General features: G+C 72.6%; 36 protein-coding genes and 1 pseudogene (1 of these 37 only partly in view). 16 read left to right on the top strand and 21 right to left on the bottom strand.

Features of this window, described 5'->3' with window-relative positions:
- Positions 1-397 precede the first annotated feature (397 nt).
- Genes pcaD through KUM40_RS20045 form a run of 7 tightly spaced genes read right to left on the bottom strand, consistent with a single transcriptional unit; the run spans position 398 to position 6,914 of the window.
- Complete coding sequence (gene pcaD / locus KUM40_RS20075) at positions 398-1,519, bottom strand: 3-oxoadipate enol-lactonase (protein WP_217167380.1); 1,122 nt, start codon at positions 1,517-1,519, stop codon at positions 398-400.
- The gene (pcaB, locus tag KUM40_RS20070; RefSeq protein ID WP_374227399.1) at positions 1,516-2,895 is read right to left on the bottom strand and encodes a 3-carboxy-cis,cis-muconate cycloisomerase; all 1,380 of its coding nucleotides are present in this window, start codon (positions 2,893-2,895) and stop codon (positions 1,516-1,518) included. The genes pcaD and pcaB overlap by 4 nt, the downstream gene beginning before the upstream one ends.
- A complete protein-coding gene (pcaG, locus tag KUM40_RS20065; protein ID WP_217167379.1) occupies positions 2,892-3,497 on the bottom strand; it encodes a protocatechuate 3,4-dioxygenase subunit alpha in 606 nt (201 codons plus the stop codon). The genes pcaB and pcaG overlap by 4 nt, the downstream gene beginning before the upstream one ends.
- Before the next feature lie 6 nt (positions 3,498-3,503).
- Positions 3,504-4,289 (bottom strand): protocatechuate 3,4-dioxygenase subunit beta, encoded by a 786-nt coding sequence (gene pcaH / locus KUM40_RS20060; protein ID WP_217167378.1) that lies wholly within the window; start codon positions 4,287-4,289, stop codon positions 3,504-3,506.
- Between the two features lie 26 nt (positions 4,290-4,315).
- Positions 4,316-5,518 carry a thiolase family protein gene (locus KUM40_RS20055; RefSeq protein ID WP_217167377.1) on the bottom strand — a complete coding sequence of 401 codons (1,203 nt, stop codon included), beginning with the start codon at positions 5,516-5,518 and terminating at the stop codon, positions 4,316-4,318.
- Positions 5,515-6,159 carry a CoA transferase subunit B gene (locus KUM40_RS20050; RefSeq protein WP_217167376.1) on the bottom strand — a complete coding sequence of 215 codons (645 nt, stop codon included), beginning with the start codon at positions 6,157-6,159 and terminating at the stop codon, positions 5,515-5,517. The genes KUM40_RS20055 and KUM40_RS20050 overlap by 4 nt, the downstream gene beginning before the upstream one ends.
- Positions 6,159-6,914, bottom strand: a complete 756-nt coding sequence (locus tag KUM40_RS20045; RefSeq protein WP_217167375.1) for a CoA transferase subunit A — start codon at positions 6,912-6,914, stop codon at positions 6,159-6,161. The genes KUM40_RS20050 and KUM40_RS20045 overlap by 1 nt, the downstream gene beginning before the upstream one ends.
- Positions 6,915-7,124: 210 nt before the next feature.
- On the opposite strand from KUM40_RS20045, the gene KUM40_RS20040 reads away from it, so the two are divergent.
- Positions 7,125-7,589, top strand: a complete 465-nt coding sequence (locus KUM40_RS20040; RefSeq protein WP_217167374.1) for a MarR family winged helix-turn-helix transcriptional regulator — start codon at positions 7,125-7,127, stop codon at positions 7,587-7,589.
- A gap of 15 nt (positions 7,590-7,604) precedes the next feature.
- Here KUM40_RS20040 and KUM40_RS20035 read toward each other — a convergent pair whose 3' ends face one another.
- Both KUM40_RS20035 and KUM40_RS20030 read right to left on the bottom strand, forming a co-directional pair.
- A complete protein-coding gene (locus KUM40_RS20035; RefSeq protein ID WP_217167373.1) occupies positions 7,605-8,576 on the bottom strand; it encodes a DUF3048 domain-containing protein in 972 nt (323 codons plus the stop codon).
- A 155-nt stretch (positions 8,577-8,731) separates the two neighbouring features.
- The gene (locus KUM40_RS20030) at positions 8,732-9,799 is read right to left on the bottom strand and encodes an ATP-dependent DNA ligase (protein WP_217167372.1); all 1,068 of its coding nucleotides are present in this window, start codon (positions 9,797-9,799) and stop codon (positions 8,732-8,734) included.
- A gap of 75 nt (positions 9,800-9,874) precedes the next feature.
- Between KUM40_RS20030 and ligD the strand changes: the two genes are divergently transcribed.
- Positions 9,875-10,900: a non-homologous end-joining DNA ligase gene (ligD, locus tag KUM40_RS20025; protein WP_217167371.1), complete on the top strand. Its 1,026-nt coding sequence runs from the start codon at positions 9,875-9,877 to the stop codon at positions 10,898-10,900.
- Positions 10,901-10,918: 18 nt separating this feature from the next.
- Here the strand turns inward: ligD and KUM40_RS20020 are convergent, their stop codons facing one another.
- Positions 10,919-13,108 (bottom strand): OmpL47-type beta-barrel domain-containing protein, encoded by a 2,190-nt coding sequence (locus KUM40_RS20020; RefSeq protein WP_217167390.1) that lies wholly within the window; start codon positions 13,106-13,108, stop codon positions 10,919-10,921.
- A gap of 14 nt (positions 13,109-13,122) precedes the next feature.
- Positions 13,123-15,600, bottom strand: a complete 2,478-nt coding sequence (locus tag KUM40_RS20015; protein ID WP_217167370.1) for a ThuA domain-containing protein — start codon at positions 15,598-15,600, stop codon at positions 13,123-13,125.
- A gap of 200 nt (positions 15,601-15,800) precedes the next feature.
- On the opposite strand from KUM40_RS20015, the gene KUM40_RS20010 reads away from it, so the two are divergent.
- Positions 15,801-16,817, top strand: a complete 1,017-nt coding sequence (locus KUM40_RS20010) for a multicopper oxidase domain-containing protein (protein ID WP_217167369.1) — start codon at positions 15,801-15,803, stop codon at positions 16,815-16,817.
- 66 nt (positions 16,818-16,883) lie between these two features.
- Positions 16,884-18,092 (top strand): LacI family DNA-binding transcriptional regulator, encoded by a 1,209-nt coding sequence (locus KUM40_RS20005; protein ID WP_308401193.1) that lies wholly within the window; start codon positions 16,884-16,886, stop codon positions 18,090-18,092.
- A 67-nt stretch (positions 18,093-18,159) separates the two neighbouring features.
- On the opposite strand, the gene KUM40_RS20000 is transcribed toward KUM40_RS20005, so the two are convergent.
- A complete protein-coding gene (locus KUM40_RS20000; protein ID WP_217167368.1) occupies positions 18,160-18,945 on the bottom strand; it encodes a VOC family protein in 786 nt (261 codons plus the stop codon).
- A gap of 191 nt (positions 18,946-19,136) precedes the next feature.
- On the opposite strand from KUM40_RS20000, the gene KUM40_RS19995 reads away from it, so the two are divergent.
- Positions 19,137-19,382, top strand: a complete 246-nt coding sequence (locus tag KUM40_RS19995) for a WhiB family transcriptional regulator (protein WP_217167367.1) — start codon at positions 19,137-19,139, stop codon at positions 19,380-19,382.
- 79 nt (positions 19,383-19,461) lie between these two features.
- The gene (locus tag KUM40_RS19990; protein WP_254395360.1) at positions 19,462-22,824 is read left to right on the top strand and encodes a hypothetical protein; all 3,363 of its coding nucleotides are present in this window, start codon (positions 19,462-19,464) and stop codon (positions 22,822-22,824) included.
- 21 nt (positions 22,825-22,845) lie between these two features.
- On the opposite strand, the gene KUM40_RS19985 is transcribed toward KUM40_RS19990, so the two are convergent.
- From KUM40_RS19985 to KUM40_RS19975, 3 genes are all read right to left on the bottom strand, one after another.
- Positions 22,846-23,820 (bottom strand): acyl-ACP desaturase, encoded by a 975-nt coding sequence (locus KUM40_RS19985; protein WP_217167366.1) that lies wholly within the window; start codon positions 23,818-23,820, stop codon positions 22,846-22,848.
- A 156-nt stretch (positions 23,821-23,976) separates the two neighbouring features.
- Positions 23,977-24,753, bottom strand: coding sequence for a dimethylargininase (gene ddaH, locus KUM40_RS19980; protein ID WP_217167365.1), 777 nt, complete (start codon positions 24,751-24,753; stop codon positions 23,977-23,979).
- 171 nt (positions 24,754-24,924) lie between these two features.
- Complete coding sequence (locus KUM40_RS19975; RefSeq protein ID WP_217167364.1) at positions 24,925-26,550, bottom strand: ABC-F family ATP-binding cassette domain-containing protein; 1,626 nt, start codon at positions 26,548-26,550, stop codon at positions 24,925-24,927.
- Positions 26,551-26,873: 323 nt separating this feature from the next.
- Between KUM40_RS19975 and KUM40_RS19970 the strand changes: the two genes are divergently transcribed.
- Entirely contained in the window at positions 26,874-27,554 is a 681-nt protein-coding gene (locus KUM40_RS19970) for a GPP34 family phosphoprotein (RefSeq protein WP_217167363.1), read from the top strand.
- Positions 27,555-27,560: 6 nt separating this feature from the next.
- On the opposite strand, the gene KUM40_RS19965 is transcribed toward KUM40_RS19970, so the two are convergent.
- Positions 27,561-27,977: an SsgA family sporulation/cell division regulator gene (locus KUM40_RS19965; RefSeq protein WP_217167362.1), complete on the bottom strand. Its 417-nt coding sequence runs from the start codon at positions 27,975-27,977 to the stop codon at positions 27,561-27,563.
- 247 nt (positions 27,978-28,224) lie between these two features.
- Here KUM40_RS19965 and KUM40_RS19960 point away from each other — a divergent pair, with 247 nt between their 5' ends.
- Together KUM40_RS19960 and KUM40_RS19955 are read left to right on the top strand one after the other, a co-directional pair.
- Entirely contained in the window at positions 28,225-29,364 is a 1,140-nt protein-coding gene (locus KUM40_RS19960; protein ID WP_254395358.1) for an oxidoreductase, read from the top strand.
- A gap of 87 nt (positions 29,365-29,451) precedes the next feature.
- On the top strand, positions 29,452-29,781 hold the full coding sequence (locus KUM40_RS19955) for a plasmid stabilization protein (protein WP_217167361.1): 330 nt from the start codon (positions 29,452-29,454) through the stop codon (positions 29,779-29,781).
- A gap of 13 nt (positions 29,782-29,794) precedes the next feature.
- Here KUM40_RS19955 and KUM40_RS19950 read toward each other — a convergent pair whose 3' ends face one another.
- Entirely contained in the window at positions 29,795-30,091 is a 297-nt protein-coding gene (locus KUM40_RS19950; protein ID WP_217167360.1) for a YciI family protein, read from the bottom strand.
- Between the two features lie 51 nt (positions 30,092-30,142).
- On the opposite strand from KUM40_RS19950, the gene KUM40_RS19945 reads away from it, so the two are divergent.
- On the top strand, positions 30,143-30,847 hold the full coding sequence (locus KUM40_RS19945; RefSeq protein WP_217167359.1) for an endonuclease V: 705 nt from the start codon (positions 30,143-30,145) through the stop codon (positions 30,845-30,847).
- Here KUM40_RS19945 and KUM40_RS19940 read toward each other — a convergent pair.
- Positions 30,835-31,029, bottom strand: a complete 195-nt coding sequence (locus KUM40_RS19940) for a hypothetical protein (protein WP_217167358.1) — start codon at positions 31,027-31,029, stop codon at positions 30,835-30,837. The genes KUM40_RS19945 and KUM40_RS19940 overlap by 13 nt on opposite strands.
- Before the next feature lie 193 nt (positions 31,030-31,222).
- Here KUM40_RS19940 and mmpA point away from each other — a divergent pair, with 193 nt between their 5' ends.
- On the top strand, positions 31,223-31,369 hold the full coding sequence (mmpA, locus tag KUM40_RS19935) for a morphogenic membrane protein MmpA (RefSeq protein ID WP_217167357.1): 147 nt from the start codon (positions 31,223-31,225) through the stop codon (positions 31,367-31,369).
- Between the two features lie 95 nt (positions 31,370-31,464).
- Here mmpA and KUM40_RS19930 read toward each other — a convergent pair whose 3' ends face one another.
- A complete protein-coding gene (locus tag KUM40_RS19930) occupies positions 31,465-32,643 on the bottom strand; it encodes a trans-acting enoyl reductase family protein (protein ID WP_217167356.1) in 1,179 nt (392 codons plus the stop codon).
- Positions 32,644-32,868: 225 nt separating this feature from the next.
- Between KUM40_RS19930 and KUM40_RS19925 the strand changes: the two genes are divergently transcribed.
- From KUM40_RS19925 to KUM40_RS19915, 3 genes are read left to right on the top strand one after another with little or no spacing between them, the layout of a single operon-like run.
- The gene (locus KUM40_RS19925; RefSeq protein ID WP_254395357.1) at positions 32,869-34,089 is read left to right on the top strand and encodes a CaiB/BaiF CoA-transferase family protein; all 1,221 of its coding nucleotides are present in this window, start codon (positions 32,869-32,871) and stop codon (positions 34,087-34,089) included.
- 11 nt (positions 34,090-34,100) lie between these two features.
- Complete coding sequence (locus KUM40_RS19920; RefSeq protein WP_217167355.1) at positions 34,101-35,315, top strand: acetyl-CoA C-acetyltransferase; 1,215 nt, start codon at positions 34,101-34,103, stop codon at positions 35,313-35,315.
- 53 nt (positions 35,316-35,368) lie between these two features.
- A complete protein-coding gene (locus KUM40_RS19915; protein WP_217167354.1) occupies positions 35,369-37,549 on the top strand; it encodes a 3-hydroxyacyl-CoA dehydrogenase NAD-binding domain-containing protein in 2,181 nt (726 codons plus the stop codon).
- Between the two features lie 63 nt (positions 37,550-37,612).
- Here KUM40_RS19915 and KUM40_RS19910 read toward each other — a convergent pair whose 3' ends face one another.
- A complete protein-coding gene (locus KUM40_RS19910; RefSeq protein WP_254395356.1) occupies positions 37,613-38,350 on the bottom strand; it encodes a MerR family transcriptional regulator in 738 nt (245 codons plus the stop codon).
- A gap of 183 nt (positions 38,351-38,533) precedes the next feature.
- Between KUM40_RS19910 and KUM40_RS19905 the strand changes: the two genes are divergently transcribed.
- A complete protein-coding gene (locus tag KUM40_RS19905; RefSeq protein WP_217167352.1) occupies positions 38,534-40,003 on the top strand; it encodes an amino acid permease in 1,470 nt (489 codons plus the stop codon).
- A gap of 47 nt (positions 40,004-40,050) precedes the next feature.
- A pseudogene (locus tag KUM40_RS19900) lies at positions 40,051-40,467 on the top strand (Appr-1-p processing protein); the annotation flags it as partial.
- A 52-nt stretch (positions 40,468-40,519) separates the two neighbouring features.
- Here KUM40_RS19900 and KUM40_RS19895 read toward each other — a convergent pair.
- Positions 40,520-41,108: the 3' portion of a M1 family metallopeptidase gene (locus KUM40_RS19895; RefSeq protein ID WP_217167351.1), read on the bottom strand. Its footprint extends 905 nt past the window's final position; the window shows 589 of its 1,494 coding nt (coding positions 906-1,494); its start codon lies off the right edge, out of view — the gene reads right to left on this strand; its stop codon occupies positions 40,520-40,522.

Here is a 41,108-nt window from a genome sequence, read left to right as displayed (position 1 = left end):
CTGGCTCCATCACTACAATCACCACCGCCCCCACACCGCAACCGGCGGCAAACCACCCGTCACCAGGTTGACCAACGTCCCTGGGCAGTACAGCTAGGCGTGCATCGGCCGCCTGGCACTGGCTGACCGTGCATCGGCGAGTGTGGCTAGGCGTGCATCGGCCGCCCGGCACTGGCTGTCCGTGCATCGCTGCCCGGCATCGGCCGTGGTGCCTCCCGCCGTCCGCGGATGTCCGGCGGTGGCTCACGTCGGCCTTCGCTGTCCGGTCTTCGGCTCGCGCTGCCCCTGGCCGTCCGGCTTCGGCTCGCGCTGACCACGAACGGCGGGCCTCGGCTCACGCGGCTCCGGCCCGTCGGCGCGCTCCTCGCAGAGGCGGGCATCGCTCACCGGCGTCGGCTCACCCCGCGGCGCCGTCCTCCTCGGCCAGCACCCGCTGGGCCGTCGCGAACGCCGAGTTGGCCGCCGGTACCCCGCAGTACACCGCCGTCTGGAGCAGCACCGCCCCGATCTCGTCCGCCGTCAGCCCGTTGCGCCGGGCGGCCCGCACGTGCATGGCCAGCTCCTCGTAGTGGCCGTGCGCGACGAGCGCCGTCAGCGTGACCATGCTGCGCTCGCGGCGCGAGAGGGTCTCGTCGGTCCAGATCTCGCCCCACGCGTAGCGCGAGATGAAGTCCTGGAATCGGGCGGTGAACGGCGACTGCCGCCCCTGGGCCCGGTCCACGTGCGCGTCGCCCAGCACCTCGCGCCGCACCGCCATGCCCCGCTTGGCGCCACCGTCGAAGTGCGCCCGCAGCGCGGTCAGCACCGCCTCGGGGCGTTCGGCCGGAGCCAGGTGCGAGGCGCCCGGGATCTCGGTCAGGGTCGCGCCGGGTACCGCGTCGGCGAGCTCCCGCAGGTGCGCGGGCGGCGTGGCCGGGTCCTCGCGCCCCGCGACCAGCAGCGTCGGCGCGGAGATCCCGCCGACCAGGTCCCGCAGGTCGAAGGCGGCCAGCGCGTCGCAACAGGCGGCGTACGCACCGGGATCGGCGTCCCGGTGGTCCCGGACCAGCCGCGGCACGGTGAACCCCGGGGTGAACCACCGCTCGTCCGCGCTCTCCGCGAGCCCCGCCAGCCCCTCGGTCCGTACCAGCGCGGCCCGTTCCTCCCACGGCTTCGCCCCGTTGAAGTGCGCCGACGAGCAGAGGACCGCCAGGGACGACACGCGCTCCGGGTGATGCACGGCCAGTTGCAGGCCCACCGCACCGCCCAGTGACACCCCGGCGTAGGCGAACCGCTCCACCCCGAGCGAGTCGGCGAGGTCGAGCACCAGGCCGGCCAGGTCGCCGACGGTGGCGCCGGGGCCGACGAGGTCCGCCGCCGAACCACCGTGCCCCGGCAGGTTCCAGCGGATCACCCGGTGCCCGACGGACAGCTCGGGCGCCACCCGGTCCCACAGGGCGTACGAGGTGCCCAGAGAGGGCCCCAGCAGCAGCGGGGGAGCGGAGGCGGGGCCTTCGATGAGGTGGTCGAGGATGGTCAACGTCGCTCCAGAGCACGGTCGGTCAGGGCTCCCGCGGAGCCGGTGCAGCGGACGGGATCGGTCGGGGCGGCCAGGTCTAGGTGCCGCAACTCCGGGACCTCGGCCAGCAGTTCGCCCAGGCTCCGGTCCTCGGCGTACGTACGCGCCGCCAGCGCGGTGAGCAGCGCCCTGGCGCGGGCCCGCCCGAGCACCGGTGCCAGTTCGGCGGAGAGCCGCTCGGACACGATCAGCCCGTGCGTGAGACCGAGGTGCGCGCGCATCACGTCCGGGCGCACCCGCAGTCCCCCGGCCAGTTCGGCGGCGTCCCGCGCGGCACCGCCGGTCAGGCGCAACAGGTCCCGCAGCGGCTCCCACTCGGCGTGCCAGGCCCCGGCCGGCCGCTCGTCCTCGGCGACCAGCGAGCCGTACAGCGTGGCCGCGAGCTGCGGCGCGCGCCGGGCGGCGGCCGCGATCAGCGTGGACCGTACGGGATTGGCCTTGTGCGGCATCGCCGACGAACCGCCGCCGGTGCCCTCGGCGACCTCGCCGATCTCGGTGCGGGACAGCGTCAGCACGTCCGCGGCGATCTTCCCGAGCGCCCCGGCGGCGAAGGCGAGCGCCCCCGCCAGGTCGGCGACCGGAGTGCGCAGGGTGTGCCAGGGCAACACCGGTGCCCGCAGCCCGAGTTCACGGGCGTACGCCGTCGGCAGTGCGGTCGGGTCCGGCGCTCCGTACGCCTCGTAGGCCGCCAGGGTGCCCGCGGCGCCGCCGAGTTGCGCGGGCAGCGCGTCGCGGACCGTGATGATCCGGTCCCGCGCGTCGAGCACCAGCGAGCGCCATCCGGCCGCCTTCAGCCCGAAGGTCGTCGGCACGGCGTGCTGGGTGAGTGTCCGGCCCGGCATCGCCGTGTCCCGGTGCTCGGCGGCGAGCCCGGCCAGCGCCCGTTCCGTACGGGTGAGATCGGGCAGCAGCAGGTCCAGGGCGCGGGCGGCGACCAGCATCGTCGCCGAGTCCATGATGTCCTGGCTGGTCGCTCCCCGGTGCACGTACGGCCCGTAGGGCTCGCCGACCGCCTTCGTCAGGTCGGCGACCAGCGGGATGACCGGATTCCCGCCGCCGCGGGCGCGCTCGGCCAGGGAGCGCACGTCGAACCCGGCGGGGTCGGCGGCCCCGGCCACCGCGTCGGCCGCCGCCGCGGGGGCGAGGCCCAGCGCGGCCTGGGCGCGGGTCAGCGCCACCTCCGCGTCGAGCAGGGCCCGCAGATACGCGCGGTCACCGGTCGCCGACGCGACCGGCGAGCCCGCCCACCCGGGGGCGAGCAGACTCGTGTCGGCGTCGGCGTCGGCGTCGGCGTCGGCGTCGGCCCTGGCCTCGGCGGGGTCGGCAGGTGATGTCACTGGAACTCCAGGAAGACCGTCTCGCCCTCGCCCTGAAGGCGGATGTCGAAACGGTACGTCCCGTGGCCCTCGTCCGCCGCGATCAGCGTGTCGCGGCGCCCGGCCGGCACCCGGGACAGCAGCGGGTCCGCGGCGAGCACCGCCTCGTCGCCCGGCAGGTAGATCCGGGTGTACAGGTGCACCAGCAGCCCGCGCGCGAACACGCACACACTCACGTACGGCGCGCTCCGCCCGCGCGCCCCGGGCCGCAGTGTCCGCGCGTACCAGTGGCCGTCCGCGTCGGTCTGGATACGCCCGAAGCCGGTGAACTCCACGCCGTTGCGGCCGAGGAAGCCGCCGGAGGCGGGGTCGCGCCGCATCGAGCCGTCGGCGGTCGGCACATTGCCCTCGGCGTCCGGCCCCCACAGCTCCACGAGGGCGTCCGGCAGCGGGTCGCCGGCGCCGTCGTACACGTACCCGTGCACGGTGACCGTGTCCGGATGCCCGGCGGGCGCGATGTCCTCGCCGCCGCGGAAGGGCAGCGCGTACCCGTAGAACGGGCCGACCGTGTGCGAGGGCGTGGGCGGCACCTGCTCCGGGCGACTGGTGTCGATCTTCGTCATGGCGGGTCAGCGTCCTTCTTCGATCCAGGTGGCGTTCGGGCCGTCGAGCACGATGTCCCAGTGGTAGCCGAGCGAGAACTCCGGCACCGACAGGCTGTGGTCGTAGGTCGCGATCAGCCGCTGCCGCGCGGCGTCGTCCGTCACCGACTGGAGGATCGGGTCGTACGGGAACAGCGGGTCGTTCGGGAAGTACATCTGTGTCACGAGCCGCTGCGTGAACGCCGAGCCGAACACGGAGAAGTGGATGTGGGCCGGGCGCCAGGCGTTGACGTGGTTGCGCCACGGGTAGGGGCCCGGCTCGACGGTCGTGAAGCGGTAGAAGCCGTCGTCGTCGGAGAGGGTGCGGCCCACGCCGGTGAAGTTCGGGTCCAGCGGGGCGTTGTGCTGCTCGCGCTGGTGCGCGTACCGCCCGGCCGAGTTGGCCTGCCAGATCTCCACGAGCTGCCCGCGTACGGGCTTGCCGTTCCGGTCGAGGAGGCGGCCGGAGACGGTGACGCGCTCGCCGACCGGCTCCCCGGTGTGCTGCCTGGTCAGGTCGTTGTCGACGCCGGTGATGTCCCGCTCGCCGAAGGCGGGGGAGGCCAGCTCCACCAGCTCAGGGTCCTTGGTGACGTCGATGGCGATCGGCGGCTGCTTCGGGTGGCGCAGCACCGAGGAACGGTACGGGGCGTAGTCGCGGCGCGGGTGGTGCTCGACGGGCGCGCCGTCGGCGACCCGCTTGTCGTAGGCGGCGTGCTCGGCGGCGATCTCCGCGTCGATGTCGTGCTGGGTGAGAGTCTGGGTGAGAGTCATGACGTTCCCGTGATTCCCGTGGGTGGCTAGCGGTCGAGGACCAGGGCGAGACCCTGGCCGACGCCGATGCAGAGGGTGGCGATGCCCGTGCCGCCGCCCTTGCGGGCGAGCTGGTGGGCGACGGTGCCGGCGAGGCGGGCGCCGGAGGCGCCGAGGGGATGGCCGAGGGCGATGGCGCCGCCCTGCGGGTTGAGGACCGCGGGGTCGAACTCGGGCCACTCGGCGAGGCAGCCCAGCACCTGGGCGGCGAACGCCTCGTTGAGTTCGAGGACGTCGAGGTCGGCGAAGGTCCTCCCGGCCCTGGCGAGCGCGCGGTTCACCGCCTCGACGGGGGCGAGACCGAAGTACTGCGGGTCGGTCGCCGAGACACCGGTGGCGGAGATCCGGGCCAGCGGCTCGCGGCCGGTGGCCTTCAGGCCCTCCGCGTCGACCAGGAGCAGGGCCGCCGCGCCGTCGTTGAGCGGGGAGGCGTTCCCGGCCGTGACCGTGCCTTCCGGCTTGCGGAAGGACGGCCTGAGCTTCGCCATCGTCTCCAGGGAGGCGTCCGGGCGTACGCATTCGTCGGCGGCGAAGTCCACCGGGTCGCCCTTGCGGCGCGGTACCGGGACGGCGGCGAGCTCGGCGTCGAAGAGGCCGTCGGCCTGCGCGCGGGCCGCCTTCCGGTGCGAGGCGAGGGCATATTCGTCCTGCTGCTCGCGGGTGATCTTGTGCTTGTCCGCGATCAGCTCCGCCGACTCGCCGAGCGGGATCGTCCACTGCGGGTCCATCGCCGGGTTGACCATGCGCCAGCCCAGGGTGGTCGAGTACAGCTCGGCGTGCCCGGCGGGGAAGGGCCGGTCCGACTTGGGCAGCACGTACGGCGCCCGGGTCATCGACTCCACCCCGCCCGCGAGCGCGATCGACGCGTCGCCGACGGCGATGGCACGGGCGGCCTGGATCACCGCCTCGAGGCCGGACGCGCACAGCCGGTTCACCGTGACACCGGGGACGCTGGTGGGCAGGCCCGCGAGCAGGGCCGCCATGCGGGCGACGTTGCGGTTCTCCTCGCCGGCGCCGTTGGCGTTGCCGAAGTACACGTCCTCGATCCTGGACGGGTCCAGGTCAGGGGTGCGGGCGAGGAGCCCGCGGATCGCGTGGGCGGCCAGGTCGTCGGGGCGCACGCCCGCCAGGGAGCCGTTGTACTTGCCGAACGGGGTGCGGACCGCGTCGACGACGTAGACGTCCTTCACTTCAGGTCCTCTCCGACGACGAGCTTCGCGTCGGTCTTCTCGACGACCTCGTCGACACTCACGCCCGGTGCGGTCTCCACCAAGACCAGGCCGTCGCCGGTGACGTCGAGGACGCCGAGTTCGGTGATGATCCGGTTCACACACGCCTTGCCGGTGAGCGGCAGCGCGCACTCCGCCAGGATCTTGGGGGAGCCGTCCTTGGCGCTGTGGGTCATGACCACGATGACGGTGCGGGCGCCGTGGACGAGGTCCATCGCGCCGCCGATCCCGGTGATCATCTTCCCCGGTATGGCCCAGTTCGCCAGGTCACCGGCAGCGGACACCTGCATGGCCCCCAGCACGGCGACGTCGATGTGTCCGCCCCGGATCATCCCGAAGGACAGCGCCGAGTCGAAGAAGGAGGCGCCCGGCAGGACGGTCACGGTCTCCTTGCCCGCGTTGATCAGGTCGGGGTCCACCTCCGCGTCGGTGGGGTACCGGCCGGTGCCCAGGATGCCGTTCTCCGACTCCAGGGTCACCTCCACACCCTCGGGGAGGTAGTTGGGGATCAGCGTGGGCAGGCCGATGCCGAGGTTGACGTACTGGCCGTCCCGCAGCTCCCGCGCCGCCCGCGCGGCCATCTCTTCACGCGTCCACGCCATCAGGAACTCACCGTCCGCCGCTCGATCTTCTTGTCGGCGGCCTGCTCCGGGGAGAGCGCCACCACCCGCTGGACGAAGATCCCCGGCAGGTGCACCGCGTCCGGGTCGATCTCGCCGGGCTCCACCAGCTCCTCCACCTCGGCGACCGTGATCCGCCCGGCCATCGCCGCCAGCGGGTTGAAGTTCCGGGTCGACTTCGCGAACACCAGGTTCCCGTGCCGGTCACCCTGCGCCGCGCGGACCAGCGCGAAGTCCGTACGGATGCCGCGCTCCAGCACGTACTCCGTCCCGTCGAACTCGCGCACCTCCTTGGGCGGCGAGGCCAGCGCGACCCCGCCGGAGCCGTCGTAACGCCACGGCAGCCCGCCGTCGGCGACCTGGGTGCCGACCCCGGCCGGGGTGTAGAAGGCGGGGATGCCCGCGCCGCCGGCCCGCAGCCGCTCGGCCAGGGTGCCCTGCGGGATCATCTCCACCTCCAGCTCCCCGCCCAGGTACTGGCGGGCGAACTCCTTGTTGGCGCCGATGTAGGACCCGGTCACGCGGGCGATGCGGCCGGCGGCCAGCAGGACGGCCAGACCCGACTCCATCGCCCCGCAGTTGTTGGAGACCACCGAAAGACCGCCGGTCCCGCGCTCGTACAGCGCCTGGATCAGCACGTTCGGCACACCGCTCAGTCCGAAACCGCCCACCGCGAGCGAGGCGCCGTCGGGCACGTCGGCCACCGCCTCACCGGCCGTGGCCACCACCTTGTCCATCCGAGAAGCCCCATCTCTTCCGCGCGCCCCGGGCAACAGATAATCAGGGCACTGAGTAATTCAGCGAGGTTTCCCACACGCTGCCACCGGACGGCCGAGGCGTCAAGACCCACAAAATGCGAGGTAGATCGTGTACGGCGTTCCCGGATGTGCGCGCTTCGCGCCATGTATCGTCAGTGCACCGATGAAAGTGACCACGGGAGCGTGCGCATGGCAGCGGTCGATCTGGCCACCCATCCCGGCCACCTGGCCCGGAGGCTGCAGCAGGCGCACTACCTGCTGTGGAACACGATGGTCTCGGAGGAGACCACCTCGCCGCAGTACGCGGTCCTCAACGCCCTCGTCGCCGAGCCCGGCCTGGACCAGCGCACCGTGGGGGAGAGGGTGGGCCTGGACCGGTCCACCATCGCGGAGGTGGTCAGCCGGCTCGGCCGCCGCGAGCTGCTCGACAAGGTCCGTGACCCGCAGGACGGCCGCCGGTCCCTGCTCCGGCTCACCGACGAGGGGCTGCGCGTCCACCGCAGGCTGGGCGTGCGCATCGCCCGTATGAACCAGGTGTTCCTGGCCCCGCTCGCCGCCGACGAGCAGGCGGTGTTCATCGACCTCATCCGCCGGGTCGCGGACGCCGCGGAGGGGCTCCGCAACCCGGCCGAGCCGACGGCGGCACCGGGCTGACCGGGGACTTCCGGATCAGGAGCGCCCGGCGAAGACCACCCACACCTGGCCCTCGGCGAAGTTCAGCGGCTCGCCGTCCCCGGTGGTGAAGGTCGTGCCGTCCGCGGCCGACCCGCGCTTCCAGGTCGCGTCGTAGGCGCGCCCGTCGCGCAGCACCTCCGCCTCCCCGGAGCCCACCGACTCGACGTAGGGCGAATTGCTGCCGCGGAAGTCGCGGAAGTCGGACTCGCGCACCTTCACGTGCTGCACGACGACCGTGGCCGGGGCCAGTCGCCCGCCGTCCGCGGTGCGGGCCGGGGAGCCGTCCATGGAGACGAGCCACCGGTCCCGGCTGTCGGACCAGGTGAACGTGAAGCCGGCCGAGGGGTAGCGCACCGTGCGCGAGGACTCCGCCCGGCCGCCCGCGGGAGCCTCGCCGTAGGTGAACCCGGTGGTGAGGGCCGCGGCCCCCGAGGGCTCCTGAAGCAGCTTGCCGGGCCGCAGGTAGAGGTTGTGCGGGGCCTGCCGGTCCGCGTCGCGGACGTAGGCGTCGGACGCCTCGCCCGGGGGTGCCGCCTGCAGCGGGGCCTTGTCGATGAGTGGCAGCAGCTTGCTCTGCGCGCCGGAGAACGCCAGCATCGGCCGGTCGAACTGGCCGAGCAGCTCCAGGTCGGACTCGCGGGCGCTGCGCACCGGCCCCACCGATGCGGGCAGCTCGGTCGCGTAGATCGCCATCAGGCGGCTCAGCCCGGCCTCCACCGGTTCGGCGTAGACGACGTCCGCGGCCTCCAGACCCGTCTGCGGACGGGCCGCACGCACGTTGTCCACCTTCACGGCGAGCACCGGTCCGGAGGCGGGGGCGGCCGTGCTGTGCGACCGCTCCGGTTTCGGCGCCCGTCCGTCGTCCTTCGTGCCGGGCCCCGCCGTGCAGCCCGCCGCGGCCAGCGAGACCGCCACCGCCGTGGTCAGCAGTGCGGCACACCGCCTTCTGCGCGTCCCTTGTCGCATTCCGACCATCCGTCCGCCCATCCCGTGTCGTTCATTGTGCGCTTCTTAGAACATTTAGTGCCATACCTGACTGAATCCGATACGGCACACGGAACGGGGCAGATAATCCGCTGTTCGGCCGAAACGATCGCCGGATCCGACGACGGGACCTCGGGTCAGGGCCCGCCGAGGATCTCCGCCAGGTCGTAGCGGACCGGCTCCTCGAGCTGCGCGTACGTACAGCTCTCCGGTGTCCGGTCCGGGCGCCACCGGCGGAAGCGGGCCGTGTGCCGGAACCGGGCGCCGTTCTCCATGTGGTCGTACGCCACCTCGACGACCCGATCCGGCCTCAGCGGCACCCAGGACAGGTCCTTCTTGCCGGACCAGCGGCTGGGAGCACCCGGCAGCCGGGCCGACTCGTGCGCCGCCTCCTCGGCCCACGCGGCCCAGGGATGACCCCGGGCGTCGTCCATGCGCAGCGGCTCCAGCTCCTCCACCAGCTCGGCCCGGCGCTTCATGGTGAAGGCGGCACTCACCCCCACGTGCTGGAGGACACCCCGGTCGTCGTAGAGACCGAGCAGCAGCGAACCGACCACGGGGCCGCTCTTGTGGAGGCGGTATCCGGCGACGACGACGTCCGCCGTACGCTCGTGCTTGATCTTGTACATGGCCCGCTCGTCCTGCCGGTAGCGCAGGTCGAGCGGCTTGGCCACGACGCCGTCGAGCCCCGCTCCCTCGTACTGCTCGAACCACCGCCGGGCCACCTCGATGTCGTCCGTCGCCGGCGCCACGTGCACCGGCGGCGTGAGACCGGCCAGCGCCCGCACGAGCAGCGCCCGCCGGTCGGCCAGCCCCACGTCGAGCAGGGACGCGTCGTCCAGGGCCAGCAGGTCGAAGGCCACCAGCGAGGCCGGCGTCCGCTCCGCCAGCGTCCGCACCCGGGAGTCCGCCGGATGGATCCGCTCGGTGAGCGCGTCGAAGTCCAGATGCCCCTCCCGCGCGATCACGATCTCCCCGTCCACCACGCACCGCTTCGGCAACCGCTCCCGCACCGCCGCCACCAGCTCCGGGAAGTACCTGGTCAGCGGCTTGCCCGTGCGGCTGCCCAGCTCCACCTCGGCGCCGTCGCGGAACACGATCGCCCGGAAACCGTCCCACTTCGCCTCGTAGTGCATGCCCGGCGGGATCTTCGCCACGGACTTGGCGAGCATCGGCTTCACGGGCGGCAGCACGGGCAGATCCATGGGTCCGATTCTGCGCGCCATCCCTTCCGCCTGCCTGATATGCGCGGCGAAGGCGCTGCGCCTACCGTGGCTCGCATGGCGGAAGCGGTGGAACTGGAGGCGGGCGGCCGAACCGTGCGGCTGTCCAGCCCGGGCAAGGTCTTCTTCCCGGAGCGCGGCTACACCAAGCTCGACGTGGCCCGGTACTACCAGGCCGTCGCCCCCGGCATCCTGCGCGCCCTGCGCAACCGGCCCACCACGCTCCAGCGCTACCCGGACGGCGTCGCCGGCGAGTGGTTCTACCAGAAGCGCGCGCCCAAGAGCATGCCCGACTGGATCCCCACCGCGCACATCACCTTCCCCAGCGGACGCAGCGCCGACGAGATGTGCCCCACCGAGGAGGCGGCCGTCCTGTGGGCCGCCCAGTACGGCACCCTCACCTTCCACCCCTGGCCGGTGCGCCGCGACGACGTCGACCACCCCGACGAACTGCGCATCGACCTCGACCCGCAGCCCGGCACCGACTACGACGACGCCGCCCGCGCCGCCCACGAACTGCGCGCGGTGCTGGAGGAGTTCGGCGGGCTGCGCGGCTGGCCCAAGACCTCGGGCGGGCGCGGCATCCACGTCTTCGTGCCGATCGAACCGCGCTGGACCTTCACCCAGGTGCGGCGCGCCGCCATCGCCGTGGGACGGGAGATGGAACGGCGGATGCCAGAGCGGGTCACCATCAAGTGGTGGAAGGAGGAGCGCGGCGAGCGCATCTTCATCGACTACAACCAGACCGCCCGCGACCGCACCATCGCCTCCGCCTACTCCGTGCGCCCCCGCCCGAACGCCCCGGTCTCCGCGCCACTGACCTGGGACGAGGTGGGGGTCGCGCACCCGCGGGACTTCGACATCACGACCATGCCCGCGCGCTTCGCCGAACTCGGCGACCTGCACGCGGGCATGGACGAACGGTCCTACTCCCTCGACGCCCTGCTCGAACTGGCGACGAAGGACGAGCACGACCACGGGCTCGGTGATCTGCCGTACCCGCCCGAGTATCCGAAGATGCCGGGCGAGCCGAGCCGGGTACAGCCCAGCCGGGCCAGGAAGAAGGCTCCCGACCCGGACTGAGCCACCACCGACCTGTCCCTACAGGTCCTTGATCCGGATGTCGCGGTACGAGACCACGTCCGAGGTGCTGTGCACCTGGAGTCCGATGTAGCCGGAGGCGAACCGCCGCCCGTCGGTGCCCGGGTCGTCCGAGCGCTCGGGGTAGAAGGTCTGGCCGCCGAAGTTGTCGAACTCGTTGATCAGCACGCCGTTGCGGTAGATCGAGTAGTGCTGGTCCACCACGCGGATCTCGTAGTCGTTCCAGGTGCCCTTCTCCGTCACGCCCGCGCCGGCCAGGCCGACCCGGTCGAAGCCGTAGAGGGAACCCGTCTTGTACATGTCGCCGGTCGGGCTGTCGAGCACCTGCACCTCGTGCCCGTACTTGATGGCGACCCACTCCGGACGCGACTCCTCCGGGTGGTCGTGCACCTGCGGGAAGCGCACGAAGACGCCGCCGTTGGTGTTCGCGGTGCCCGCCGCGTCGTCCCGCCACTGGAGCTTCAGCGAGAAGTCGCCGTACTTGCGCTCGGGGAACCACAGCATGCCCATGCCGGGCGTGCTGGTGCTGGACGTGATCGACCCGTCCGGGTTCAGCCCGAACGAACCGCCGCCCACCTGCTCCCACTTGGCGAAGGACTCCTGGCTGCCGTCGAGGATCGTGCGGTAGCCCTCGGTCTGGCCGGGCTTGCCGATCTTCGACTGACGGGCGGCCTTGTTGATCGCCCGGTACTCCCGCCGGTCGATGACCCCCTCGTCCAGGAGCGCCTGCCCGACCTCACGGACGTGCTTGAGGAAGAGCGCCTGGGACGTCCACTCCTTCTCGTCCTCGATCATCTCGTTGATCCGGCACCGGTTGTTGGTGACCCGGTTCGGCACCCCCGAGTCGACCGTGCCGACGATCACCGTGAGGCGCTCGTCGTACTCCGGGCAGGGCGGCGCGGGAACCTCGCCGGCCACCACCGAGAAGCTCACGGTCAGCGACTCGGAGGTGTTGCCCGCCTTGTCGCTCGCCCGGTACGCCACGGTGTGCCGGCCCACGCGGTCCACGACCACCGGGTCGGTGTACGCCAGGTAGGGCCCGGCGTCCAGCGAGTACTCCGTACCGGCGACGCCGGAACCGCCCTCGTCCGTGGCGTTCACGGTCACCTTCGCACTGCCGACGTAGGCGCCGTCGGAGTTCTTGGTGCCGTCCACGGTCGCGCCGGTCACCGGCGGGGTGGTGTCCTGCGGGGGAGCGGCGGCCACGGTGAAGTCGACGCTCTTCTCCGCCGCGACGTTGCCCGCCTTGTCGGTGGCCCGGTAGCGCACGGTGTGCTCGCCGACCTCGTGCACCATGACCGGCGCCGTGTACGCCGTCCAGGCGCCGTCGCCGACCGCGTACTCGATGGTGTTGACGCCGGAACCGGTGTCGGAGGCGGTGACGGTCACCGTCGCCATGTCGATGTACGCGCCGTCCGCGTTCTTCTCGCCGCTGACCGTCGCCGAGGTCTCCGGCGCCGTCGTGTCGTCGGTGTCCGGGGCGGCCACGGCGAACGCGACGCTCTTCTCCTCGGCGGCGTTGCCCGCCTTGTCGAACGCCCGGTAGCGCACCGTGTGTTCGCCGACCTGGTCGACGACGACCGGCGTGGTGTACGGCTGCCAGGCGCCGTCGGCACCGAGCGCGTACTCGATCCGCTCGACGCCGGAACCGCCCTCGTCGGTGGCGGCGAGCGTCACGGTCGCGCTGCCGACGTAGGCGCCGTCGGCGTTCTGCGTGCCGCCCACCTCGGCCGAGGTCGCGGGCGCGGTGGTGTCCTCGCCACCGCCGCCCTCGGTCACCACGAGCACGCCCGTCATCTGGCCGTGGCCCGGGATCGTGCAGTGGTACATGTACGTGCCGGGGGTGAGGGTGACCTCGGCCGTGTGCTTGCCGCCCTCGGCGTCGTTCGGGTTGGCCAGGATGTTGAGCTGGACGTCCTGGTTGTACTCGGGATCGCTGGTCATGAACGTCAGCGTGTGCGGCATGCCGGTGGTGTTGCCGGTGGCCTCACTGTTCTCGAAGACGATCGTGGCCGGACCGGCCACCGCCGTCTCGGGCGCGGACGTGTAGTGGGTGATGTCGTTGCCCGCGGTCCAGGTGAGGACCTGGTCGGCCGCCGCCGCGGTGGGTGCCGCGGCGGGCTGCCCGGAGGCGGAGGTCGCCTGCAGACCGAGCATCATCAGCAGGCCGGCCAGCAGCGCGGCCCACATTCTTCGTTGGCGTATCACTCGGTCCCCCTCGCGAGCTGTCCGGCGGCCGGCGTCGGCCCACCGCCCTCATAAGTGACACGCCACAGGGCCGACTTGGAGTCCGAGGTGAAGAAGCCGCGGCCGTAGTCGAGGACGTACAGCGCGCCGTCCGGGCCGAACTTCCAGCCCATCAGGTTCTTGATGCCGTCGTTGCCGACCGGCACGATCTTCTTCAGCGACTCCGAGTGCACCGGCAGACCGCCGTCACCCAGTGTCTTCGGGTCCATCAGCACCGCGTTGCGCGGCTGGTCGGAGTCGTAGAAGTCACCGACGAACCACTTGCCGTCCCAGTACGCGGGCCACTTGGTATCGCTGGTGCTGTCGGCGTCGTAGCGGTAGACCGGGCCGTTCATCGCGGCCTGGCCGCCGCCCTTGAGCCAGGGCAGCCGGTAGGTGGCCTCGTCCTCCTCGTACGACGGGATGCCGTTCTCGTCGCGCGGGTAGTCGGGGCCGCCGCCCTGCGGCGAGTACCAGATGTTGTTGCCGGTCACCGGCGGCAGGTTGACCAGGCCGTCGTTGTTCGGCGACTCGTTCTTCGGGTGGTCGCAGTCGTACCAGCCCAGCGGCTTCGACGGGTCCGGCAGGTTCCGGTCCCGGTACGGCTGCTTGTTGCCCATGCAGTACGGCCAACCCCGGTTGCTCGCCTTGGTGATGGCGGCGAACGTGTCGTACTTGGCCGGACCCCACGTCGGCGACGGAGCACCGGCGTCCGGGCCGACCCAGCCCGCGTAGAGGATGTCGGTCTTCTTGTCGACGGAGATGCGCGCCGGGTTGCGGACGCCCATCACATAGATCTCGCCGCGCGTCTTGCCACCGCCCTCGGCGGTCTCCTTGCCGGTGAAGAGATTGCCCTCGGGGAGCGTGTACGTCCCGTCCGGCTCCGGGTGGATGCGCAGGATCTTGCCGTTGAGGTTGTTGGTGTTGCCCGCGGTGCGGCGCGCGTCGGCGAAGGACACGCCCTTGAAGTTGGGCTCCGGGTTGTTGCCCGAGTAACCGCCGCTGAATCCACTGGAGTTGTTGTCACCGGTGGCGATGTACAGGTTCCCCTTGGAGTCCCAGGCCATCCCGCCGCCCGCGTGGCAGCAACTGTGGATCTGCACCGGCCACTTCAGTAGCACCTTCTCGCTGCCGAGGTCCAGCTTGTTGGTCGCCAGGTCGAGGGTGAAGCGGGAGACGCGCCGCTCGGCCATGTGGGTCTCGCGGTTGATCTCGGAGTGCGGGGTGTAGTGCAGATACACCCACCCGTTCTCCTCGAACTCCGGGTCCAGCTCGATGCCGAGCAGGCCCTCCTCGACCTTGGTCAGCTCGTCGCCGCCGCCCTTGTTGCCGAAGACGGTCAGCGCACCGGCGAGGGTGACCTTGTCGGTCTTCGGGTCCCAGACGTGGATCTGGCCCTTGCCCTTGCCGACGTCCGGGTCGTCCCAGTCGGTCACCACGGGCTGGGAGGAGTCCGCGCCGCCGCGACCGATGTAGAGGATGCGGCCGTCGGGGGCGGCGACCAGGCCGTGCGGTTCGCCGATCTGGTCGTTCTGGCCGGGCTGGTTGGGCTCGGTGAGCCGCTCGGCCTTGTAGTTGTCGGTGATGGTCGCCTTGCAGTCGGCCTGCGACAGCCGCGTCGTCCACAGCAGGGCGCCGCGCAGATGGGTGCGGAAGTCGGCCTCGTCGTACGACGAGACCGTGCCGCCCATGCCGGTGTAGAAGGACCGGCCGCCGTCGTAGTCCCGGCACCAGCTCACCGGGTGGTCCCAGCCGTTGGCGCTCGCGCCGGGGTCGTACGTCGACTCGCGCACCCGGGCCACGGTGTGCACGTCACCGGACGGGTTCTGCTGCCAGTTCAGCCACTCGTCGGGCCGCTTCCACTCCATCGGCAGGTCCTTGGTGGCCGGATGCCGCCGGTCACCCACCTCGACCGTGGCCCGCTGGACCTTGGTCGGACTGTCGGCGGCGGGACGGGCGCCGACCAGACCGGTGAACCAGTCCGAGTACGGCTCCGCGCGGGCCGCGTCGTGGACGCCGACGAACCCGCCGCCGGCCTCCATGTACGCCTCGAGACCCGCCTCCTGGGCCGGGGCGAGGACGTCACCGCCGCCGGTGAGGAACACGATCGCGTTGAAGCGGCCGAGCCTCTTCTCGTTGGTGAAGACGTCGGCGTTGTCCGTGGCCTGGACCTTGAAGCGCTCCTTGGCCGGGCCGGACAGACCGATCCGCTCGATGGCCGCGATCCCGGCGTTGACCACCGGTGACTCGTCCCCGGCCGCGGCGGAACCGTAGAAGATCAGCACACGTACGTTGGAGCCGCCCGGTGGCGACTTGATCGACATCGTTGTCAGGGATGGATCCGGCGCCGGACGCGCGCTGGCACTCGGGCCAGCCAGCAGTCCCGCGGCGACGAAAGCGGCGGTGGCGCACGCCGCCCAGCCTCTTCTTCTCGCGCTCAACCCTCTTAAAGGCATGGGCACCTCCTCGGTCACAGCAGCAGCGCCAAGGAAGCTAGACCTCTTTGCGCGGTTCGCCAATAGGTATGACCGGGATCGAACGAACTTTGTCCTGAGTGTGGATAAACGCGGCGGCAACCGGTACGGTCCCACAGGTTCATCACAGCCAATCAGGCCCTGAGTCTGCACACATTCCGTATCGGCGTGGGGAGTTCGGCATGGACAGGCGAGGCTTCAACCGACGCGTGCTGCTGGGCGGCGCGGCCGTGGCGACATCGTTGTCCATCGCCCCGGAGACCGCGGGCGCGGCCGCCGCGGCCAAGGGGGGCACCGCGAAGACGGCGCCGGCCGGGGGCGAGGTGAGACACCTCAAGATGTACGCCGAGAAGCTGGCCGACGGCCAGATGGGCTACGGCTTCGAGAAGGGCAAGGCGTCCGTCCCGGGCCCGCTGATCGAGCTGAACGAGGGCGACACGCTGCACATCGAGTTCACGAACACGATGGACGTACGGGCGAGTCTGCACGTCCACGGCCTGGACTACGAGATCTCCAGCGACGGCACGGCGATGAACAAGAGCGACGTCGAGCCCGGCGGCACCCGCACCTACACCTGGCGCACCCACAAGCCCGGCCGACGCGACGACGGCACCTGGCGGCCGGGCAGCGCGGGCTACTGGCACTACCACGACCACGTCGTCGGCACCCCGCACGGCACCATCGGCATCAACAAGGGCCTGTACGGACCGGTGATCGTGCGCCGCAAGGGCGACGTGCTGCCCGACGCCACCCACACGATCGTCTTCAACGACATGACCATCAACAACCACAAGCCCTTCACCGGCCCCGACTTCGAAGCCACCGTGGGCGACCGCGTCGAGATCGTCATGATCACGCACGGCGAGTACTACCACACCTTCCACATGCACGGTCACCGCTGGGCGGACAACCGCACCGGCATGCTCACCGGCCCCGACGACCCGAGCCAGGTCATCGACAACAAGATCACCGGCCCGGCGGACTCCTTCGGCTTCCAGATCATCGCGGGGGAGGGGGTGGGCGCCGGGGCGTGGATGTACCACTGCCACGTCCAGAGCCACTCCGACATGGGGATGGTGGGGCTGTTCCTGGTGAAGAAGCCGGACGGCACGATCCCCGGGTACGAGCCGCACGAGCACGGCGCGACGGACGAGGCGAGCGGGGAGCCGGCCGGCGAGGAATCCGCGCACCACCACTGAGCCGGCGGAGCACTCCCTGCGGCCCGACGGCCTGCCGCTATTCTGAGCGGCAGCCGCCGAGGAGGAGTGCCCGTGACCGCGCCGCGTCCCACGCTCGAGGCCGTGGCCGAGCGCGCCGGGGTCTCACGGGCCACCGTGTCCCGCGTGGTCAACGGGGCGCACGGGGTGCGGGACGCGCTGGCCGAACGGGTCAGGCGCGCGGTGGAGGAACTCGGCTACGTGCCCAACCAGGCCGCCCGCTCCCTGGTGACCAGGCGCCACGACGCCGTCGCCGTCGTCGCCGCCGAACCTGAGACGCGGATCTTCGCCGACCCCTACTTCGCCCAGCAACTGCGCGGCATCAGCAAGGAACTGACGGCCCACGACAGCCAGCTCGTCCTGCTGCTCACCGAGGGCCGCGAGGACCACGCGCGCGTCGGCCGCTACCTGGCCGGCGGCCACGTCGACGGCGCCCTCGTCTTCTCCCTGCACCTGCACGACCCGCTGCCCGGGCTGGTGCGCAGCGCCGGGGTGCCGACCGTGTTCGGCGGGCGCCCCGACTGGCCCGACTGGGAGGACGGCCGGGACGACGTGGTCTACGTCGACAGCGACAACCGCGGCGGCGCCCGCGCCGCCGTCCGCCATCTGGCCGGGCTGGGCCGCACCCGCGTCGCGCACATCACCGGCCCGCTCGACCAGACCTCCGCCGCCGACCGGCTCGAGGGCTTTCGCGACGTCCGGGCCGGCGTCGACCCCGGGCTGATCGCGCGGGGGGACTTCACCTCGGGCGGAGGGGAGCGGGCGATGCGGGAACTGCTCGACCGCTGCCCCGACCTGGACGCCGTGTTCGCGGCCAACGACCTCACCGCGGCCGGCGCGCTGCGGGTGCTGCGCGAGCGCGGGCGGCGGGTGCCGGACGACGTGGCCGTGGTGGGCTTCGACGACATGCTGCCCGTCGCCGAACAGACCGACCCGCCGCTGACCACCGTCCGTCAGGACATCGAGGGGATGGGCCGGCTGATGGCCCGCCTGCTGCTGCGCGGCCTGGACCGCGGAACGGCCACCGACGACCGGGGGGACGGGGACGGTCTCGGCACCTCCGGCACCTCTGGCACCTCCGGCACCTCTGGCACCTCTGGGTCTCCGGATACCTCCGAGGCCTCCGGCACTTCCGGCACCTCCGGGACTCCGGATACCTCCGGCACCTCCGAGTCCTCCGAGGACTCCAGGGCCCCGGCAAGTACCGCGTCCGGCGTGATCCTGCCGACCACCCTGGTCCACCGCGCCACGGCGTGAGCACGGGCGCGCCGGGCGCCGCCTCCAACGCCCCGAGGCCTGCACCCCGTCTCCTGCGCCCCGCCTCCTACGCCTGCCGCGGCATCGGCGTGAGTACGGCGAACCGGGCGCTGTACGGGTCGGTGAGGTAGGCGATGCGGCCGACGCCCTCGATGGTGGTCGCGGGCATCCGCACCGTGCCGCCCAGCTCCGTGGTCCGGACGGCCACGGCGTCCGTGTCGGTGACCGCGAAGTACGGCAGCCATCCGGCGTCCGTGTCCGCCGGGTCCTCGGCGAGCGGGACGACACCGCCGAACATGGCGTCCTCGCCCTCGCCGGCCGGATTGACGCAGGTGTAGGAGCCGCCGGGGAAGGAGACGGCGGAGGTCTCCAGGCCCAGCACCGACCGGTAGTACGCGGCGGCGGCCGCGATGTCCGCCGTGTGCAGCTCGACCCAGCACAGCGCGCCGGTCTCGCCGACCACGTCCAGGCCGGCGCGCTGCCCCGGCTGCCAGATGCCGAACGGCACCCCGGCTCGGTCGGCGAGGATCGCCATGGTGCCCTGGTCCATGACGTCCATCGGCCGCACGAGGACCCCGCCGCGGGCCTGCTCGGAGGCGCTCGCGGCCGCCCCCGCGTCCGGGGCCTGGAAGTACACGGTCCAGGACGGCGGGCCCTGATCCTCCGTGGTGCGCATGCCTCCGGCCACGATCCGGCCGTCCAGTTCGAAGAAGCCGTAGCCGCCGGCCTCCGGCCCCGCCGACCGGAACCGCCAGCCGAAGAGTCCGCCGTAGAAGGACGTGGCGCCGTCGAGGTCGGAGGTACCGACGTCGAGCCAGTTCGGAGCGCCGGTGACGAAACGGGTGGTGAGCATGATCGCCCTCCTCGGAAGTGTCCCGTTGCCTGCACTGCCGAGTCTTCCACCGACCACTGACAACCGCTTCCGCGCGCCGCCGTGCGCCGCCGTGCGCGGCGTAGGACCATCTGATCGGCTGCGGGTGCCGGACGCGCGGCGTTGATCGCGCGTTGATCGAATGTTTTTCGCCTCCGGGCACGCTCCTGTCCATGTACATCGAGATGACCGAGACGCCCGACCTCAGCTGGCAGGAAGAGGCGTTGTGCGCACAGACCGGGGGAGACTTCTTCTTCCCCGAGCCCGGCAGCTCCGTGCGGGACGCCAAGCGGATCTGCGCCCTGTGCCCGATCCGCTCGATCTGCCTGGAGTTCGCGCTGAGCAACGACGAGCGATTCGGAGTCTGGGGCGGGCTGTCGGAGAAGGAGCGGCTGGCCCTGCGGCGCACCACGCCCTGAGCACGGCCTTCCGGTAACGGCGCCCGCCCGCAGCCGTAATTCGCTGTGCCGCGCCCGCCCCGGCAGGCACAATCCCCGCATGTCCCGAACCGCCGCACAGCACGAGGCCGAGAGCCTGCTGCACGCCCTCGATCCGCTCGCCCACCCGCGGCGCATGCGCGAACTCGTGGCGCGGGTGCGGGAGTCGGCCGACCCGCGGCCCGTGCTCGCCGAGCTCGAACGGCACGGCGCCCACGGACGCCGGCTCGCCGTCGTCGCCGCCTCCGCCGCGGGCGACACCGAGTGGATCGCGGACCGGATCGCCGACCCCGACCCGTACGTGCGCGGTCACGCCCTGCGGGTCGCCGACAGCCTGGGTGTGCCGGACGCGGCCTTCGAGGCGGGGCTCGCCGACGCCCCCGAGGCGGTCCGCCGGGGCCTGCTGCGCGCCGTCGTGGCCGGTGGGCGCACCGCCCTCGCCGACCGGCTGGTCGACGGGGTGCGCCGCGACTGGGGCGACACCGAGGCGACCCGGCTGCTGCCGGGCTGCACCGCGCCGACGGTCGCCCGGCTGCTGCCCGACCTGCTGTACGCCGTCCGGGCCTGGAACCCGCTGGCGAAGCGGCACCGCGCGGCGCTGTCCGCCGTGCTGGAGGCCGAGCTGGCCGCGCGGCCCGAGGCGCTGCGCGACATCTGGTGGGGCCGGTACGCGCCCGCGGTGGCCACGCTCGCGCCCGCCGAGCCCGCGCGGGTGCTGGCGATGCTGGCGGAGCGGGGGCCGAGCCGCCTGCCGTACGAACTGCGCGGTCACCTCCCGGCGTTCGCCGCCGCCGACCCGCGGCGCGTGCTGCGCCTGCTGCCCACGCCCGCCTGGGCCCCCGTCGTCGGCGTCCACCGGCTGGGCCGCACCGTGCTGCACCGGCTGACCCGCACCGACTCGCCCGAACTCGTCGCCTACGCCCGCGTCCTGCTGCCCTACGGCGACCTCCCGAAGCTGCTGAAGGCGCTCCCGCCCGCCCGGCGCCACACCCTGTGGACGGCCGTGCGCGAGGGGCGGGGGCCCGGCGGCACGGTCGGCGTCGACGAGCCGCTGCTGGAGGTGCTGCCGCGGCGCCACGCCGCGCGTGAGGCCCGGGAGGCCGCCGCCCGCGCGCGTGAGGCCGGTGCGGGAGAGCACGCGGTCCTGACCGCCGAGTCCTTCCTCCCGGTGGCCGAGGTCCACGACCGGCTGCTGGCCGCCACCCGGCGCCCGGACGCCGACGACCGCGCCGGCGCCTGGACCCTGCTGATCCGCAACGCCGCACGCTCCGGCGACCCGGCCGCCGTCACCGCCGTACTGGAGGACATGGCGCGGCTGCGCAACGAACAGGACCCGGTGCGATCCGCCGCGCTGCGGGCGGCACGCACCGTCCGGGCCGACCTGTTCACCGAGGACGCCGCCGAGCACCTGGACCGCCTCGCCACCGACGCCGTCGAGGCCCGCGACTCCTCGCCCGAGGCCCGCCGGCTGCTCGGCGAACTCGCCCTCGCCGTGCTGCGCGAGCACGCGGCGGGCGGCACGCGCACGCTGGTGAACTGGGCGCTGCGCACCCTCGTCCGGATATCCGGCACCACGGGCGGCGCCGACCTCGGCCGCCTCGACCGCACCCTGCGGCGCGGCCAGGAGCACCAGGTGTACGAGGCGCTGCGCCCGTGGATCGAGGCGGGCGCCGAGAAGGCCGACTACGGCCTCGTCTTCGCGCTCGCCCGCGCGGTGGGCCCCCGCGCCGCCGGGATGCCGGAACTCCAGGACCTGCTCTGGCAGGCCGTCCGGTACGGCAACGACACGACCGCGCGCACCGCGGTCGCCCTGTGGCTCGAACCGTCCGCCACCCGCGACGAACGCGCCGCCCGCGTCCTCGCCCACGAACCGTCGGCGGCCGCGCTGCCGCCGGTGCGCGCGGTGGTCGTCCGGCGCCGCACCGACCTGCTCGACCCGCTGCTCGCCGAGACGCCGCCGTACGGCCGCTTCCTGACCAAGGGCACCTCCTGGTCCATGCCGGTGGCCGCGCACGAGGTGGCCCGGTGGGTGCCGCGGCAGCAGGCCGCGCTGCTCCGCCAGTGCGCCGCCCTGGCCGCCGACGCCGGGCTGCCTCTGTACGCGCGGGCCGGCGCCCTCACGCGGGCCGCCGCCGTGCCCGACGGCGGCGCCGACCTCCTGCGCCGCTGGACCGGATCGGCGGACGTCGTCCTCGCCGAGGCCGCGCTCGCCGCCCTGGCCCGCACCGACCGGGCCGCCGAGACGCTGTCCGAGCTGCTGGCCCATGCCGGCGGCGACCGGGCCCGCGTCGCCGTGTACGCGGTCACCCAGGCGTCCCGGCGGGCGCGCCCGTCGAGCCTCGCCGGGCGGCTGCGGGAGGTACTGCGGGCCCAGGACGCCAAGGTGACCAGCCGTAAGGAAGCGGTCCGGCTGGCGGCGGTCCGCCTCCCCGTGCCGGATGCCGCGGCCCTGATCACCGAGGTCTACGCCCGCCCGGGGACCCATCCGGACGTACGCGCCGCCTGTGTCGCCTTCGCCCACGGGCTGCTCGCGCGGGAGGAGACCTGGGAACTGCTGCACGACGCGGCGAACGGCGTGCCGGTCCTGCGGGCGGCCCTGCTGCGGGCGGCGCCGCAGAACCTGCCCGAGGCCCACCGCGGCCGGTACGCCCGCCTGGTGCGCGACGTCGCCGTCACCGACGACCCCGCCACCGCTCTCCTCGCCTTCCACGCCCTGGCCCACTGGATCCCCTGGTCGGCCGAGGGGGCCGGGGTGCTGACCCGAGCCGTCACGGACCTCACGAACCGGGCGACCTGGCACGCGGCGGCCAACGCCCTGATCAGCGCGGCGTCGAGCGCGCCGGATGGCCTGGCCGGGCTGCTGGACGCCCTGCGCGCGCTCGCCGGGACGGAGGCCGACGGGGACAGCGACGCGGGGGAGCGGCGGGACCGGCCGGCCCGTCAGCGCGTCGAGTACCTCATCGCCGGACTCGGGTCGGGCGGCTTCCGCTCCGAGGCGGCGGTCCGCCCGGCCGCCCTCGCCGCCGCCGAGCTGCTCTCCGGGTACGACGCCCACGTGGCGCAGGCCGCCGGGCTCGCGGCGAACCACGTCGACCTGGCCGCCCTGCCACCGCGCCTGGACCGGGTCACCGCCCTGGCAGGAGCCGACCGCCCGGCACTCGCCGCGCGGATCGCCGACGAGGTCGGCGGGCGCCTGCAGACCCGGGAGCTGCCGGGCGACGCGGCGGTGCTGCTCGCCGAGGCCAGGGCGCTGGCCGCGCACGGCGGCCATGCCCAGGGACTCATGGCCGTCGCCGTCACCGGCGCGCTCGGCGACCGGGAGGACTGGCCCGCGCCCTGGCGCGAACTGCTGCGCACCCTGCGCCGCCATCCGGTCCCCGACGTGCGCGACGCGGCACTGGAGGAGACGACGGTCTACGAGTGACGACTGCGGAGGAGGGTGCGGTCAGCCCGCCGCGCGGGCCGCCATCCGGGCCTTGCGCGCCGCCAGCTTCTCGTCGAACTTCGCGGCCTCGGCGTCGAGCCCGCCCATGTAGAGGCCCAGCTCCTCCTGGGCCGCCTGCCCGTCGGGACCGAGGCCGTCGATGTCCATGATCTTCAGGAAGCGCAGCACGGGCTGGATCACGTCGTCGTGGTGGATGCGCAGGTTGTAGACCTCGCCGATCGCCATCTGCGCGGCGGCCCGCTCGAAGCCGGGCATGCCGTGACCGGGCATCCGGAAGTTCACGACCACGTCCCGGACCGCCTGCATCGTCAGGTCGGGCGCCAGGTCGAAGGCCGCCTTGAGGAGGTTCCGGTAGAAGACCATGTGCAGGTTCTCGTCGGTCGCGATGCGGGCCAGCATGCGGTCGCAGACCGGGTCTCCGGACTGGTGGCCCGTGTTGCGGTGCGAGATGCGGGTGGCCAGCTCCTGGAAGGCCACGTAGGCCACCGAGTGCAGCATCGAGTGCCGGTTGTCCGACTCGAAGCCCTCGCTCATGTGGGCCATGCGGAACTGCTCGAGCTGGTCCGGGTCGACCGCGCGCGAGGTGAGCAGGTAGTCGCGCATCACGATGCCGTGCCGGCCCTCTTCGGCGGTCCAGCGGTGCACCCAGGTGCCCCAGGCTCCGTCGCGGCCGAAGAGGCTGGCGATCTCGTGGTGGTAGCTGGGGAGGTTGTCCTCCGTCAGCAGGTTCACCACGAGGGCGATGCGGCCGATGTCCGTGACCTTGGACTGGCCCTTCTCCCAGGCCTCGCCGTCCTCGAAGATCCCCGGGAAGTTCCGGCCGTCGGTCCACGGCACGTACTCGTGGGGCATCCAGTCCTTGGCGACCTTCAGATGCCGGTTGAGTTCCTGCTCGACCACCTCCTCCAGCGCGTACAGCAGCCGGGCGTCGGTCCATTCTGCGGAACTACCGAGGTGCGGGGAGACGATCGTCACGAAGAACTCCATGGGGACGTGCGACAGCGGGGAGCGGCCCGGCGAGCGGTGCCGGGAACCTACGGGATCGTAGGCTACGAAACCGTAGGTTACGAGACCGTAGGTTAAGCGCACTGTAAAGGTTGCTGATCAGCCACCGTTTGGCGGGGTGAAAGTTCAGGCGTACAGCTCGCGCAGCCGGACCGAGAGGCACGTCACACAGCCCTCGAGCTTCTCGAACTCGCCGATGTCGACGACCACCGGATCGTGGCTGAGGTCGGCGAGCAGTTCCGCCGTCTTCGGCGCGCTGGCCGCCATCAGCAGCTTGTCGCCGCCGAGCAGCACCACGTGCGCCCCCGACTCCTCCGGCACCGGCAGGAAGCGGGGGAACAGCGACGGCACGTCCGTCATCGGGATGTGCCCGACGACCGTTCCGTCCGGCAGCGCGGTGACCGCCGACTTCAGATGCAGCACCTTGCTCACCGGCACCGGGACGACCCGGGCGCCCAGCGGCTCGAACGCCGCACGTAGCTGCTGGACGCCGGCCGCGTTGGTGCGCCCGCCGCGTCCCACGTAGATCGTGTCGCCGATCTTCAGGACGTCGCCGCCGTCCAGGGTGCCCGGCTCCCAGACCCAGTTGACCGAGCAGCCGAGCCGGGCCACCGCCTCCTCGACGCCGGCCGTCTCCGCGCGCCGCGACTCGGCTCCGGGCCGCGTGATCAGCGCGACGTTCCGGAACACGACGACCGTGTCCTCGACGAAGACCGAGTCCGGGCAGTCGTCGGCCGGGTCCACCTCCAGCGTCTCCCAGCCGTGCGCCCCCAGAGCCTCGACGTACGCGTCCCACTGCTCGACCGCCAGGTCGTGATCGACCTTCTCCCGTTCGATGTGCGTCACCAGCCCTTCGGCGAGCCGGGGACTGGGGCGGCGGACGAGGGCCTTCTTGCTGGGCACGCGGGGCCTTTCGGATCGGCGCGGATCGGTGCGTATCGGCGCGTATCGGGGGGCGGTGAACCGGCGCCGCGTGACGTGGCGCCGGTTCGTCATCATGCAGCGCGGACCTGTGCGGACGGAAGCCCCGCCAGCCCCTCGTGGCCCTCCTGAGACGCTCCGCCGTGCCGGACGCTAGGCGGGATGTCCGACAGCTTCCGGCGTGGTTTCGCGCAGTTCTCCCTCCTCGAACAGCAGCCATCGCGTGACGCCGAGCGACTCCAGGAACGGCATGTCGTGGCTGGCCACGATCAGCGCCCCCTCGTACGACTCCAGCGCCGTGGTGAGCTGCCGCACGCTCGCCATGTCCAGGTTGTTCGTCGGCTCGTCCAGCATCAGGAGCTGCGGTGCGGGCTCGGCCAGCATCAGCGCGGCCAGCGCCGCCCGGAAACGTTCGCCGCCGGACAGCGTCGCCGCCTGCCGGTCGGCACGGGCACCCCGGAACAGGAAGCGCGCCAGCCGCGCCCGGACCCGGTTGTTGGTGGCGCCCGGCGCGAACCGGGCCACGTTCTCCGCGACGCTCAGCTCCTCGTCGAGGACGTCGAGGCGCTGCGGCAGGAACCGCAGCGGGACGTGCGCCGTCGCCTCGCCCGCGACCGGCTCCAGCTCCCCGGCGACCGTGCGCAGCAGCGTGGTCTTGCCCGCGCCGTTGCGCCCGATCAGCGCGATCCGTTCGGGACCGTGCAGATCGAGACCGCCTTCCACCCGGGCGCCGTACATCAGCTCCAGGTTCCGCAGGGTGAGCACGGCCCGGCCCGGCGGCACGGCCGTGTACGGCAGGTCGACGCGGATCTCGTCGTCGTCCCGCACGGCCTCCACCGCCTCGTCGAGCCGCTCCTTCGCCTCGGAGAGCTTCTCCTCGTGCATGACGCGGTACTTGCCGGCGGATTCCTGGGCGGTGCGTGCGCGCAGCTTCATCACCGCCCGGGGCTCGCGCTTGGTGTCGTACATCTTCTGCCCGTACCGCCTGTGCCGGGCCAGGACGACCTGGGCGTCGGCCAGTTCGCGCTTCTGCTTGCGCAGATCCGCCTCGGCCACCCGCACCATCCGCTCGGCCGCCTCCTGCTCCACGGCCAGCGCCTCCTCGTACGCCGAGAGGTTGCCGCCGTACCAGGTGATCGAGCCGGCACGCAGGTCGGCGATCTGGTCGACCAGTTCCAGCAGCTCGCGGTCGTGGCTGACCACGACCATCACACCCGGCCAGGAGTCGACGGCCGCGTACAGCCGCCTGCGCGCGTAGACGTCGAGGTTGTTGGTGGGTTCGTCCAGGAGCAGGACGTCGGGCCGGCGCAGCAGCAGTGCGGCCAGGCGCAGCAGCACCGACTCGCCGCCCGAGACCTCGCCCACGGTGCGGTCGAGCCCGACGTGGCCGAGGCCCAGTTCGCCGAGCGTGGCCAGCGCGCGCTCCTCGACGTCCCAGTCGTCGCCGACGGTCTCGAAGTGCTCCTCGGCCACGTCACCCGCCTCGATGGCGTGCAGCGCGGCCCGCCGGCCGTCGATGCCGAGCGCCTCGTCGACGCGCAGCGCGGTGTCGAGCGTGACGTTCTGCGGGAGGTAACCCACCTCGCCGGCCACGCGGACGGTGCCGTCGGCCGGGGCGAGCTGTCCGGCGATCAGCTTCAACAGGGTTGACTTGCCCGCTCCGTTGACGCCGACCAGCCCGGTTCTGCCGGGTGCGAAGGCGGTGTCGAGGCCTTCGAAGACGGCGGTGCCGTCGGGCCAGGCGAAGGAGAGGGACGTACAGGTGAGGGACGTAGACATACGGGGTCTCCGCGGTTGCTCGATGCGGTCAGGGGCAAACGCGTATCGAGACACCGGAAGCGGACGGCCGACGTCGGAAGCGGAAGGAGGCTCGAACGCCGAGGTCGCACGCGACGTACACACGTGAGATACGTGTGACGCGGTGTCTCAGGACCTCAGACGAGCAACGTCCTTCTCCAATCGGCGGCAACAGAAGCGATACAGAACCTAAGAAAGGACCGGACGGCCTGTCAACGCATTAACGCCGACGCCGGCACGGATACGACGCCGACGCCGACGTTGGCACGGATACGGCCCCGGTCCCACGGCCCCGAGGAGGCCTCGTGCCCGACGGCCCGCTCTCACTGCCGGCCCGGCTCTGCCTGCTGGCCTGGGACCCCGCGCGGTCCGGGGCCGCCGACACCGCCCGGGTCCACCACCTGGTGCGCGCCGGCGCCCTCACCGAACTGGCCCGGCACGGTCTGCTCACCGACGACGACGGCATCGCCACCCCCGCCGACCTGGACTCCCGCACCGGGGACGCCGCTCTGGACGGGCTGCTGGAACTCGTCCGCGAGTCGCTGCCGCACGGGTGGCGCACGTGGGTGCGGCTGCACGCCAGGGTCACCTTCGACGCCGTCCGGGAGCAGTTGGTGGCCGAGGGGTATCTGCGTGCCGAGAAGAGGCGCGTGCTCGGCGTGTTCCCGTCCGTGGACCACACGCTCGCCCGGGTCGCCGTGGCGCGGGCGCTCCGCGAGGACGCGCGGCGCGTCCTGGAGGGGCCGCTGCCGGCCGGGGAGGTCTCCGAGCGGGACGCTGCCGTGGCCGCGCTGGCGGCCGCGGCCGGACTGGGTGTCCCGGCGGGCGCGGGGAGCGGGGCGCGCGGGCGGGACCGGATCACGGAGCTGACCGGGCGCTGCGGGGCGGCGGCACCCGGGATGCGGAAGATCGTGGGCGAGGTGTGGGACGCGGTGAGCGCCGAGACCGCACAGGCCTCGGCGGCGTCGGCGTCGGCGGACGGCTGAGCGAGGTCAGCAGCTCCCGCGCATCAGCTCCGCCAGGTCGTGGTCCAGGTCGAGCTGGAGGTGCTCGAGACCCACGGGCACCAGCTCGCCGGCGGCCCGCAGGAACCGGCGCAGCTCACCCGAGCGCACATGGATCACGGCCGTGCCCTCGGGCGCGTGGAACTCCAGGACGGTGCGGTCGTACCCGTACGGGCGCACCCGCACGTCGCCGTGACCGTCCGGCTCCCGCATCCCGGTGATGAGCAGCTCGCGGGAGAAGGTCCAGCAGACGTCCACGCCCTCGAGGGTGGCGGGGGCGGGAAAGGTCATGCGGACGGCGAACGGGTCGGCGCGGTCGTAGTGCAGGGTCGCGGGAATGTTCGGCATACGCGGCGCGGCGGCGACAAGACGCGCCTCGACGGGCTGCTCGATGACGGTGGGCAACGTCTTGCTCCCTCGTGACGGCTGGACGGGCTCATGGGGTCGTGCGGGCCGGGCACTGGAAGAGACGCCGGAATCAGCCAATCCGTGCACACGACGAGCGAGTGACCTCTGTCACCGCGTTCATGCACAGGAGTGGCACGGCTCTCCTCGCGTGCCCCGTAAGGCACTTGTGGCGCTCGTGGCCACGCGCGCGTGCAGGCCGCGGTCCTCTGGACGGGGCGCGGGCGGTGGGCTAGCTTCGCCCGCCATGAGGCGCTTGGGAAGTAAGCGACGCACGGCACGGGCCGCCCGAACCGGCGGCAGGGGCAAGGGACGGTCGGCGCTCGCGGTCGCCGTGTGCGCGGCCGCGCTGGCGGCGCTGACGGCGGCCACCCCCGCGCAGGCGCACCAGCGGCCGCGTTGGGAGCGGCCGCACTGGGAGCTGAAGGACACCGGCACCGGAGTGCCCGACGTCCGCTTCCGGGGGCTCGCGGCCGTCAGCCGGCACACCGCCTGGGTGGCCGGCACGCAGGGCACGGTCCTGCGCACCACCGACGGCGGCGACACGTGGCGCGACGTCTCCCCGCCGGGCGCGGGCGAGCTGGAGTTCCGGGACGTCGAGGCCTTCGACGCCCGCCGGGCCGTGGCCCTGTCCATCGGCGAGGGCGAGGCGTCCCGCGTCTACCGCACCGACGACGGCGGGGCGACCTGGACCGAGTCCTTCCGCAACACCGACGCGCGTGCCTTCTACGACTGCCTCACCTTCTTCGACCGCCGTCACGGCCTCGCCATGAGCGACCCGGTGGACGGAAAGTTCCGCATCCTGTCGACCAGTGACGGCGGCCGCTCCTGGAACGTGCTGCCCGCCGAGGGGATGCCGGCCGCGCAGGACGGCGAGGCGGGGTTCGCGGCCAGTGGCCAGTGCCTGGTCTCCGCCGGGCCGAGGGACGTGTGGCTGGCCACCGGCGGGGCCGCACGCGCGCGCGTGCTGCACTCCGCCGACCGCGGGCGCACCTGGACGGCCACCGACGCCCCGATCCCGGCCGGCGACCCGGCCCGCGGTGTCTTCGCCCTCGCCTTCCGCGACCGCGCCCACGGCCTCGCCGTCGGCGGCGACTTCCGCCCCGACCAGGCCTCCCCGCGGGCGGCGGCCCGGACCGCCGACGCCGGCCGCACCTGGCGCCCCGCGGACCGGCCGCCGCCGGCCTACCGCTCCGGCGTCGCCTGGCTCCCGCACAGCCGCACCGCCGCCCTCGCGGTCGGCCCCACCGGCACCGACGTCACCACGGACGGCGGCCACACCTGGCGGACGGTCGACACCGGGTCGTACGACACCGTGGACTGCACCCCGGACCTGGGATGTTGGGCCGCGGGCGAGCAGGGCCGGGTCGCCCGGCTGGAGCGCTGACGCGCGCGGGGCGGGGTGTTCGTCCGTAACGTGGGTAACCGTTCGCCGAGCGTGAGAGCGGCGGAGCGTGAGAGGAAGTGAGCGGACATGCCACGCGGTTCGAGCTCCAAACGGGAGCGGCAGTACGAGCACATCAAGGACAGCGCCGAGGACCGGGGCGAGCGCACCGGCCGGGCCAAGGAGATCGCGGCCCGGACGGTGAACAAGGAGCGCGCGCAGTCGGGCGAGTCGAAGACCGCCAGCCGCACGTCCACACAGGACATGCCGCCGAGCAAGCGCGGCGGACAGCGGTCCGGGAAGCGGCAGGGGCCCCAGGGGCCCACCTACGACCAGCTCTACCAGGAGGCCAGGACACGTGACGTCCACGGCCGTTCGAGCATGAACAAGGGCGAGCTGCGGCGGGCGCTCGGCAAGTGAGCCGCGCCGCTCGTCAGCCGAGCGTCTCCCGGTACCGCTCCAGCGCCGGTGCCGTCTTCGTGGCGACGAACTCGGTGACGCGGTACGCGCACACGCCGGCCCTGACGAACGGGTCGCCCGCGGTGATCTCCTCGATCCGCGCACGGTCCTCCGCGACGGCGACGATCACGCCGCCGTCGCGGGGTTCCTTGCGCCCGGACGCCAGGAACACACCCTGCTCGTACCACCCGTCCAGCCAGACCACGTGGTCCGCCAGCACGGCGTCGACGGCTTCGAGCGGGGCGGTGTACGACAGCTCCAGTACGAACATGATCGCGAGCCTACTCCCGGGCTCACGTGCTCCCGTAGGCTTACGGCCACGATGACGACCGTGACCGTGCAGATCCCCGACGGCTGGCCCGCGACCGAGGAGCCGGCCCGCGCCGTCCAGGACGAACTGCGCGCCCGCGTGGTGCTCGACGAGCCCGGCCCGCCGCCCGGCACCGGCCGGGTGACCGGCGTGGACGTCGCCTACGACGACGAACGCGACATCGTCGCCGCGGCGGCCGTCGTGCTGGACGCCGCGACCCTCGCCGTCGTCGCCGAGGCCACGGCCGTCGGGCGGATCTCCTTCCCCTACGTGCCCGGTCTGCTCGCCTTCCGGGAGATACCGACCGTCCTCGCTGCCCTCGAGGCGCTGCCCTGCGCGCCCGGCATGGTCGTGTGCGACGGCTACGGCCTGGCCCATCCGCGCCGCTTCGGCCTCGCGAGCCATCTGGGCGTCCTCACCGGCCTGCCCACGATCGGTGTGGCCAAGAACCCGTTCACCTTCACGTACGACGACCCGGGCGCCCCGCGCGGCAGTACGTCCCCGCTGCTCGCCGGCGCCGAGGAGGTCGGACGTGCGGTCCGTACCCGCGACGCCGTCAAGCCGGTCTTCGTCTCCGTCGGGCACCGGGCGAGCCTCGACAACGCCTGCGCGCACACGCTGGCCCTGGCCCCCGCCTACCGGCTGCCGGAGACCACCCGCAGGGCCGACGCCCTGTGCCGCGCGGCCCTGCGGGCGGCCACCACCTATTCGGCCTGACCCTCGACGCTCCAGCGGCCCACCTCCTGGTACGCCGAGTCGTAGATCACCGAACCGTCGCCGGGCCGCATTTCGTAGTGCTTCAGGTTGCCGCCCCAGTACCGCAGGATCCGCTGCAACTCGCCCGTGGCGTCCTCGGCGAGCGCGCCGTCGTCCATGGTGACTTCGAGAAGGAACTTCATGCCTTCAAGGGTTTCATTGAAGTGCTTGTTGGCACTTTCCCGCGCGCCGCTCGTGGTGGCACCGGCCGAGGGGCGCGCAAGTCTCAAATCCGGGTCTCACATCGCGGCGCGGGCCACTCCGGCGCGGGGCACTCGGATGATCTGAGTATCCGTACGGATGTGCCGCCGCCCGCGCCACCGGCAGGCTGTGGGCATGACGACACACCGCGCACCCAAGGACTCCGCCCGGCCCGGCCGCCCCGTCGAGCGGACGGTGTTCGCGGGCCTGGTGCTGGCGGTGGGCGCGGGGGTGGCCTGGATCGGCGGGATGATCTACACGATCGTCGGGTGGTCGGGATAGGGCCTGCCGGCCGGACCGCGCGCCCGGCCTGACCCGGACCGCGCGCCCGGCCTGACCCGGACCGCGCCCGACCCGACCCGACCCGGCATCGCACGTCAGCGGGTCGCGGCCACCCGGAAGCCGATGCCCGCCGCCCGCAGCCGCTCGGTCAGCGCGTCGCCCATCGCCACGGCCGTCGTGACCTGCCCGGACGTCGGCGGCAGCGCGTCGAGGGCGAGACAGAGCGCCGCCTCTGCGAACATCTTGGCCGTCTCGTCGTACCCGGGATCGCCGCCCGCGACCTCGGTGAACACCTTCCGGCCGCCGCCCTCGCCGACGAAGCGGACCGAGAACCAGCTCTGCGCCCGCCGCTCGGCGCTCGGTCCGTCCCCCGGCTCGAGCCGGCCGGACAGCCAGCGCCGCGCGGACGGCACCTGGGCCGCCGCCACCAGCGCGCCCACGGCCGCCACCCCGCCCACGGCGACGGGCAGCCGCCGTACGGCCGCGTAGTGGCGGTAGCGGAAGTCGGGGCCGTAGCGGTCCAGGGCCTTCGCGGAGCGCCGCACGATCTGCGCGTCGATGGTCGGCAGCGGCAGTGCCCAGGCACCGACCTCCCCGGCGAACCGCGGCGCCCCCGTCGGCGTCACCACGCGGCGCCCCACCAGGCGGGGCTCGTGCCGCCGCCGTTCCAGCGCGGCGGTCCGCAGTTGCCGCCCGCGGGCGAACTGACCCAGCGCGGAGGCGAACGTACCGCCCGAGAAGGTGGCGCCGACGGTCACGAAACCGTCCACGGCCAGCGGCACGCCCTCGGGCAGTTGCCGCACGGTGAAGTGCACGCCCAGGTCGTGCGGGACGGAGTCGAAGCCGCAGGCGTGCACCAGCCGGGCGCCGGTCTCCCGCGCGCGTGCGTCGTGGCGGACGTACGTCAGGTCCACGAACTCGGGCTCACCGGTGAGGTCGAGACAGTCGGTCCCGGCCTCCGCGCAGGCGGCGACCAGCGCGTCGCCGTACCGGACGTAGGGGCCGACCGTCGTGGCCACCACGCGCGCGTGCCCGGCGAGTTCGCGCAGCGAGGCCGGATCGGACACGTCGGCGAGCAGCACGCCGACGTCCGCCGCGCCGGGCAGTCGTTCGCGCAGCCGCCGCAGCTTCTCCTCGCTGCGGCCCGCGATCGCCCAGCGCAGTCCGCCGGGCGCGTGCGCGGCGAGGTACTCCGCGGTGAGCCGGCCGACGAACCCCGTCGCCCCGAAGAGCACGATGTCGTACGGCCGGTCGGCCCTCTTCAGCCTGTTCATGACATCCCTTTCTCGGTCGGCTCGTCACTCGACGGCAACCCCTGGGTCCGCAGCACGCGCCGTTGCCGGTGGCTGAGGCTAGCGTGAGGATCGCGGGCCCGAGAGAGGCCTGCGCCACAATTGGCTAAGCGCTTGCTCGCCCGGGTCTTGTGCCCAGTGGAACACGTTCTTAGCATCATTGGCATCACTGGTGTTACATCGGTTGTGTCACGGAGATGGGGCTGAATGTCGGAAGCGAAAACGCCGACGCGGACGCCGACGCAGACGCCGACGCGGAGGCGGACGACGGGCGCGGGTCCGCTCGCCGGCGTGCGCGTGGTCGAGCTGGCCGGTATCGGTCCCGGCCCCTTCGCCGCCATGCTCCTGGCCGACCTGGGAGCCGACGTCGTCCGCGTCGACCGGCCCGGCGGACCCGGCCTCGGGATCGACCCCGCCCACGACGTCACCAACCGCAACAAGCGCTCCGTGATCGTCGACCTCAAGGCACCCGACGGCCCGGCCCGGGTCCTCGACCTCGCCGAACGCGCCGACGTCCTGATCGAGGGCTACCGCCCCGGCGTCGCCGAACGGCTCGGCGTCGGCCCCGAGCACTGCCACGCCCGCAACCCGCGCCTCGTCTACGGCCGGATGACGGGCTGGGGCCAGGAAGGACCGCTCGCCCAGCGCGCCGGGCACGACATCGGGTACATCGCCCTCACCGGCACCCTCGGCATGATCGGCGCCCCCGGTGAACCCCCGGCCGTCCCCGCCAACCTCCTCGGCGACTACGCGGGCGGCTCCCTCTACCTGGTCGTCGGCGTCCTCGCCGCGCTGCACCACGCGCGCGAGAGCGGCACCGGGCAGGTCGTGGACGCCGCCATCGTCGACGGCACCGCCCACCTCTCCTCGATGATCCACGGCATGCTCGCCGCCGGCGGCTGGCAGGACCGGCGCGGCGCCAACCTCCTCGACGGCGGCTGCCCCTTCTACGGCACCTACGAGACCGCCGACGGCCGGTACATGGCGGTCGGCGCCCTGGAGCCGCGGTTCTACGCCGAGTTCACGCGCCTCCTCGGCATCCCCGACCTGGCACCGGCCCGCGACGACATGGCCCGCTGGCCCGAACTGCGCGAGGCCGTCGCCGCGCGCTTCAAGTCCCGTACCCGCGACGAGTGGACGGCCGTGTTCGAGGGCTCCGACGCCTGCACGGCGCCCGTGCTGTCGCTGCGCGAGGCCCCGCACCATCCGCACCTCGCCGCCCGCGCCACCTTCACCGACCACGGCGGCATCACCCAGCCCGCCCCCGCGCCCCGCTTCTCCGCGACCCCCACCGCCGTACGCACCGGGCCCGCCCGGCCGGGCGCCGACACCGAGGCCGTGGCCCGCGACTGGGACCTGCCCGGACGCCCGGACTCGGAGTCCGGGGGCCCGGACCCCGCCTCGAACACCGCACCGAACCCTCAGTGAAAGGCCTGCCAGTGACCACCGAAGCGTACGTGTACGACGCGATCCGCACCCCGCGCGGACGCGGCAAGGCGAACGGCGCCCTGCACGGCACGAAGCCCGTCGACCTGGTCGTCGGCCTCGTCCACGAGATCCGCGCCCGCTTCCCCGACCTGGACCCGGCCGCCGTCGACGACATCGTGCTCGGCGTCGTCGGACCGGTGGGCGACCAGGGCTCCGACATCGCCCGCATCGCCGCCGTCGCCGCCGGACTGCCGGACACGGTGGCCGGCGTCCAGGAGAACCGCTTCTGCGCCTCCGGTCTGGAGGCCGTCAACATGGCCGCCGCCAAGGTGCGCTCCGGCTGGGAGGACCTGGTCCTCGCGGGCGGCGTGGAGTCGATGTCCCGGGTGCCGATGGCCTCGGACGGCGGCGCCTGGTTCAACGACCCGATGACCAACCTCGCCACCAACTTCGTGCCGCAGGGCATCGGCGCCGACCTCATCGCCACCATCGAGGGCTTCACGCGCCGCGACGTCGACGAGTACGCCGCCCTCTCCCAGGAGCGCGCGGCCACCGCCTGGAAGGACGGCCGCTTCGAGCGCTCCGTCGTCCCCGTGAAGGACCGCGCCGGTCTCACCGTCCTCGACCACGACGAGCACCCGCGCCCCGGCACCACCGCCGACTCCCTCGCGAAGCTCAAGCCCTCCTTCGCCGACATCGGCGAACTCGGCGGTTTCGACGCCGTGGCGCTGCAGAAGTACCACTGGGTCGAGAAGATCGACCACGTCCACCACGCGGGCAACTCCTCCGGCATCGTCGACGGAGCCTCCCTGGTAGCCATCGGTTCCCAGGAGGTCGGCGACCGCTACGGCCTGCGCCCGCGCGCGCGGATCGTCTCCGCCGCCGTCTCCGGCTCCGAACCCACCATCATGCTGACCGGGCCCGCCCCGGCCACCCGCAAGGCACTCGCCAAGGCCGGGCTGACCATCGACGACATCGACCTGGTCGAGATCAACGAGGCGTTCGCCGCGGTCGTCCTGCGCTTCGTCAAGGACATGGGCCTGTCCCTGGACAAGGTCAACGTCAACGGCGGCGCGATCGCGCTGGGCCACCCCCTCGGCGCCACCGGCGCGATGATCCTCGGCACCCTCGTGGACGAACTGGAGCGCCAGGACAAGCGCTACGGCCTCGCCACCCTGTGCGTGGGCGGCGGCATGGGCATCGCCACCATCGTCGAGCGCATCTGACCCCTCCCAACGGATCACGACGGATCACGACGGATCACCAGGAGCACACCCTCATGACCACCGAGTCCACCACCATCCGCTGGGAACAGGACGACACCGGCGTCGTCACCCTCGTCCTCGACGACCCCGACCAGTCCGCGAACACCATGAACCAGGCGTTCCGCGAGTCCCTCGCCGTGATCACCGACCGCCTGGAGGCCGAGAAGGACTCGATCCGCGGCGTCATCGTCACCTCCGCCAAGAAGACCTTCTTCGCCGGCGGCGACCTGCGCGACCTGATCCGCGTCACGCCCGAGACCGCCCAGGACCTCTTCGACGGCGGCATGGCCATCAAGCGCGACCTGCGTCGCATCGAGACCCTCGGCAAGCCCGTCGTCGCCGCCATGAACGGCGCGGCCCTGGGCGGCGGCTACGAGATCGCCCTCGCCTGCCACCACCGCGTCGCCCTCGACGGGCCCGGCTCCAAGATCGGCTGCCCCGAGGTCACCCTCGGCCTGCTCCCCGGAGGCGGCGGCGTCGTCCGCAGCGTCCGGATGCTCGGCATCACCGACGCGCTGCTCAAGGTGCTCCTCCAGGGCACCCAGTACAACCCGCGCCGCGCCCTGGAGAACGGCCTCGTCGACGCGGTCGCCGACAGCCGCGAGGACATGCTCGCCCAGGCCCGCGCGTTCATCGACGCCAACCCGGAGTCCGCCCAGCCCTGGGACCGGCCCGGCCATCGCATCCCCGGCGGCACCCCCGCCCACCCGAAGTTCGCGGCCAACCTGCCCGCCTTCCCCGCCAACCTGCGCAAGCAGACCAACGGCGCCCCCTACCCGGCGCCGCGCAACATCATGGCCGCCGCCGTCGAGGGCTCCCAGGTCGACTTCGAGACCGCCCAGGTCATCGAGGCCCGCTACTTCGTCGAACTGGCCGCCGGGCAGACCTCGAAGAACATGATCCAGGCGTTCTTCTTCGACCTCCAGGCGGTCAACTCCGGGGCCAACCGCCCCCAGGGGTTCGAGTCCCGGAAGGTCACCAAGGTCGCCGTCCTCGGCGCCGGAATGATGGGCGCCGGTATCGCCTACTCGTGCGCCCGCGCGGGCATCGACGTCGTCCTCAAGGACGTGTCCCTGGAGTCGGCCCTCAAGGGCAAGGCGTACTCCGAGAAACTGTGCGCCAAGGCCGTGGCCAAGGGCCGTACGAGCCAGGAGAAGGCCGACGCGCTGCTGGCCCGCATCACGCCGACGTCCGAAGCGGCCGACCTCGCGGGCTGCGACGCGGTGATCGAGGCGGTCTTCGAGGACACCTCCCTCAAGCACAAGGTGTTCCAGGAGATCGAGCACGTCGTCGCCCCAGACGCCCTGCTGTGCTCCAACACCTCCACGCTGCCCATCACCGCGCTGGCCGAGGGCGTCGAGCGGCAGGGCGACTTCATCGGGCTGCACTTCTTCTCGCCCGTCGACAAGATGCCGCTCGTCGAGATCATCAAGGGCGAGCAGACGGGGGGCGAGGCGCTGGCGCGCGCCTTCGACCTGGTCCGGCAGATCAAGAAGACACCGATCGTCGTCAACGACTCACGCGGCTTCTTCACCTCCCGGGTCATCGGCCACTTCATCAACGAGGGCGTGGCGATGGTCGGCGAGGGCATCGAGCCCGCGTCCGTCGAGCAGGCGGCGGCCCAGGCCGGCTACCCGGCCAAGGTCCTCAACCTGATGGACGAACTGACCCTCACTCTGCCCCGGAAGATCCGCCAGGAGACCAGGCGGGCCGTGGAAGAGGCCGGCGGCACTTGGACCGCACACCCCGCCGAGGCCGTCATCGACCGCATGGTCGACGAGTTCGAGCGTCCCGGCCGCAGCGGCGGCGCCGGGTTCTACGACTACGGGGACGACGGCAGGCGCGCCGGGCTCTGGCAGGGCCTGCGTGACCACTTCACGCAGCCGGGGTACGAGATCCCCTTCGCGGACATGCGGGAACGCATGCTCTTCTCGGAGGCGCTCGACACGGTGAAGCTCCTGGAGGAGGGCGTACTGACCTCCGTCGCCGACGCCAACATCGGCTCGATCTTCGGCATCGGCTTCCCCGGCTGGACCGGCGGCGTCCTGCAGTACATCAACGGCTACGAGGGCGGCCTGCCCGGCTTCGTGGCCCGCGCGCGCGAGCTGGCCGACCGCTACGGCGAGCGCTTCACCCCGCCCGCGCTGCTGGTGGAGAAGGCGGACAACGGGGAGGTCTTCACCGACGGCCGCTGACGGCCGCTGACGGCCGCTGACGGCCGCTGAGGCAGCGCCTCCGGGAAGGACCGGAGCAGCGCCTCAGTCCTCGCCGCTCCCGTCGAGCCACTCCCGCAGTTCCTCGCGCAGCGACCGCTGGAAGGTGGTCAGCAGCGCCTGGACCACCAGCGGGTGCATGTGCGCCGACAGGGACCGCACGTCCCGCGCGTCGCGTTCGGCGACCGCGTCGCGCAGCAGCCGCGACAGGTCCCGCGCGGCGGCGCGGGAGTGCTCGAGGAGGGCCGCACGGGCGGCGAGGACCGTCTCGGGGGAGAAGGGCACGTCGAGCAGTTCGACGCCGAGCCGGAGCAGCCCGGCGTCGACCCGGTAGGCGTCACTGTCCGGGGCGGCACCGTCCGGGGCGGCGCCGTCCCGCGCGACGACGTCCATCGCCGTGAGCCGGTCCACCTCGTCGTCCGTCAGCGGCCGGCCCGCGCGCCGGCCCAGCTCCTCGCGCGTGAGGCTCTCCACCGTCTCCGGCGCCCAGGAGGCCACCACCGCGCGGTGCAGCGCCAGGTCGTGGGCGCTCAGGCCGGGTGGAAGCTGCCCCAGATACCGCTCGATCGCGGCCAGCGTCATGCCCTGGTGCTGCAACTCCTCGATCAGCGCCAGCCGCGCCAGATGCTCCCCGCCGTAGTGCCCCACCCGCCGCGGACCGATCGTCGGCGGCGGCAGCAGCCCCCTGGTGCCGTAGAAGCGGACCGTGCGCACCGTGACGCCGGCCCGCGCGGCCAGCTCGTCGATCGTGAGGGCAGGCTCCTCGGTGTCGGTCGTCGTCATGTGCAGCAGTATCGCTGTCTCACCAGTGCTGTGAAACCGGTGTGACATGAGCCACCGCATGCCCACGCGGCGTCGTGGGAAGGTGCCGTCTTGGTCTGTGCCGCGAAGGGTGGTGCGGGCCTTGTCGCTGTACGGACGACCTGGGCGTACCCCGCCCGGGCGCACCAGAGATTGGTACCACCCGTGAGCAAGGACGCCGTCGAGACGGCACAGGTCGCCGCCCACCCCCAGGCGACCGGGACCATCCCCGCGGACGCGGGCGACGCCGGTTACAGCAAGGACCTCAAGGCCCGCCACGTCAACATGATCGCCATCGGCGGCGCGATCGGCACCGGCCTCTTCCTCGGCGCCGGCGGACGCCTGCGCGACGCGGGCCCGGCGCTCGCGATCGCCTACCTCGTCGCCGGCGTCTTCGCCTTCTTCGTCGTCAGGGCCCTCGGCGAGCTGGTGCTCTACCGGCCCTCCTCCGGGTCCTTCGTGTCGTACGCGCGCGAGTTCCTCGGCGAGAAGGGCGCCTATGTCGCCGGCTGGATGTACTTCCTGAACTGGTCGACGACCGGCATCGCCGACATCACCGCGATCGCCCTGTACACGCACTACTGGAGTATGTTCACGAGCATTCCCCAGTGGGTGCTCGCCCTGATCGCCCTCGCGGTGGTCCTGGCCGTGAACCTCATCTCCGTGAAGATCTTCGGCGAGATGGAGTTCTGGTTCGCGATCATCAAGGTCGCCACCCTCGTCGCCTTCATGCTGATCGGCATCTTCCTGCTGGCCACCCAGCACGACGTGGGCGGCCAGACCCCGGGCGTCGGCATGATCACCGATCACGGCGGCATCCTCCCGCACGGAGTGATGCCCGTGGTCCTCGTCATGCAGGGCGTGATCTTCTCCTACGCCGCCCTGGAGCTGGTCGGCGTCGCCGCCGGCGAGACCGCCGAGCCCGAGAAGATCGTCCCGCGTGCGGTGAACTCGATCATGTGGCGGGTCGCCCTGTTCTACGTCGGCTCGGTCGTCCTGCTGGTCCTGCTGCTGCCCAGCTCGCTCTACTCGGGCGACGAGAGCCCCTTCGTCACCGTCCTGTCGAAGATCGGCGTCCCGGCGGCCGACGACGTGATGAACCTGGTGGTCCTCACCGCCGCCATGTCCTCCCTGAACTCCGGCCTGTACTCCACCGGCCGCATCCTGCGCTCCATGGCGACGGCGGGCTCCGCGCCCAGGTTCACCGGAGTGATGAGCCGCAGCCAGGTGCCCTACGGCGGCATCCTGCTCACCTGCGCGGTCTGCGTCCTCGGCGTCGGCCTGAACTACCTGGTGCCGAGCAAGGCCTTCGAGATCGTGCTGAACGTCGCCTCGCTCGGCATCATCAGCACCTGGGTGATCATCATGATCTGCCACCTCGCCTTCGTCCGCCGGGCACGCGCGGGTCTGCTCGAGCGGCCGCACTTCCGCCTGCCCGGCAGCCCGGTCACCGAGATCGTCACGATCGCCTTCCTGCTGGCGGTGATCGTCCTGATGTGGAACGACCACGAGGTCGGCCGCAAGACCGTGCTGCTCGTGCCCGTGATCGCGCTGATGCTGGTGGCGGGCTGGTTCGGTGTCCGCCGCCGGGTGGCACGCAACGCCGAGCAGGAGCTGGGCGGTCTCACCAAGTAGCCGGCAGACACCGGGCCGCCACCGTTCCGTCGGTCAAGGGCGTCAAGGTGATCGCCCACGTGTGCAACGACCTCGGCGGCTGGGGCAAGGGCTTCGTCCTGGCCGTCACCCGCCGCTGGCCCGAGCCGGAGGCGGCCTACCGCGCCTGGCACCGCGACCGCGCGTCGAACGACTTCGGTCTTGGCGCCGTCCAGTTCGTCCGGGTCGAGCCGTACGTGTGGGTGGCCAACATGATCGGCCAGCGCGGCACGCGGACCGGCAGCAAGGGCGTCCCCGTGCGCTACGAGGCGATCGACACGGCCCTCGGCCGCCTCGCCGACAAGGCGGCCGAGCTGGACGCCTCCGTGCACATGCCCCGCATAGGCTGCGGTCTGGCCGGCGGCAAGTGGTCCCGCGTGGAGCCGCTCGTCACCGACCGCCTCGCCCGGCGAGGTGTCCCCGTGACCGTCTACGACCACGGGGACACCGCCTGGAACCACCTAGGACCGCCTAGGACTGCCTGGGACCGTGCGCCGGTCAGTGCTCGTGCACATCGTTCGTCGCGGCGATCTTCCGCCACGAGCGGGGCTGCGCGGGCGTGTCCGAGGACTTGGTGAGGGACGCCGCGCGCGCCGCCGGGGCGTCCGGCTTCGACGGCTGGAACAGCCAGGTGTCGAACAGCGCGGCCAGCGGCTTGCCGGAGACCTCCTCGGCGTACCGCCGGAAGTCGGCGACCGACGCGTTGCCGTACGCGTACTTGGCGGGCCACCCCTTCAGGATGGCGAAGAAGTCCTCGTCGCCGATCTCGTTCCGCAGCGCCTGAAGGGCCAGCGCGCCCCGGTCGTAGACCGCCGCGTCGAACTGGTTCTCCGGCCCGGGATCACCGGGTTCCACCGTCCAGAACGCGTCGTCGGCCGGGTGTGAGGCGTACGTGTAGTCGGCCAGCTCCTGCGCCGTGCCCTCGCCCTCGTGCTCGGACCACAGCCACTGGGCGTACCGGGCGAAGCCCTCGTTGATCCAGATGTCCTTCCAGCCCCGCACCGAGACCAGATCGCCGTACCACTGGTGGGCCAGCTCGTGCACGACCACGGACACGTTCGACCCGTTCGCGAACTGCCGCGGGCTG

The organism is Streptomyces sp. AC512_CC834, from assembly GCF_019049325.1.
Taxonomy (GTDB): Bacteria; Actinomycetota; Actinomycetes; order Streptomycetales; family Streptomycetaceae; genus Streptomyces.
The sequence above is the reverse complement of the archived record's forward strand: the minus strand, read 5'-3'. Positions and strand labels throughout refer to the sequence as shown.

Excerpts from the sequence above, each read along its gene's own strand:
- pcaG (WP_217167379.1), bottom strand. The coding sequence starts at position 3,497 with ATGACGAAGATCGACACCAGTCGCCCGGAGCAGGTGCCGCCCACGCCC.
- pcaH (WP_217167378.1), bottom strand. The coding sequence starts at position 4,289 with ATGACTCTCACCCAGACTCTCACCCAGCACGACATCGACGCGGAGATC.
- KUM40_RS20050 (WP_217167376.1), bottom strand. The coding sequence starts at position 6,159 with ATGGCGTGGACGCGTGAAGAGATGGCCGCGCGGGCGGCGCGGGAGCTG.
- KUM40_RS20045 (WP_217167375.1), bottom strand. The coding sequence starts at position 6,914 with ATGGACAAGGTGGTGGCCACGGCCGGTGAGGCGGTGGCCGACGTGCCC.
- KUM40_RS20040 (WP_217167374.1), top strand. The coding sequence starts at position 7,125 with ATGGCAGCGGTCGATCTGGCCACCCATCCCGGCCACCTGGCCCGGAGG.
- KUM40_RS20035 (WP_217167373.1), bottom strand. The coding sequence starts at position 8,576 with ATGCGACAAGGGACGCGCAGAAGGCGGTGTGCCGCACTGCTGACCACG.
- KUM40_RS20030 (WP_217167372.1), bottom strand. The coding sequence starts at position 9,799 with ATGGATCTGCCCGTGCTGCCGCCCGTGAAGCCGATGCTCGCCAAGTCC.
- ligD (WP_217167371.1), top strand. The coding sequence starts at position 9,875 with ATGGCGGAAGCGGTGGAACTGGAGGCGGGCGGCCGAACCGTGCGGCTG.
- KUM40_RS20020 (WP_217167390.1), bottom strand. The coding sequence starts at position 13,108 with ATGTGGGCCGCGCTGCTGGCCGGCCTGCTGATGATGCTCGGTCTGCAG.
- KUM40_RS20015 (WP_217167370.1), bottom strand. The coding sequence starts at position 15,600 with ATGCCTTTAAGAGGGTTGAGCGCGAGAAGAAGAGGCTGGGCGGCGTGC.
- KUM40_RS20010 (WP_217167369.1), top strand. The coding sequence starts at position 15,801 with ATGGACAGGCGAGGCTTCAACCGACGCGTGCTGCTGGGCGGCGCGGCC.
- KUM40_RS20000 (WP_217167368.1), bottom strand. The coding sequence starts at position 18,945 with ATGCTCACCACCCGTTTCGTCACCGGCGCTCCGAACTGGCTCGACGTC.
- KUM40_RS19995 (WP_217167367.1), top strand. The coding sequence starts at position 19,137 with ATGTACATCGAGATGACCGAGACGCCCGACCTCAGCTGGCAGGAAGAG.
- KUM40_RS19990 (WP_254395360.1), top strand. The coding sequence starts at position 19,462 with ATGTCCCGAACCGCCGCACAGCACGAGGCCGAGAGCCTGCTGCACGCC.
- KUM40_RS19975 (WP_217167364.1), bottom strand. The coding sequence starts at position 26,550 with ATGTCTACGTCCCTCACCTGTACGTCCCTCTCCTTCGCCTGGCCCGAC.
- KUM40_RS19960 (WP_254395358.1), top strand. The coding sequence starts at position 28,225 with ATGAGGCGCTTGGGAAGTAAGCGACGCACGGCACGGGCCGCCCGAACC.
- KUM40_RS19955 (WP_217167361.1), top strand. The coding sequence starts at position 29,452 with ATGCCACGCGGTTCGAGCTCCAAACGGGAGCGGCAGTACGAGCACATC.
- KUM40_RS19950 (WP_217167360.1), bottom strand. The coding sequence starts at position 30,091 with ATGTTCGTACTGGAGCTGTCGTACACCGCCCCGCTCGAAGCCGTCGAC.
- KUM40_RS19945 (WP_217167359.1), top strand. The coding sequence starts at position 30,143 with ATGACGACCGTGACCGTGCAGATCCCCGACGGCTGGCCCGCGACCGAG.
- KUM40_RS19940 (WP_217167358.1), bottom strand. The coding sequence starts at position 31,029 with ATGAAGTTCCTTCTCGAAGTCACCATGGACGACGGCGCGCTCGCCGAG.
- mmpA (WP_217167357.1), top strand. The coding sequence starts at position 31,223 with ATGACGACACACCGCGCACCCAAGGACTCCGCCCGGCCCGGCCGCCCC.
- KUM40_RS19930 (WP_217167356.1), bottom strand. The coding sequence starts at position 32,643 with ATGAACAGGCTGAAGAGGGCCGACCGGCCGTACGACATCGTGCTCTTC.
- KUM40_RS19925 (WP_254395357.1), top strand. The coding sequence starts at position 32,869 with ATGTCGGAAGCGAAAACGCCGACGCGGACGCCGACGCAGACGCCGACG.
- KUM40_RS19915 (WP_217167354.1), top strand. The coding sequence starts at position 35,369 with ATGACCACCGAGTCCACCACCATCCGCTGGGAACAGGACGACACCGGC.
- KUM40_RS19910 (WP_254395356.1), bottom strand. The coding sequence starts at position 38,350 with ATGACGACGACCGACACCGAGGAGCCTGCCCTCACGATCGACGAGCTG.